The following is a 57,671-nucleotide window of genomic DNA, read 5'->3' as shown; positions in this document are numbered from 1 at the left end:
GTCACTTGCCGGAGATTTGCCAGGACACCAGCGGTCAACAGATCGGTGCGGATAAAGTGCGCCGTACAGTTGCGGGTGCGCTTCTTGTAGCTGCCGCAGATGTAGCAGTCCTGTTTGCGGTCTTTGTTCTGATACCGCTGCTGATACAGCACATGGCCGCAGTCGGCGCAGAACAAAATCCCGGAGAACAGCCCCACTTCATCGTAGCGGTTCGGGCGTTTGCGCTGTTTGCGTAACTCCTGCACCCGTTCCCATGTTTCCTTGTCGATGATCGGCTCATGGTGGTTCTCGAAAATGGCCTGCTTCTCGACGGGGTTCTCTATGCTGTGCTTGACCTTATAAGAAGGCTTTTCCGTTTTGAAGTTCACCAGACATCCGGTGTACTCTCGGTTTTCGAGGATATGAACGACGGTGTTGGTCGCCCATTTGCACTCATAGCCTGGGTGATAACGGCGGGTGCTGCCTGTCCGCTGATATTCCAGCGTCCCCGGCGTGGGGATTTGCTGCTCCGTCAGCATACGGGCAATCTTGGTCGGGCCGTTCCCGGCAAGGCAAAGCTGGTAAATCTGCTGCACCACCGGGGCGGCTTCCTCGTCTATAATAAAATTCTCGTCCTCGTCCATCACATAGCCGTAAACCGGCTTGCTGGTAACAGGCTTGCCGCTCATGCCTTTTGACTTTTTCACTGCCTTGATTTTCTTGCTCGTATCTCTCACCAGCCATTCATTGAACAGATTTCGCAGCGGGGTAAAATCGTTGTCCATGCCCTCGCTGGCACTGTCCACATTATCGTTGACAGCGATAAAACGCACACCCTTTTGAGGGAACAGCATTTCCGTGTAAAACCCTACCTGCAAGTAGTTTCGCCCTAACCGGCTCATGTCCTTGACGATGACCGTACCCACTTTCCCGGCTTCAATGTCCGCAAGCATGGCTTGAAATCCGGGCCGCTGGAAGTTCGCGCCGGAAAAACCGTCGTCGGTGTACCAGCGCAGATTGGTAAAGCCGTTCTGTTTTGCGTAGGTTTCGAGTATCCTTTTTTGGTTCGATATGGAATTACTCTCGCCTTGCAATTCATCCTCGTGGGACAATCTCGGATAAAGGGCGGTAATGAGGTTTTGGGTGGCTTGTCTTAACATAAAATCCTCCGTTTCCGACAGCCAGCCCCACTATTCCGTGGTTTCATTGTACCACGGAACGGCGGGGGCTGTACAGCGGCAAAAGCGTTAAATTTGCTTCTTTACAGCTTTTCAATTTTCCGATTTTTATGGTATGGGTTGTCGTCCCATATTTGCAGTAGAAAAGTTCATAACTCCGTGGTATACTCTGATTTAACAAAAAAATCAGAAGTTAAAGGAGAAAACATGAAGTATACAATAGATGAATTAACCGCGGCCAAAAGGCAAATTGATTCAACTCTGCACAAGCTAAGAGAAACAGTAAAAACATTTGAATCAAAGGATAATTCCGAGCGTTATAAATCACAAATCACATTGGCAAAGAGAAGAATAAAAGCCTTTGAAATTGCAAATTATTTTATAGAGAATGAGATTAAGAATTGCTAAAGCACTTCCGATTTTCGTTCCAGCGGTCATGCTCCCTGGCATGGCCGCTTTTCCATGCCCCGGTTCACGCCGGATAAGTCGGCTCCTGTGTAGCAGCGGCTTCCGCTTCCAGTACCCGCGCCATTTTGTCGGCGGCTGTGGTTGTGGTGTCTTTCTTGAAATAGCCGGACACGACAAGGACGGAATTGCCCATGCGGATTTCCGTCACACAGTCAGGGCGGCGGGTGGTGCGGGTGTCGTGCTGCTTGTTATCTGCCATAGGCAATACTCCTTTCAGTCGGTAATCAGTTTCTTCATGCTCTCCATTTTCCGCTTGGCGGTTTCCTGCCGGAAGTTGTCGCCGGTAAAGCGTACCGGGACGCACATGGAAAGCAGGCGGTCATAAATCCGGGAATGGGCGGTGTCCTCCGGGTTGTGCAGGTCGTCCAGCGTAAGGTTGGTCGTGACGATCAGCGGCTTGCCGCTGCGGTAACGGCTGTCAATCACATTGAACACCTGTTCCAGCCCGTATTCCGTCCCGCGTTCCATGCCGAAGTCGTCAAGGATCAGCAGCGGATAACGACAAAGGCGGGAAATGTACTCGTTGCGCCCCTCAAAGCTGGCGGCAAGGTCATTGAGGATAAGAGCAAAGTTCGTCATGCGGACGGGGATTTCTTTCTCCATGAGGGCGTTTGCGATACAGCCTGCAAGGTAGCTTTTGCCGGTGCCTACGCCGCCCCAGAACAGGCAGCCGATATTGTCTGTCCGCATATCTTCCCAATGCTCCACATACCGGCGGGCAAGCCCGGTCTGCGGGTTCCTGCCGTTGTCGTTCTCGAAAGTCCAGTCCCGCATGGTGGGGTCGGTAAAGCCCCGGCGTTTCAGTTCTTCCACGGTGTCAAGGTGTCTGCGCCGCTTTTCGGCGGCTTCCCGTTCCTCGCGGGCGGTTCTCTGGCAGTCGCACTCTGCCGGGTGGCGGTCGCGCCCGAAGATAGCGGCCTTATCCGGCGCAAAATAGGCTTCTTTCGGCTTGCGGCACTTGCCGCAGTACAGTAAACCGTCCTCGCCGGTGTAGTCCTCCGGCTCCGGGATGGTGGTCGTCATATTCTCCAAAACCGCGTTGATTTCATTCTTCATAAACTCTCGCCCTCCTTGCATGAGTAGTCTGGTATGCCCTTTTTAGGGGCTTCCTTTTTGTCGTTCCCCGCCCATATCCGCAGGGCGGCGGCATAGTTCTGGTAGCTTTTCCCGTTGGCGGCAAGGTAGCGGCTCATTTCCTCGATGAACCGTTCCAGCCTGTCAGGGTACTCTGCCTGCAACTCGTCGTATTCGGTCTGTGACAGAAAAATATTTCCATATCGGCCATAGGGCGCGGACGGCCCCCCACTCACTCCCTTTGTTTGGCTCTCTGTAAGGTTGTTTATAGTAGTTTGGTTAGGGGACGGTTTTCCGACCATCATAAGGTCGGTTTTCTGACCATCAGTAGGACGGTTTTCCGGCTCTATGAGGGGCGGACTTCCGGCCATCAGTTGGTCTGAAAACTGTACCTGTGGCACTGGCGGTACTTTGACATAAAGCCGGTTCGGTGCGGAGAAGCCGCCCCGTTCCCGTTCCAACAGCCCCGCCGTGTCCAGTTCATTAAGCGCCCCCTTGATGGTGGTGCTGCCTTTATCCAGTATTTCTGCTATCTCCGCGATGGGATAGATAATATAAATCCTGCCCTCGTCGTCCAGCCACTTGTTTTTCTGGGAGAGGGTGGAACGGTCTAACAGCAGCGAATACAGCAGCTTGGCGGTCTGTGAAATCTCCATTTTCAGCAGGAAACGGGGATACGGCAGATAGGCGGGCAGCCGCGTGTCTGCCCTGATATAATCAGCGATAGGATCACCTCCCTGTGTTCGGGTTGATTTTGGCGTATTGTCACGCATTAAAACGCCGTTTCCGGGGGAAAAGGATAAATGTATCGCGTACCCTTTGACACCCACGAAAAAAGCCTTGATTTATGCGGGTTTGAAAGGCTCTAAAGCGTGACATCTCTGCCTTTGTTTCCGCTTTCTCTCGGCGGCTTTGATTTTCTTCATGCGCCCGGCGCAGTCGGGGCAGTATTTTCCCCGGTTGGATTTGGGGACAAAGGCCGCCCCGCAGACGGCACACCGTTTCCGGCTTCCCCGGCACAAGAGGGCTGCGGCCAGCTCCCCGTCAAGGGGCAGGACAGCCACACGGAACCAGTGGCACATGAGGGAAAAGGAAATGCTCTGGACGCACACGCAAGGCTCCCCGTCGTCCAATAGCAGGCAGTTCCCCTCATCGTAGTTACAGCACTCATGTACCAGCCGCCGCGCCCGCCGGTGCTGGCGGTAGTCCATGTGGGGCAGGTTATCGCTCATGGCTCTGCTCCTTTCTGCGGTGCGGCTCGTCCCGGCGCAAAATCTGGTCGATGTTCCGCTTGACGGTCTGCAACTCCTTGAACCGCTGTTTCTGTTCGTGATAGGTGTTATACAGGCCGTCTTTCTCGGAGATAAGCTGCTCGATCTCGGCCTGCAACGCTTTCCGGGCGGGCAGCTTGGTAATGCCATGCGCCTTGAAATACCGGGCTGCTGCGTCGGCTATGATAAAATCGCTCTCATGGGCCTGCCGGTATGCGGCGCGGGCTTTCTCGGATTTCTGTGCCCGCAGCCCGTCGCGGGCGGCCTTGGTCTGGGCGTAGGCCAACACCTGCCGCTGCAACTTCTTTTTCCCTTGCAGCTTCGTTTCCAGTGCTTTCAGTTCGCCGCTGGTCTGGCGCATTTTCTGATAGGCGGTGTCAACGGCGGCTTCTAACTGCTCCGGGGAAGTAAAGCCGTATTGCTGGTAGACGGACAGCGTTTTGGCGGCCTGCTTCAGATTGTGTATCTTCGCCCAGCGTTCATAGCCCCGGCCTTTGCCCTCGGCCATTTTCTGCTCAATGTCCACAAGCCGCTGCACTCCGTCCTGTTTCGGGGCGGCTATCTCGGCTCTGGCAACCTGCAAGCGGTCTTTTATGGTGCGTGGGGGATCGGGGGATCTGGCTGGCGCTTCGGCTGCTCTGGCGGCGTTTTGCTCTAAAACGGCAAAGACAGCGGCGCGGTCAAAATCGTCGCCCAGCTTCCGGGCGGTAATTGGCTTTGTCCTGTCCGGCGTGAGGTAGGAAAGCCGCCCCCGGCTCTCCTTGACGGTCACACCCTCCTGCAGCAACAGAGAGGAAAACTCGTCAAAGCTGGCGGCGGTGGCAAGGGCTTTCCGTAGGGTCTGCCGCAGCTTCTCCTTGTTCGTTTCAAACTTGGTCTGCCGGGGCGTGATACTATCGGCAATCATGGGGGCGTTCTGCTTGTCCAGCGCGGCCTGTCCCTTTTTCTGCGCCCAATACTCCCGGTCGGTGACGCGGTTCTTGCTGCCGTTCAAGAGGTCGATTTGATAAAGCCCCTCCCGGTGGCACATCTCCATGACTTCGGATTTGAAGTAGCGCAGGGCAGCGTCGGTACATCGGTGCTTGCAGCCGACTTTCGTATCGGCCGGCCTGTCCATGTAGGGCAGGAACGGCACTTCCTCAATCCGCAGGCTGTTTATGACGATATGCACATGAATGTTGCCGCTGTGGTTATGCCCGTCCGGGTGGGTGCAGACAAGGGCCTGGTGGCCGGGAAAATGCTCTTTACAGAATTGTTCCCCCAACGCCTGCGCCCGGTCTACGGTCAGGCCGTTGTCCGGCCCGTCCCGCGGGTCAAAGCTGATGATGTAGTGGTGGCTTTTCACATCTTCCCGCCGCTGGTTTTTCTGATAGCGGAGATTGGCCCGCATACACGCAACGGCAAAATCCTCCCCGTCGCAGTTCAGCGTGGACAGCCGGTAGTCCTCGCGGGGGATAAGCCTGCCGGTTTCATCAAGGACGGGCTTCATGGTAAACTCGTCATGCTCAAAGAGAAGATATTGCTCGGCGGCTCCGTAGTCGGCGTTTTTAGAGTTGATATGCTTGAGTGTTGCCAACCGCGTCACCTACTTTCTTGAGGACTTCATACTTGAGGACGGCAAGGTCGGATATGGCGGCGCGTACCTCGCCGGAAAGGGTGTTGTAGGGTACGCCGTATTCGTTCAGATACCGGGCAATCTGATTGAGGTTGCCGCCGATCCTGCCGTACTCGGCTGTCAGCTTCCCGACAGCGGAAAGCAACTCGTCATTGACCGACGACACATGGACAACCGGGCGTATGGTCGCCCGCCGTATCGCCTGCCGGAGAAATTCGGACTGGCTGATACCATAGGGCGCAAGCCGCGCTGTGAAGTCGGCATACTCATCTTCGGACAGCCGGGTTTTCACAACGCGGCTGCGGTGGGGCGTGTTGTATTTCTTTCGCATGGTGTGACCTCCTTTCTCGCCCGTAAGGGCGCATGAGCAGGGTTTGGGGAAGGCACTCCCCAACAAGTTTCCCGCGAGGGGCAAAACTGCAGAATTGCGGATTTTGGCACCGTGGTAGAAACTTGCTCTCCGTGACTGCAAACTTTCTCTCACTTCCGTCCGCCACTTTTTTGGAAAACTGCAACCACAAAAGTTTGTTTCTCTTTTTCTGCTACTACTAATCCTGTAAAGGGCATTCCTGCCCGCTTTCGCTAAAATGACACCGGACGCAGTGGTTTCTACCCGGTGTTGGAGAAATCCTTTCTCTTTGCCCTCTACTACGGGTAAATGCTCCAAATGCCAAACACCAGGGCAGAAAAATTCCCTCCTCGCTTACTACTACAACCGGCAGGGGGCAAAATGGCCGGGAGCGGAGCCGGACAACAAAAAAAGCAGTAAATCTTTTTCAAGACTTACTGCTTTCGCTGGCCGCGTCGGTGGCGGCTGGTATTCAGTTTTTATGACTTGTCCGGTGGTTCGTCAAGCCGGAACTTGAATTGACAGTCAATTAACCGCTGCTTTACATAGTCCTCCACCTCGGCGTTGACCTGCCCGTTCACTTTTGAGAAATAGCGGATATATCCGGCGTAGTGGAGCAGGACAGCGTTCACGGCTTCTGGGTCGCCCTCACGGGCTTTGAGGATTGTTTCATAGGGGAGAAGTCTACTCATACCGGCTCACCCCCATTTCTTCGCGTAGCCGCTGCAAGGCAAGCTGGATATGCCGCCCCGCTGTGCTGCGTGACCGGCCAATACACGCGCCGATCACGCGCTGCGGCTGGCGCAGAAAGTAATAGCGCAGGATTTCTTCCCGCGTCTGCTCCGGCAAAACAGAGATCGCGTCGGCAAGGGCGGCGTTGCAGAGCAGGACGGTCTGACCGCAGACGGTAAATGGGTATTCCTCGTCCGGCTCCGACGCGGCAAACTGGACAAACTTCTCGTTCATCAGATAGTCAAGGGAAACTTGCCGTTCCCATTGCCGTTTAAGCTTCAAAATCTTGTCCAAGGCGGCACAGCGGATAACAGTCTTGCAAAAGGCGTTGTACCTGCGCTGGATATATTCTTGATAGGCTATCTGGTCGGTCATGGAAATTCCCCTTTCTGAATAATAGTGCGGGGCGGTGGCACTTCTTGCTGTCGCCCCTTGATTGCCTACCAGCAAAGGCGGGCGGGGCTGTCAACGGCTGCGCATATGCGCCGTTCATCTTGACCGTTGACTGGCTCGGCTGGGTTTGCTATTTACCCGACAAACTTGAATTTATTTTAAGCTATCACGTTTTACCTTCTTAAGCCTTACTATCATTACCATAGGAATTTCTTTGTTGGTTTTAAAACATTCTTCATAAAATCCATCAATGACAAATCCAGCTCTAAAACAAAGGTTAAAAATATCTTGTATGGAACGATGATAATAAATCTGCTCTTTCGGTTGCCCTTCAATCGCTATATCATAGTAACTGTGCGGTGTCATATATTTTTCAGTCAACGTGACAAAACAAGGGTGTTGCGTTGCAAAGACAAAAATTCCGCTTTCCTGCAACAGTTCATAACCAGCCATAAGAAGTGGTTCAATATCCGTAATATCCATAATTGCCATATTAGAAACTGCTTTCGTAAAGGCTCGATTTCTTTTTAATTCTAATATACTTTTTCTATCGGTCGCATCCGCCACACAAAATTCAATTTGTTTTGCATATTGTGATTGCCGTCTTTTAGCCAATTCTATCATTTTTTTGCTGTAATCAAAAGCGACAACCGAAGCGCCTCTTTGTGCAAGATACGAAGAATAATTTCCATTGCCACACGCAATATCCAAAATGTAATCCGCAGGATTAGGAGATAGAAGTTCCGTTACTTTGGGACGCACTACCTCTCTGTGAAATTCATTAGATTCGTCACCCATTGCATTATCCCAAAATTGTGCGTTCTCCTCCCAGATTTTTTTACTTTCCTCTGTTCCCATGTTCTCTCCCACTCCCCAAATTTGCTTTTTTGCTTCCATTAAATCTTCCTTACTATATTCCATTGTTACCCTCCATAACTTCTGATTGTTGCCGTCTTGACGATTATGTATCTTTACATTACCTTCTGAAACATATGGCGCACCTTGTCCAGGCGGCTGTTTGGACGGCGGGGCTGGATGACCGGCTGACCGACAGCGGCCTGATATCCTTTCAGCTCTGTAAGGCATACGCTCCGCCCGTTGGTGTAAAAGGCCAGATCAGTACGGTATGCCTGTATACAGCGGGCGGGAATCTCGCCAGTAAAGACAACTTCATCCTTTTTTACCTGGGCCGTTTCGATGGTGGCACAGTATTTCGGTGCATCATGATAAGCCCTGGAAAGGTATTCCTGGGGCGCATAGAGGATGAAGGAGAGATAAGGTTCCAGCAGCTGCGTCCCCGATTCCTTCAATGCCTGTTCCAATACAATCGGGGCCAATGAGCGGAAGTCCGCCGGCGTGCTGACCGGACTGTAATAAAGCCCGTATTCAAAGCAAATCTTACAGTCCGTTACGTTCCAGCCGAACAAGCCCTGCTCCAGCCCGTAACGGATACCATCCCTGACAGCGTTTTGAAAACTCTGGTTCAAGTATCCCAGCGAAACCCGGCTCTCGTATTGTACACCGGAGCCAAGCGAGAGTGGTGTAACAGACAGTCCTATGGATGCCCAAAACGGGTTGGGCGGCACCTCGATATGGATGGTGTGGCTGGCTGCTTTGAGCGGCCGCTCCATATAAATGACGGAGGGTTCCTTTACCACTGTTTCAAGCTTGTATTTTTCCGACAGCAAAGCGGAAACAACCTCCAACTGCACCCGGCCCAAAAAAGAAAGAATGATCTCATGGGTGATGGAATCCACTTCGCAACGCAAAAGCGGGTCAGTATCCGCAAGTTGCGTAAGAGCGTCCAGCAGCCGTTCTCTTTGCGCTGCCGTTTTCGGCGCAATCGTCGTCCGCAGCATGGGGAGGGGGTCCTCGCGCCACCTTTTACGAGGGAGCCGGGTTTGGTCCCCTAATACATCGTTTAACCTCACGCTGTCGCTGGGAAGGATAACAATTTCACCCTGATAAGCGGTGTCTGTCCGAACAATTTCCCCTTTGGATGGAATACGCATCTCTGTGATTTTCAGCTTTTCTCTCCCGGCCAGGGCCACCGTATCCCGCAGGCGCAGCGTTCCGCTGTATAACCGTAGATAGACACGCCGCTGGCCGCAATCGGTGTACTCAACCTTGAAAACGCTGCCGCATAGGGCGGCGCCCCCCTGTTCCCCAATCGGTTGGAACAGCCCTGTCACCGCATCCATCAACGGTTGAATGCCAAGGCCATTTTTGGCGCTGCCATGATAGACTGGGAACAGGGAGGCGTCTTGAACCCGCTGCTGTTCCTCCCGCGCAAGTTTTTCCCGGCTGATTGGTTCTCCTGCGATATACTTTTCCAATAATTCATCGTTATTTTCGATGACCGCATCCCATGCTTCTATGTCGGTATTTTCCTCCAGGACTATTTCCGGGGACAGCGACACCGTCTGCTTGATGATAATATCGGCGGAGAGCTTATCCCGAACAGACTGAACCACGCTCTGCAAATCAACGCCAGCCTGGTCGATCTTGTTGATAAAGATAACGGTGGGAATGTTCATTTTCCGCAGGGCATGGAACAGAATACGGGTCTGGGCCTGCACGCCATCTTTAGCGGAGATCACCAAGATGGCCCCATCTAAAACAGCCAAAGAGCGGTACACCTCCGCCAAAAAATCCATGTGGCCGGGCGTATCCACAATGTTAACTTTACATCTGTGCCACTGGAAGGAAGTGACTGCCGCTTGAATGGTAATCCCACGCTGCCGCTCCAAAAACATGGTGTCCGTCCTCGTTGTCCCTTTTTCGACGCTCCCCGGTTCTGAAATGGCTCCGCTGGCATATAGCAGGCTCTCCGTCAAGGTCGTCTTTCCAGCGTCTACATGGGCAAGAATTCCAATATTGATTATTTTCATGTGATTGTCCTCCCTTTACAGCCCCAAAGGGCATAAAAATCCCCAGCAGTAAAATACTTTTACCACTGGGGATTATAAGTTGCGGACATACACATATACAGCATACACCTGTTTGTGATTGCTGTTTTTGGGGATATGTCAAAATTGATAAGGCAAAAGTATTCTTAAATTGGGTACAAAAAACTAAGCCCCTACAAAAGGAGCTATCATAATCCTTTGTTCCCACTATTTGATTATAGTTTTATTTAAGAATACCTTGCCGCATATTTTTTACTCCTTTTCTGGATTAAATCATTGTATCACATCAGTTTTAGGAAAGCAAGTACCTAAAAGAAATTTTTCTTCCCCTTATATGTAACAATCATACCGGCTTCCTAGCGTTCAGAATGTTTTCTGCTGTCTGCTGTGGTGTTTGGTTGGAATTGTCCAACCAAAAGCCGATCCGTGGTGTTGTCTGCATTTTACTAAATACAAATTCAATGTATACAGAAAGATATAAGGAGTGGGAGGGATTCCGCCGTAGTTGGCATTGTAGGAAAATCCAAAAGTTTAGATTTTCCCACAATGCTTATCTTTTGGTCTTTGGTTCGGAATAGTGTAGTGCTGGCGGTCTATCTCTTGTTTTCGGTTGCTTGCTTCCTTACCGTACATGAGCATTGGCGCCGGGGTTATCGTTGCCGTAACCTTCCAGAAGGTTGATTGCCCCCCAGATACCGAGACCTGCGCCGAGTGCCACCACGAGAGTCTGTAATACACCGACTGCGCTGTTGAAAAATGCCATCTTGTTTTCCTCCTTTGTTTTGCTTTCATTTGTCTTTGTTTGGCTCATCATTGACCTGAAACCGTGGCTATCGTCCGATTGAACCCCATTCTTGATTGTTGTCTGCTGAACCGCAGTAGGCTTGATCCCGGACATGCCTTAATCTCAGGAAGATTACCTGTCAGCCGTCATCTCTTTGGAATCCTTCCCGGTAGGCTTTACTGACGGCGCATCAGCCTTCCGTTCAGATAAGTCCGAGAGCACAGAGCCCCTGGATTTTTCCTTGTAGGCTTCCAGGAGTAACTTAAGCTGTGCATTCGTGGCATCATGCGTCTCACGACCCCAGATTGCCTTACCGGCTTTATCGATTCCGATCTTTACAGAGCGGGAAAGTCTGGTGATGCCATACTCGGGAAGCTTCATCCATACCCCCTTGCCGAACTGATTGTCATGAATCTTTCTCGGCGAGATCACAAAGGTCTCCCAGGGGCGTGAGTCTCCCTTGTCGGGGATTGGAATACTGACTTCCACGAGTTCCTTTCCGTTCTTTGAAGTAAAGGGCTCTCCGACAAGTCCTCTACCAAACTTGATGGTTACCTGATCCGTCTGCTCGGGAAGGGGCTCATCAGTGACCTTTGCCTCTTCGGCCTCCCGGACAAAATCCGGCATATCTCCGGGCATATCACCAGACATATCACCGGGCATTGCAAATCTTTCCTCTGCCATTTTGCTGTTCCTCCTTATTCCGTGGCCTCAACAACAAAAAACTCATCCTTCGGGTGGAGTTTTACCCTGGTATCCAGGAACTTCTCCATGTCAAAGGTGAGTTTCTTATCGTAGTCGGCTGTTAATTTGTAATTCGGATGCTGCGTCAAATCATACTTCTCCGACAGGAACGGACGGACACCGCGCAGCTGTAACACGCATTTGCCGCCGTCCAGAACCGCAAGCTCATCCCGGCTCATGAGCTCCTTGCCAAGCTTCTGATAATTGGTTCCATAGCTTGGGCTGTTGCCCCGCGTATCCGAGGTGTTGAAGGTATCGATGGTTTCCTTTCCGAGCGCTTCGGAGAGCTCTTTCAGCGTCGTGGGTTCTGAGCCGCCAAGGAAGACCTGGCTGTCCATGTTGCCGATAATCGTGTCGGCATTGTCTTTGTAGATCGCTTTTAGCTGAGACCTTGCCTGAAGCACCAGGCAGGCGCTGATTTCGCGGGAGCGAATCGTGGCGACTAGCTTTTCCAGATTCGGAATCTGGCCGATGTTCGCCGCCTCGTCAATCAGGCATCTCACATGGACCGGAAGTCTGCCGCCGTACACATCATCCGCCTTCTCACAAAGCAGGTTAAAGAGCTGGGTATAGATCATGCTGATCAGGAAATTAAAGCTGCCGTCCGTATCGGACATCATCAGGAACAAAGCGGTTTTCTCATCTCCGAGGGTATCCAGTCCAAGCTCGTCATACATCGTGATCTCACGGACTTCCTGAATATCGAAGGGCGCAAGTCTTGCACCGGCTGAAACGAGTATCGACTTAAGGGTTTTCCCCGCCGCAAGCTTAAACTTGGCATACTGCCTGACAGCGAAGTGATTCGGCTTCCTTTTCTTCAGATCCTCAAACATCAGATCCACCGGATTCTGGAACTCCTCGTCATCCTCCCGAACCTCCATGGCATTGATGAACTCGATGAGAGTCGCAAAGTTCTGTTCCTCCTGCGGTGCCTCATAATGAATGTAGCCAATGAGAGCACAGTAGAGCAGCGCCTCTGCCTATAGTGATAGGTAACCCTTTGATACTATCTCCGGGTTTTCCCCCACTTCACACCGGACATGCGACTTTCACCGCATCCGGCGTTCCATCGATTGTTTTCGCAAGCATTTAATCAGTCACCAAAATAGCGTTTTAATCTATTGCCGCCAGACCAGCCTGCTCTCGCAGTCTGTTTACTTTGGACACCTGTTTCTTTGTCATGTTGAGCGTTTTGGTTAAGGCTGTCAGTTTTGCCATATCTGATATTTCCAGTAATGGCAGATACCTGTAATGCAGTAAAATCATGTTTTGATAGCGCTCCTGACCGCCGTCTTTTCTTGGCTTTTTCAGCCAACATGCGATTTCGGATGCACTTCTGAATTCCTCACCGCTGACCGCACATTTTCCGCCTTGGGCTGAGAATAATGAAATCCTGCTGTCGGCGTATTCTGTACTGTGTCCACCCGATGCCATCGACCGTAATCCCTCAAGAACAAATGGGTTCAATCTGAGATTCGTGTGTATTGGCTTTCTGCCTTCTGCCGTGTAGCTACATACGGCAGACCGCTTAGAGTGCGGTATCCTGTTTTTCACGAATGCAAGCGGATATATCGGTTGGTCAATCCCGGCTACATACCGTACCATCTTCGACCTCCCATACCGTTCCTTCTCGGCTTGGGGCATGGTTCCGCCTTCGCGTTGAAGTTTGCATCCTTTTTCTGAATTCAGCCTGTTGGTTAGAACGGTCATTACCTGTCTGTGGATAATCCTGCAATCAAGGCTGATACAGGTGGCGATCTCGAAGTAGTTCTGGATTCCCATCACCATCGAGTTGTAAGTCCGGATTTCCCCTAATGGCGTCTTGCCTTCAGATGGTCTGGCTATTCTTTTCGCCTGTTCCACGAGCTTTTCCCGCTCTATTCCAAACTTCTTGTCACATATGTGGGACTGCACAGTGTATTTCTTTGCTTTCTGTCTGACCCGTATCTTGAAACCGAGGAATTCCGAATAGCGTTTTCTCACGTTCACCGTTCGTGTTTTCTCCGGAGACACCTCAAGCCGCAGTCTTTCTTCCAGCCACCGTGTCACAGCTTCCCTTGTCTTTTCGGCGTCTTCCTTCGAGCGGCAGAAGATTCTGAAGTCATCGGCATACCTTACGATATACATTTCCTTCAGGTTCGTACTCTTCATGGTTCTGTACCCGTGGCTCTTGTCGAATACCTCGTTTTTACCGATTATCCTGTATCTTCCACGGGCTACGGCTACCGGGTTGTTCTGCCATTGGCTTTCTACCCAGTGATCCAGTTCATTCAGCACAATGTTTGCCAGTAACGGCGAAATGATGCCGCCCTGCGGAGTGCCTTTGTCCGGTAGGATAGTAGTTCCATCGGGCATTCTGATCGGCGCCGTCAGAATCCGCCTTATTACGAATATCAGCTGTTTGTCCCTGATTCCCATTGCCCATATCTGTTTGATCAGCTTGCTGTGATTCACGTTGTCGAAAAAGCCCTTAATGTCGAACTCTATGACGTAGTGAAGATGCGTCACCTGCATCAGCGAATAGGTTCTTGCGATGGCGTGTTCCGCCGAGCGATTCGGACGGAAACCGTAGCTGTTATCGCTGAACTGAGCCTCACAGATTGGTTCCATGACCTGCTTGATGCATTGCTGTATCAGCCTGTCCCAGATGCATGGGATGCCGAGCGGTCTTGTTTTTCCGTTTGGTTTCGGGATGTCTTTGCGTCTGACCGGTTTAGGCCGGTAGCCGTGTCGACTCCCTGTGACAATAAACCTCACTTTCTCCACGACTTCTTCGGGAGTCATCCTCCCGATGTCTGTGATGTTTCTGTTGTCTGTGCCTGCCGTGTAACTTCCCCCGTTGGTCTTGATATTCCGATAGGCAAGGAGGATATTTTCACGCTTCATGATGATATCCATCAGATTTGTGAGTGTCTCTCCATCTTTGCTTCTTCGGTAAAGCTCATCATAGACCGGTTGCATGCCGTAATACTCTGCATGCCGAAGGTCGTCAACACATAGACTCTTTGCTTCTCCTGGCATAAGGCATCACCCCCTTTCGAAAGTGACCCTTTTGGTCTTATTCGAATCCTTATCTATGGACTGAATAATGCCTGTTTAGACCAACCGACTGGTGACCATTCCTCGTTCCCCCATTACAGGGGCTGTCATAGGTTCGATCACGGCTTTTCAGCACCGGTTCACCTGCTTATTGTTCTTCGTCAGGTTCTTCCTTGCGGAATCCGGTACCTTTCCACGTTCCGATAGTTCTATCTGTACATACGCGCCTTTAGGTTCCCACTATAGTCCTGTCGGCTTGCCTGTGCCTGTAACCCAGCATGGTCGTTCATAGGAAAAATTTTTACTAGACCACACCGACTGCGCTTTAACGCACCCCGGCATTTCTACCGGGTCTTCTTTTAGACCTGTACATTCGCGGGTTCGTCAGTCCGCCCGCCAAGGCGAACATTCTAACCATGGGCGTCTTATAGACCCTTGGCTTATAGGCAGCACACCCCACCTCTGGGGCGCTTTCGCCGGCATTGGCTGCCGGTACGGCTGCTCTCAGCCGTTGTCGTGGGGCTTCATACAAAAGCCTTTACAGCTTATGCATGCCCACCGAGGGCAGGCGTTTCAGGGCGTTACCCCGTCATTCCACCTGTCAAACTATCAGTTATCCGCACGACCGTAGTCGTGCGTCCGCCAACTTTCTACCGCTGGCGAACGTGTCGCACTCGTCCAGAATTCATCACCGGCCTTGCCGTCTCCTTTGGTGTTGGCAATGAGGGTTGTGGTCAGCTTCAGGATGTCCTTTTCCGAGCGGATATAGGCAAACGGGTTATAGTGCATTGACTTTTTGAAGTTGATGGTATTGAAGAACCGGATGCGGTATTTCGCCTTAACAAAGGCATTCCCCACCTCAAGAAGAGTCGTTCCTTTCGGATCGGTTAAAACATAGGAGCTGTGAAGCTGAAGGAGATTCGGCTTAATCCAGAACCTTGTCTTACCGGAACCGGAACCGCCGACAATCAGCACATTTTTATTTCTTGCATTGGCGGGATTCTTTGGCCGGTTGCTCATCATGAGCCGCTCTGTCCTGGTGAGAAGCACATTGTTTTCAAAAACCGGATCCATGAATGGCGCAATGTCATTCGGGCCGCCCCAACGGGCAGAACCGTATTCCGCATTGCGCCTGTATTTCTTTGTATTTTTGCCTTTCAGATGAACGGCAAGCTTAAAACAAACACCACAGATTAGACCCATCATCAGATCCGGCATGTGAAAACTCGGAAGCGGAGAGGCAAACGCTATGCCAAGCGTCGAAAAAAATGACAATAGCTTTTCCGATGCATTGACGCCTTCCGCCATGCGCCATGCCTCCCCCAAATTGGTACAGATAAGACCAAACACGAGATAGGGGATATTCAGAATCAGGCGTTTCCTCAACTTTCCGCTATCAACCCTCATCGCGACTGCTCCCTCTGCCGGTCCCTGCTAATCACCTTTGCCGGAATGTCCCTGATCGCGTCCATCAGCTTGTGCAATGTCTTCAGCACGCTCGGACGCTTGTTTTTCGCAAAGACCTCTGCAGAGTACGCATTGAAGGCGGCTGTCATGGCATCCGCATCCCGCGCCTTAAAGAACACGAGATACTTCGGCGGATTCACCGACTTATCCCTGGTAATGGCATAATCCACACCGAATTCTCTGGCATGCTTTTCAAAGCCCTTCAGGTCTGTTCCTGCGATGTCGATGTTGGTGACCCCCTGATTCTGACCTACCAGTTCCCGTATGGTCTGCTTGCCTCTCGGCGGAAGATTCCGTTTGGCTTCGGCCTTTGCCTCACTTTCCTTAATCTTCCGAATACCCCACAAAGCCAGGCGAAGCGTAATGCGTGCAGTCAGCTTTGTCGTACTGATTGCCAGATTGACTGTCCTGTTCTCGACCTCTTCCTGCAAGCGTCATCACCTCCTTTCTTTAACGTTCGTCGTGCCCGGTTTTCCTCGGTTTCGATTTAGAGCCAACCGTATCGGTATCTCTTGTCTTGGCAGCCTTCCTTGTTTCCTGTTCCTTCTTAGGGATGGGAAGCGCCATAATATGATTGCCCATACGGAGAAATGCCTCCGGCTGATGGAAGAGCTTCTCGAACTTGTTAATCTGTGCCTGTGTCAGAGAGGCGAAGCTTTCCTCGGTGAGACCGGTTACCAGGAAAGACCCGGCAACTACGTCATAGACCTCACCATTCTCATCGCGAAGCGCCCGGTTGAGCGGCAGGCCGTTCATCTTGCCTTCCTCATTTACGATTAAGCCGACCTTCTCCTCAAAGGGATAGACCACCTCGATATAGCCGCCAACGGCCTTCTGCAAATCCGAAAGATCAGACCCGATCTCAACGACTTTCGGATATCGGTTCGGCTCTACCAGAAGTACGGTGAGGCTCTTAGGCTGTTCCGGTTCATCGTCGGCAAAGAGCGCCTCTGCCAGCATGGCCTCACGGAGTTCAAAGCTACGGGCGTTCTCAAAGAGGTGTGCCTCGCTGTCATAGTGAAACACGCTGTCGGAAAGCCGATCCGCCGGGGCAACCTCTGCCTCGTTGATGTCTCGCACCATCTGCTCAAGTTGCGTCAGCGCAACGCTGCCGTCATCGGCAACCAGCAAAACTTCATGGATAGAGGAGGGCAGCACGTAAAAATCCCCGCCGATTGTCTCAACCGCCCGGTCAAGAAATCCCGGGTATCGGATTACCGAGGCTCCGTTCATGCCGCCCTCGACCGTTGCCACCCAGAGAGGAGAAGGCTCATCGGAACGGAAATCTGCCCTGTCGCCCGCCATTTCCTGCAGCACCTCATTCATGTTCCGAAGACTTGCCGGATGATTTTTAACGGCTGCGTCGATTGCATCCGCCGCCAGCCGCTCCCTGGTGATGCCGTAGCTCTTTAGCATCGTATCGGTCACCAGAACGCTGGACGTTCCGCGTTCATTGCTGCCTAAGTCAAAGCGATAGACCACCGCCATTTCCTCTACCATCTCGTGGGGAATCTCGGCAAGCCTCTCCTCGTTTCCCTTAACCGGAATCATCTGAAGCATCAAAGTCTCCTTCATCTGCTCATAGTTGCCGAGGACCTTCCAGTCAAGCTGCGGCATGTTCTGAGAAGCCTCCCGAACCGCACGCTCAATCAAGTCCATTACCTGATGCTCGGAAGCACCGGTATTGGTGCGCTCATAGTAGGCATCCAGGTTCAGGCTTGCGCTCACCTTGCTGCCGGGAAGCGTTACCATAAGTCCCTCATAGGACTCTCCCTGCAGCTTCTTCATCTCCCGGAATCCGAATTCAAGATTCGGAAAGCGCTCGCGCATTTCATCCATTACTGCCTTTTTGAAAACATCAAAATCCATGTGTCAGTCCTCCTTTTCCAGCAGGAAGCCAATCGCTTCCGCATTGTTTTTCGCATAAATGGTGTGAGAAGTGAGGTATGCCAGCGCTTCACAGAATTCCACTGCGCTTAAATCCATGCAGGCATCCATCTCATCCTCATTGATAACGGGGTGTACGATATAGAGAGGTCCGGTCACCAGGACACTTCCGTCCTTACGCGAACGGGCATATTCCTTCGGGTACATCGCCATCAGCTCGTCCGTGATAAAGTGACTGATAAAACCGGACATGCTGTGATTCAGCATGATTTCCTCAATCGCCTCGACCTCCTCAATCAGATGAAATCTATTGTTGAGTTCCGCGTAGAGTACGATGGCCTCTTCTTTGTAGACATCCTCATCTTCTTCGCCTTCAGTCACATCGTCCGGTTTCTCCGGAATTTCCCCGGCCCCGCTGAAAAATTCATTCCACTTTTCGGTGAGAACCTTTGCGTTCTTGATCTGTCGGTAATGACGCATGGTCTCTGCCATGCGCGCCATTGCTTCTTTCGTCATCCGCTATTGTTCCTTTCCTGCCGGTTTTCGGCACCAAAAAACGTCCTCGATTCCTCAAGGACGCTATTCACTGGGTATTGTATTATCGCTCCTGATCCCGGCCTTTCTTTTTCTGCCACTGATCAAGAAGTTTCAGAATGGTGTTCTGCATCTGCTGCGTGGTGTAGGATCTGGGAAAGTACTTCCGAAGCTGCTCGTTCCGGAAGGTAACCCGCTCGAGATCCCCTTTCTTTACTTCATTCATGATTTCTCTTGCGGCATTCAGTGTGAAACCGCCTTCCTGACTCAGCTTTTTCAGACGCTGTGCCTGGGAGAGAGACGGGGCCGCCTGCACCTCATCCATAGCCTGGATAAACATTTCCTGTTCCTCTGCCTTCAGGTAAGAAAGCTCAACTGCGGGGTTGAAGGAGATCTGCTTCTGATCAACCATGTCCAATACTTCTGGGGTGAGGTAAGTCAGACGGATAAAACGCTGAACTTGCTTAACACTATCACCAGATTCGCCTGCTATAACTTCAACCGTTTTTCTGCCAAATAAATTGTGGTCAAGTTGGCCACCATTTTCTTTGGGCGGTCGTCCAGCCTGGCGTTTCATCGCTTCGTTTTTCATCTTGTACGCATAGGCTCTCTCACTGGGCAGAATGTTCTCTCTCTGCAAGTTGGAATCCACCATGAGCACTGTCGCTGCATCGTCATCCATACGGCGAACCAGCACCGGAACTTCTGTGAGTCCCGCAAGCTCTGCTGCGTGCGCCCTCCGGTGTCCAGAGATAATCTCGTAGCTACCATCCTCCAGAGGCCGCGCAATCAGAGGCGTCAAGACACCGTACTGTGCAATGCTCTCCGTAGTCCGGAGCATTGCTTCGTCATCCACCACCTTGAAGGGATGCTCCTTAAAAGGAACCAACACGCTGAGACGGATGCTCTGCACACGCTCAAGCTGGCTTTCCGCGCGGCTCTCATCTGTCTCAAAGATATCATCGTAGCTGGTCAAGCTGATGTTTCCGCCTCTTTTCGGCATTTGCCATCACCTCCTTTGTCAGACTTCGGTAGGCCTCGGCGACCTTGCCTCCGGGATCATGCTTGAAAATGCTCACACCCTCGGCGCTGATTTCTGCCGCCCGAACGGAACGAGGAATATCCGCATCATAAACCTTCAGCCTTCTGCCGTAGGTGTCACGGATTAGGGTGCTGATCTCTTTTGCGAAATTCGTGCGGTAATCCACCATGGTCAGCAGTATCCCTTCAATCCTGAGTTTCGGATTAATCTGGCGCTTAACCTTGTTAACCGTCTGAAGCAACTGTTCCAGACCTTTGGCAGAAAGGTAGTTCGCCTGAACAGGAATCAGCACCTGATCCGATGCGGCAAGTGCATTGACGGTGAGCATTCCAAGAGAAGGCATACAGTCCAGCAAAATGAAGTCATAGCTATCCTTCACGGTTTCCAGATATTGCTTCAGAACCGTTTCCCGACTCATGGCATTGACCAATGACACCTCAAGGCCTGACAGCGTGATATTTGCGGGGACAAGCTCGACACCTTCTTCATGCGGTAGTATTCCCTCCTTCGGTGCAAGCGGCTGATCCTGCATGACCTTTGCCATCAAATCCGTCAGAGTGACCGGAAGATCATCCGGTCTGGAATGCCCTAACGCAATGGTCAGAGAGCCCTGCGGATCTGTATCGACTAACAGCACCCGTTTTCCCTCTCTGGCAAGACCGATTCCAAGATTTTCACAGGTGGTGGTTTTGCCGGTTCCACCCTTCTGATTGACGACTGCCATCACTGTGGCTTTCGACATTAATTGATCACCTCCCTAAAACTGGCCTGTGGCCATGTCGTTGTTTACCCACGCCTGATAAAAGGGGCGGATTGTCGCAGGCGCATTGTAGAGCGCGGTCAAGAGATACTGTCTGATATTCCGCACTCTGGTCGTGTTCTCCGAAAGGCACTTCAGAACATAGCGGATATGCTCCGCGTTTAGCTTCATAAAGCGGCTCTTCACCACTGCGAGCGGCTTATCATCACCGGCGATGCGGATAACGCTTCGCTTGGAACAACAGATATCCACCATGAGATCCAGAATGCCGAGAATGGTTTCCTCTTCTCCAAGATTCTCCCGAAGCAGCACGTCAATGGACAGCGATTCTCTGAAATAGCGCTCATAGTCGTTGCGTTCGTCCATCTCATCCCCATCACATCCCGAACGGATGGGATTGATATCGTTATTCTCAGTATTGTTATGATTAGTATTGATTCCTCGTGATTTCGGGTAATCTGCAGTTGTGATATTCACGGCTCCGGAATCGTGTTTTTCACGATTCTGAATTTGTGTTGCCACAGAGCCTTCCACACCGGTAATGAAATTCTTTACAAAAATCAGATTCGGTTTTCCGAGCCCCTGACGCCTCCGTTCAATCAGACCGCATTTCTTTTCAAGCTCATCCAAGAGCTTTGTGGCTTTCTGGTCGGCACAGTTCATGTCTGCCATAATCTGCTCGATGGTGTAGATAATATAGACCCGACCGTTATCATCGCCCCACTTGTTCTTAACGGACAGATCCAGCTTATCGAGCATGATGCCGTACAGGATTTTGGCTTCCGCAGACAGTTGCCTGAACTGCTCTTTTGTAAAAAGCACTTTGGGAACTCGGTAGAAGGAAAACTGTTCCGCCTGGGCCCCGTAGAAATAATCAAACAAGCATCATCACCACCTCACTTCAGGAAAACGCATCTCGCCTTAGCGGCTTCTTCCGGAAGACATCCCCATACTTCGCAAAAAGGCAGCGACTGAACTGACATTTGCGATACTTAAACTCCGGACGGCAGTAGCTGCAACAAGCACAGCTTGCCGGTTTCTCCTTCGTTTTGGAATTCGGTTTCTTTGCTTCTCTTGTCAGCTTTTCATATCGGCGGAAGAGCTCTTCATTTCTGCTCATTTTGCGCCCCGTCCTTCTCCCTGCGCATTTCTCTGCTTGCCTTAAGCCACCTGTCCAGCTCCTTGTAACAGCAGGCGCTGACACATGGCTGCGTTTTCGCATAGCAGCAGCCCTCGCATTTCTTTTCCTGCTCGCTCTTTACGGTCTCGGCCAGATAGTAACAGTTCCGCTCTTCCAGGATGCAACCGGTCTTGCGGTTTTTCCAGAAGAAACAGCATCTACAGCTTTCCGGCTTGTCATCGTAGTAGCGAATGCCATCCACCAGAATGACTCTCCTTCGTTTCTGTTTGTTTCCTCTCAAGCTGATATCCTCCTCTCTTTGCTACGCCCCGGAAAATCCGGAGACGACAAAGCCCCGCAGTGAGTTTTCATCACTACAGGGCTATGTAAGTATCGTATGAGAGGACTGTAAGAGGAATCGGGCTAATCAAGGCGCATGCCTTTGGAAATCTAAAATTCTCGGTCCTTAATTTCTAATGCATTTAGACATTCTCCGTATATAATTGCCATATTTCTAATTTGTTTTTCCGGTTTGAGCACCGGTAAACACAGTTGCGCAGCGAAAAATATACGACCTCCCGCCATTTTTAGCTTGCGTCCCCTCTGAGGACTTGCTCCTGAATTAGAAAAAAAAGCCGTTTTTTAGAAATTATCTAATCGGATCTCTGTTTTTTTAGATGAAAACAGGGGAAGATTGTGCAATCTTCCCCTGTTCCTAACTGTCCCCGGGCGGATTTGAACCGCCGACGTTTCGCTTAGGAGGCGAACCCTCTATCCAGCTGAGGTACGAAGACATATTGGATTTTCCTTTATTTTCAAGGCTTTGCCATGATGGTCAAGAAAACCATGAATCAAATGACTCTGCTCGCCGAACTTCGGCGCTCTGAATCCTCCTTTCCCGTTTCGAACGCCGAACAAAAATCTCGAAATTCGATTTGGCGCATGATAACATGTTTCTTAGGAGGCGAACGCTCTATCCAGCTGAGCTACAAAAACCTATGTTATAATATTATAAAAGCTTTGCGCGGGAAGCACAAGCGGAACAAGGAGGATCCGAGCACATGCACATAGAAACTCTTGGCAATGATACAACTTCTTGCCTCACGGCACTCCGCATTTACAACTCGAATCCGGATTTTCTTTTGCATCACCTCGGGCAGGAGCAAATTTCTCTCGACTTTATCGACGAAGAACGCCGGGAAGCAGCTCACCACGGCTTTGGACTCTGCCTCATCTCGGTGCAAGAGTGCCCCCTCGGCATTCTCGACTATATGCAACGCCCCGACGGTTATGTCTATTTGTCCCTTCTTATGTTGGATGCCTCCGCGCAGCGGCAGGGGCTCGGAAGGCGAGCATACCTTGCGTTTGAGACCCTAGTTCGACGCCGTGGCGCTACACGCATTCGCATCGACGTGGTCAATGACTACGAGCCCAATTTGCTTCCCTTCTGGCAAAAACTCGGCTTCATAGGCACGCGAACGGACAGCCTCTGCTGGGGAGCTAAGCGCTCTCAAATTCTCGTAATGGAAAAACAACTTCGCTAAAAAGGCGGCCCTCCCAAACTGCGGAAGGCCGTCTTTCTTTTCGTATACCTTAGTGCTTACGATAGCGCCTGTCTCTGCCTCTTTGCCGCTTCTTTACTTGGTTCCCGTGAGCGCTACGCCGTTCACATAGAGCGTGTGCCCGTTTGCAGTCACATTCGCCGCATTTCCGTTAAAGGAACTCACATAGCTGTCCGCGCTGAGCGTCCAGGTACTTGTGCTGTCCAGGGTCACCGAGACGGTTCCGACTTCGGTCGAAACGCTCTCGCCCTTTGCATTGCTGATTTTGCCGTCCACGGAACCTTCAAAGCTCGAGCCGTCGCTAAGCTCAAGATTTAAGGTGGAATCGTTGCCAACCTTGACCGCACCCGCAAGCGTCTGCTTGCTCGCCTTCAAGGTCGCAATGTTCTTTCCGCCGCTCCAGCCGTCCGTGCAGACCGAGAGCAGTATCTTCTCGGCATCCTCGTTGACAATCTTGACATCATTCAGCGCAATGACTGCGTCCGTGTTGGTCACATGGAAGACATGGCCGCTCTTACTGCTTAGCTTGCTTACTTACTCACAACCGCATTTTTAAAGTACAGATTGCCGTTGCTGATCATATAGACACCGGACACGTAGCTGTGCAACAAATAGGTACTGGACTTATAGTAGAGCGGCAAAACCGGATACTCCGCCGATACGGTCTCATCGGCCTTTCTGACAAGCTCCGCAAATTTAGCGGGATCTCGCTCCGAGCGGATCTGATCAACAATCGCGTCATAGGTCGGGTTGCTGTAGAACGAAATGTTGGCCACATCGTTCGTGTACAGCAGCGGCAGAAAGCTCATCGGATTCAGATAATCCGCGGAACAGCCCATCGCTGCGACCTCAGAATTACCGTTCTGAACCGCATCGTAAAAGACTGCCCAGTCTGCCGAGCTCACCTCGACCTTAACACCGAGATTCGTTGTCAGCATCTCTGCTATGGCCTCGGCGACCTTCTTTGCGTTGTCGTCGGAGTAATAGGAGAGCTGAATGGTCGGGAAGCTCGCGGGATCGGCATACCCCGCCTCGGCGAGCGCCGCCTTTGCAGCCTCGGGATCTGCAGTCGGCTTCAGATCAAAGTCGGAGCGCCCCTCTGTGATATCCTTGCCGTCGACAACATATCCGGGGGGCAGCACGCTGTAGGCCGGCGTCGCATCCAGTTGGACGACATTGTTGATCAGCGCATTTCTGTCAACCGCAAGTGCCAGCGCTTTCCGCACCAGCGGATTGTTATAGGGCTCCTTGCCGCAGTCGATGTTATAGTAAACTGTTCCGTAACTCGGCGCCACAACCAGTCCCGCATTCTCCGCCTTCAGTCTCGCGATGTCACCGGCGGGGATGCTCCGAATACCGTCGACTTCGCCGTTCTCATAGGCGGTCAAGGCTGTGGAGGTGTCCAAAATGTAGCGGAAATTCAGCTTTTCGAGAGATACATTGGCAGCATCCCAGTAGTTCTCGTTTTTCGTTAGGACAATGGATGCGCCGGGGTTGATCTCCGAAATTTTGAACGGGCCGTTGCAGACATAGGCATTTGCGGACTGTGTCCACTTGTCGCCGTTTGCCTCAATCGTCGCCTTCTGCAGCGGTGAGTAGACCCATGTAGAGACGATGTCTACAAAGAAGGGACAGGGAGCCTTGAGTCGATACTCGAGTGTTTTGTCGTCGATCGCCTTGACACCGAAACTGTCATCGGAGCCTTTCCCCTCGTAATATTCCTTGGCGCCCTCGATGTAGTCGGTCATCATACTAAGGTTCTGCGCTGTTGTCGCCGGCGTGCAGACATGCTTTGCGGCATAGACATAGTCTTCCGCTGTGAGAGGGGAGCCGTCCGACCACTTAAGCCCGTCTCTCAGGTGGAAGGTGTAGACCGTCATATCCTCGTTTTTCTCCCAGTTCTCCGCATTGCCGGGTACAAGCTCGCCCTTGGTGTCGTAAGTGACCAGACCCTCAAAGCAGTTGATGATGAAGGGGGTCGCAAAGGAATTGTTGGTATAGGACGGATCGAGCGAGTCCGGCTGGTTGCTGAGAACAAAAATCAGCTCCTGCTTTCCGGAGGGCTTCGCTGCTTCCGCCGTGCTCTCCGCCTTGGCATCGCCCCCAAGGCTTACTGTCTCCGCCTTGTCACCGGACTTTTTCTCACCGCAGCCCGCGAGCAACACGGACAGGGTGAGCAGCGCCGCCAGGGCTGCACCGTATTTCTTTTTCATACAAATCTCCTCCTTTTCTGTTTTGCTTCTGTCTGCATCTTTTATCTGAATGAAGTGCTTCGACATCCAAGCGATGCCCCGCACCGCAATTCCTCAGTCATACAGGTGGCATGCACAGAGATGTCCGCCGCCCATATCCTTTAAGACAGGCTCTTCTTCCTTGCACTTTTCGGTCGCAAAGGGACATCTCGTGTGGAACCTGCAGGCGCTCGGCGGATGAATGGGACTCGGTATATCGCCCTCGATGCTGCTCTTCACCTTTTGACGCGCAAGCTTCGGATTCGCGACTGGTATCGCGCCGAGCAGCCCCCGTGTGTAAGGATGCAGGGGGTGTGCGTAAATTTCCTCCGCTTCGCAGAGCTCCACGAGCTGTCCCAGATACATGACGCCTACCTCATCCGAGACATAGCGGACCATTGAGAGATCGTGTGCAATGAAGAGATAGGCGGTTCCGCTCTCCTCCTGATAGTCTCGAAGCAGGTTGATGATCTGCGCCTGAATCGAGACATCCAGCGCTGAAATCGGTTCGTCGCAGATCACAAGCTCCGGCTTTAAAATCAACGCCCTCGCAATGCCTACGCGCTGTCTCTGTCCGCCCGAAAATTCATGTGCGTAGCGATTCGCATGCTCTCTGGTGAGCCCCACCTTCTCCAGCATGGGATATACAAATCCCCCTGCCTCCTCCTTGCTCTTCACCAGCTTGTGGGCGAAGAGCGGCTCCGCAAGGATATCGCGCACCGTCATTCTCGCATTCAGAGAGGCATAGGGGTCCTGAAAGATCATCTGCATATGCTTCCGTACCGGGTGGAGCTCCCGCTCGCTGAGATGCGAGATATCCTGCCCGTCAAAGATAATACGCCCCTCCGTCGGCTCATAGATGCGGATGATGGTCCGCGCCGTCGTGGACTTCCCGCAGCCCGACTCGCCGACCAGTCCCAGGGTCTTTCCGCGCTCCAGCCGAAAGCTCACATGGTCGACTGCATGGACCCGTTCTCCTCGTCCCACGGGGAAGTAGCGCGTCAGGTTTTTGACTTCCAACAATACCTGTTTATCGTCTGCCATGGCTTTTCCCCTTATCTTTTCTTGAACGGATTCTGTTCCGCAGGCGCCTCCGGGTCGAGCAGCCAGCATCTCGCGCTGTGTCCCTCTCCCACCGGTTGCAGCTCCGGCAATTCTGCCGCGCAAATCTTTCTCGCATAGCGGCAGCGCGGGGCAAATGGGCAGCCCGCCGGCGGATTTGTCATATCCGGCGGCGAACCCGGAATCGGAATCAGGCGCTCCGCTTTGTCCTGCTGAATGCTCGGCATGGACTCTAGCAATCCCAGGGTATAGGGATGGCTCGGATGCTCGAAGAGCTCATCAATCGGCGCCTCCTCCATGATGAGACCGCCGTACATGACCTCAACTTTTTCGCAGAGCTCCGCAATGACGCCGAGATCATGTGTGATGAAGATAATGCTGGTGCCGTGTTGTTCCTTGAGCTCCCGCATCTGCCGTATGATCTGGTCCTGAATTGTGACATCGAGCGCTGTCGTCGGTTCATCGGCAATCAGGAGTTCCGGGTTGTTTGCAAGCGCCATCGCAATCATGACGCGCTGCCGCATACCGCCGGAAAACTCATGCGGGTAGGCGTGATAGCGCTTTTCAGGCTCCGGGATGCGCACCTCCGCGAAGCGTTTCAGGACCTCCTGCTTCACAGCCTCACGGGATCTATCGCTGTGATGAATCCGTATGATCTCGGCGACCTGTTCGCCGACGGGAATCAGCGGATTCAGCGAAGACATCGGATCCTGAAAGATCATTGCAATCTTCTCTCCGCGAATTTTCCGCAGCTCCTTCATCGAGAGCTTCGTCAAATCCTGACCCTGAAACATGGCCCTGCCGTCCTTGATGACTGCCGTGTCCGGAAGGAGCTTGAGGAGAGTCATATTGGTGATGCTCTTGCCGGAACCGGATTCGCCGACAATGCCGACAATCTCCCCTCTGCGAACCTCAAAGGACACACCGCGGACTGCCTGGACCTCACCGTTTGAGGTCATAAAGGATGTCTTTAGATTTTCCACTCGTAACAAGGTCTCTTCCATTTTCGTTTACTTTCTGAGCTTGGGGTCAAGCGCATCGCGCAGACCGTCTCCGACAAAGTTAAAGGCAAACATGATCAAAACGATAACAAGAGCCGGTATGAATAACTGATAGGGACAGGTTCTCAGATTTTCGGTCGCATCGTTGCACATTGTGCCGAGCGAGGCGAGGGGCGGCTGCAGGCCGATCCCAAGGAAGCCGAGAAAGGCCTCCATGAATATGGCGGAGGGAATCAGCATGGTGACCGTGACCAGAATGGAACCCATCGCATTCGGAATCAGATGTGCGAGGAGTACGGTTTTCGCCGAGGAGCCTATGGTCTTTGCCGCCAGCACAAATTCCTGCTGCTTGAGCGAGAGCACCTGCCCTCTGACCACACGCGCCATATCCACCCAATATGTCGTCCCGAGCGCCACCATAATACTCTGCAGTCCCGCACCCATCAGAACCATAATCAGGATGACGTAGAGGGTCAGCGGGATCGTACTGATAATATCGACCACACGCATCATTGCCATATCAACCCGCCCGCCGAAATAACCGGAAATTCCGCCATAGACAATGCCGAGAATCAGGTTGACTCCGGCCGCGACAAAGGCGACCAACAGGGATACCCGCGTGCCGTACATCAGCCTTGTCAGAATATCCCTTCCAAGGGCATCCGTCCCGAAAAGATAGGAGCGGTTCCACAGCGTCCTTGCTTTTGCAATGACTAGTGTGTCGGGGTCGATTACCAAATAGGGCGTTTTTCCGTAATACAGGGCTATCTCTGCGCCTCCGCAATCGTAAATGCTCATCTGCCGCGCACTGTCCTCGCGCAGCTTGCCAAGCTGTTCTCCCAGGCTGCCGTCTTTGTTGACGGAAAGCAGCTTCAGATTCTGTGTGATGTAGAGATAGCCGGACTGATCCGGTGTCTCAAAGACCCTCATCATCGGAGATACATTGACCAGGCCCAGGTTCTGCTCGGAATAGCTGCGTCCTGTAAAAAGCGGTCCCAGAAACGCGAACAGCATGAGCAGCATGATGATCACAAAACCCGTAATCGCAGTCGGCTTTCTGTGAAAGCGAAACCACACATCTCCCGCGAAGCTCCGGTTTCTGCCCCAGATTTTCTCTCGCGCCTCATTTGATTGTTCCAACACTTCCCATTTGGAGTCCATAGCGCTCTCCTTTGCTCAATTCTGCCGCACTGCCGCTCAATCGTATTTGATTCGGGGATCAATCAGGCAGTAAAAGACATCGACGACCATCGTCATAACCATGAGGAAGGTCGCGTAAAAAATAGTGACGCCCATGATGGTTGTATAGTCTCTCTGCGAGACACTGTTGACAAAGTGAACTCCGAGGCCCGGAATCGCAAAGATCTTCTCAACGACGAAGGAACCTGTCATCAGATTCGCGATCATCGGCCCCAGTACCGTAATGACGGGAATCAGCGCGTTTCGGAGGGCGTGATTCGTGATCACGGAAAACTCGGACAGTCCCTTGGCCCTTGCCGTCCGAATGTAATCCTGCCCCATCACCTCGAGCAGCGAACTTCTCATCAGTCGCGCAATATAGCTGATGTCATAGCCTCCGAGCGCAATGACGGGTAGAATATATCCCTTCCAGCTTTCAATGCCGTAGGTCGGAAGCAAGCCCAATTTGAATGCAAAGAAATAGATCAGAAGTGAGGCGATCACAAAGGACGGAATTGTGACACCTACCGTTGCGAACGCCATGACCAGCATATCCTGCCACTTCCCGTTTTTGACTGCCGCACAAATTCCCATGGGCAGCGCAGCTAACAGGACAAAGACAATGGTAATGCCACCGAGCTTCGCCGAGACCGGGAAGCCGTCGGCGATAAACTCATTGACCGTTTTCCCCGGATATTTATACGATGGTCCGAAATCCCCGCGGACTACCCCCTTCAGGTAATCTACAAACTGAAGCGGAAGCGGATCGTTCAAGTGATACTTTTCATTCATAGCCGCTTCGATTTCAGCCGAGAGCTTTTTTTCACCCGTGAACGGACCGCCGGGAACCGCATGCATGATGGCAAAGGTCAGCAGGATGATGAGAAACATCGCAACTGCCATCATTGCGACTCGTTTCATGAAATACCGCGCCATATTCTCCCTCCCCGCGAAATTCAGACTGCTTTTGCCCCTTCGGCAAAAGTTCACGCAACTCACTTTCGTGAATCACCGCGTTATATCGCTCTTTATTTGTTCCCAAATCTATCACAATTGTTTCACGAAATCAACACAATTGTATATTTATGCTTATTTCTTTTTTTGCCCGGGCGAAAAGCCCAAGAAAGGCAGTCGAAAAAGCGAGACAGCCTGAGCTGTCTCGCTTTCAATGATCCTTTGTCAATCCTTTATCGGATTCGGAACCCGTGCTCATCCGACTTTAGCGGAATCGTCCGAGCCTCCATGTTTTCGATTTTCACATATCGCCCCCGCTCGATTTCCAGAATCACCCGGTCAATCTGCTCTTCCGTCCCTTGTATCTCCATGCTGACAGAACCGTCGTCCTCATTTCGCACCCAGCCCACGGCGCCCGCAAACTCGGCGGCATACTTTGCCCGGTAGCGAAAGCCGACGCCCTGCACAAAGCCGTAAAATCGAAGGTATTTCCGTATCATAAGCGACTCCTATATCTCGTGCCGTCTGTTCATCCCGAAGCGACATTCCTCCTTTTGCCCGAGCGCTTAACGCTGTCATGTCGCTTGTATCTTGACATGGCAGAGCTCTCTGCGTTTCCTTTAACGAAACGCTATATCGAGCTTATCGTCCAGACTGTCCTCCTCCACCGTAAAATACTGCCTGCTTCCGGGTCTGCGGTAAAAGAGCGCTAGTTGCCCTGTCTGCTGCACCAGAACGGCCTCCAACTTGCCTGCCACCCCTTCCTCGGACTCTGCGGAGATGAGAGCGCCGCTGTCAAGCTTCTCCTTCAGCGCAGCGAGATAGCTGTGCCCGAGTTTCGAGAGTCCGGCCTCATTCATGCGGAAGCAGAGCTTCACCGCCCGGTCTCCCACAGGATAGTAGAGCTCACAGAAGGGCGCATCCTTCGTGTACTCGTGCTCCTCCGGACGGAAAAGTTCGTAAAAGTCTCTGAGCCCTGCCTCGTCCTTTCGGATGCAGGCAATGGCGCGCTTCTTTTCCGGTCCGTCCTCATCCCTTCCCTCCTGCAGTGCCCGGTCCGCTTCGGGATCGATCCAGTGGTAGAGCATCGCTTCCAGACTTGCCCCTTCTTCCACTTCCCGCCTTAGGGTGAGGAACTCATAATCGCCCGGTTCGAGCTTTAATCCCTGCTCTGCCGCGGCGCGTGCGCCCTCCTTGTCTCCGAAGGCCGCGCGAAGCTTTCCGAGCAAGAGGTAAGTCCAGGGGTAGCCCGCTTCTTCAAGCACACCTTGTTCCGCATAGCGCAGCGCCTCTTCCGGATAGCCGCTGTACAAAAGTCCCACGGCATAGCGGTAATACCAGACACCGGAACCCTTGGCGTTTTCCTCGGCGTCCTTCATCCACGCTTGCCCGCGGTAGTAATAACTGTATTCTCCGAAGTTATTGCAGGCGAGTCCGTAGTAGAGCGAGAGTTTCAAATCCCGGCGCGCCTGCTTCTTTGAAAAGCGGCCGGCCGCGGCGCCCGCATCCACGAACTGCTCGATCCAACGCACCATTTTCCCGTAATAGCCGCCGTCATCCTCGAGGAAGGCCTCCAGGGTCTCAATGTCTTTTGGCGAAAGCAGGGAGCCGGTCTCCTCGTACCGTTTCGGTTCCGCGCGGAAGAGGGTAATTCCGCCCACATTTCGCCGAAAGCTGTGAAACTCCGCTCCGGTCATGCCTCTCTCCTTGAAAAAGGCAAGGGCGGCATCCAGCGCGGACTCCAAATCCCAGGCAATAAAATCCAAATAGCCGTAGTACAGGCCGCTCGCAAAGCCCGTATGGCAGAGGGCATCCTCTCCGCCGTGTTCGCTCAAATAGGCGCGCAATTCATCGCGAAATGCCGCGAGCGCCTCTTCTCTTCCCTCTTCCGGAAAGGTACTGAGGGGATACAGAAGGAAGCCCGGCACAATGCCGTTCCGGTGATATTCATCAACCAGATCGCTCTCTCCGTGCAGATATTCATTGATGGCCGCAGAAAAGCGCGTGCTGCCCTCATAGACATCCAGGCGCCAGTCGGCATCCGGATTTTCATCCGCGTCGAGTTGATACGCAATTTCGGAAGCGTCCAGATAGGCTCCGGCATCCTCCCACGCGGGATAGCCGAGCTCCGTTACATACGCGTATAAGTCCGAGAGTTTCTTCGCCTCGCTGTCCTCGGGCGCTTCCAGTAACTCGATACCCGTGAGGAACGCAATCGCCGCTATGTCTCCGAGTATCTGGTTCGTTAGCTTATAGAGCATCCACTCCGCCCGCCGCGGGTTCTCCCGCTGCAGGGGCAGGAGCTTTTCACAGTAGAGTTTCAGAGAAAAGAGTTGCTCTCCGGTCGGGATCAGCCAAATGTCTACATCTGCGGCATCAATTTGAACGCTGTCTTGTTGCAACGCAAACTTATCGCTCGGCGCGGAACCCGCCCGTATCTTCCAATGTTCCAGAACTTCCTTCGGTGCGCGGCGGCAAAAGTACACGAGGGGATAGAGCGCGGAGCGTCTTCCCTCCGCGCAGAGTATGAGCTCATACTTCTCTCCGTCAAAGCCGAGTTCAAACGAGACATCCCGAATGGCCTGCTCCAGTACGGCGCCGCAGCGCTGCAACATCGCCGCTCCATCGTCCTCGTTTCGGTCGATTGCCGCCCGGAGCTCTGCCTCGATTGCAAGGAAGTCAGCCCAGGCCTCCTTTGTTCTCTCCCGGAAATTTTTCTCAAAGCGCGGAAAGGTAAGACGCTCCCTGCAGTCTTCGACATAGTCTCTTACTTCCTCGTCTTCCGGGCGCAGGGAAAAAGCGCGCTCAAAGTAGCTAAGCGCAAGCCCGTCCTCGTCGAGGTAATAATAAGCGAGCGCCATCAGCCGGTTATGCCGAAAATCTTCCGATTGCGCCTCTTCGTGCGCTGCCAAGACTGCAATCGCCTTATGATAGAGCTCTGTTCCCTCGGTCTCCGCAAGTGCGAGATAGGCCTCCGCGAGCTCTGCATCCCCCTCGGGGCCGCGCTCCTCGGCGGGAATGGCCTCCAACATCTCCCTGCTCTTCTCAAACGCGCCGCTCTCGTTCCATTGCCGGCATTGTTCCAAAATATCCACGCGCTTTCCTCCTCATTCGCTTTCCGACTTTTGCCGAAACGCAGCATAGCCCTTGCTCACTGCAAAGGACTTCGAAAACCAATCCTACCCTACTCCGAAAATTCTCCGTCCACCATGCCGTTCAAATAATGTCCGGGGTCGGCGATAAACGCTTCCCAGCTTGCGAGCGGGCAGAATTCCTCCTGCTCCGTATCGAGGTACCAGATTCGCTTGTCTCTCGGACTCCAGAGCAAAAGATAATCGCTGTAGTTGTCCATCTCCGCCATGAGAGACAAGAGCTTTTTCCGCTTCCAACGAAACTCCCGAAGTTCAAGATAGGGGTAAAACACCATCCACCGCACCGACTCCCGCTCGGAAAATTCGAGGCGCAGCGCTCCGTTTTTAAAATACGCTGTCATGGCCGCCGGCAGATGATAGCTCTTTAGCTGTCTAAGCTTTTCCTGCTCGTTGTGCCAGCCCTCCGGCTCGAGAGAGCGCAAATACTCTGCCATCTCTCCGTTCTTATTCTGTACCGCCAGCGTATAAGGACGGTCGCCGTATTTGTCCGCAAGGGTGATATCCGCCCCCTTTGAAACGAGATAGCGAAGAAGTTCAAAGTGATTCTCGCGTGCCGCCTCCGTGACCGGGGTAGAGGCATAGGGAAAGACCATGTCCGGCTTATGAAAGTTGATGTCCGCCCCCTGCTCTAAGAGGTACTCCGTGAGCATGCGGTTCCCGCTGTGCGCCGCAGCGCGGAGCGGCTTGCCGCCATAGCGCCGTAAATCCAAGGATAGTATATCGATTACGGGCAGTATCTTCGGATCTCTGACATCTTCCAGGCAAAAGAAGAGACGGCTTATGTTCTCTTCCCTCGAAGTAACGCGGATGCCCGCCTCCACCAGCGATACGAAAGCACTCAGCTCTCCCTTGTTGAGCGCCTCATAGAGACTCTCCTCATTCGGCTCACTCATGCCTCGTTTTCCTCGGTATAGGTCCGCTCGATGTCTATGAACTGAATGTAGATGCCGGAGACCTCACCCTCGCTGTCATAGCCGAAATACGTCGGATAATAGCCGTCTCCCCAGCCGCTCGCAAAGAGAGCCACTTCCGCATTCGCACCCGGAACCTCCCACTTGAGCCAGTCGCCCCATTCTCCCTGATATTTCGGATGTTCCGCTGCGTTCTTTTTTAAGAGTTCTTCCAGTAAATCGCCGTAGAGGTCAAAGTCGCTGTCCTGCTTTGTCTTCTCTTCCAGGAAGGCAAGATAAGCTTCTTTTGTAGCGAAGTCCGCGATGCAAGCCATGCCGGCATCCACGCCGAAGCCGAAGTAATCTCCCTCCTTAAATTCTCCCTCGAGTCTCTCCTCGCCCGTCACCGCGAGCTCGTAGCGCACCGTTTCTCGGCCGCTCACTTCCAGCTTTGCACAGGCATAGCGGTCTCCGTACGCCTTGCTCGGCACCACGCAGAGCTTAAGCGTATAGCTTCCGGCCGGTATGGTCTGCAGATAGGGCACGGCATCATCCAGGGTGACCATGGGGTCACAGACCACGATTTTCCCCGTCGGAAAATGCACAGGCCCGAGATCCAGGATATCTACTTCCTTTCTTCCGATGACCTTCTCCGTAAAATAGCGCTCCAATTTGACATCCGCGTCCAGAATTTCACGCACTGCCTCATACTGTTTCATCCACTCTGCTGTCGGCATCTTTTTTCCTCTCGATAAACCGGTTTTTCCGGTGTTTTTATTGACTCCGTTTTTCAGCGCGTCCCCGACGCGCACTCGCCCATATTGATATCCAGTACCTCTCTCGGAGGCTGAATCAACGCAGCCTCATAACGGCAGGACCAGTGCAGCGCAGAGCTCATCTCTCCGTCTACGACGCCGTCCACCGTCTCCCCGTCCGCAATTACATTTCCGCTGCCAAGCAGATAGGCGGCCACATTGTAGGCGTGATTCACAACCCAATTCGGGTTCATGCCGTGGAAATGGTACTGTAAATCGGGCAGAAAGAGAGTGCTCATGCCGAGGGTATCCACGACCATGTCCTCGCTGTCCTGCACATTGAAAAAACGCACATTGACACCGAAGTAGATGAAGCGGTTGGTGCCCTCCGTCTCATCCCGCCGCACGCTCTCCGCAGTAAACAGTTTTCCGGAACTCGGGAAATAGAAGGCCTCACAGTCCGGGTAAAGTTCCGAAAGGGCCTCCAGAAAGTCCATGTCGAGGGTGGCGCGCTTTGCGGCCGGAAGCGCCCTCGCAAGCATATCGGTCGCAATCACACGGTAGCGGCAGTTGCCGAGTATACGGTCCCTCTCCTCGAGGCAGTCCCACATCTGGCTCCGAAGGAAGTCATCGATCTCCTCGCCGTCAAATGCCGTGCACGCCGTCACCATGAGCTGCACCGGCACGCTTTGATCTTGAAACTCTGCCCTATAGTCGAGTGCCGCAAAACCCGCTGTCTTGCCGTCGTGGCAAAAGCACTCTGTCTTTCCGACATGCTTCTCGATGACCGCACACATCCGCTCCTTAGACGGCATCGCTGCCGGCTCTCGGAACAGGAGCTCTATCACAAAAGGACCACCGGGGCGTTCTGCCTTGTTCTCATCCAAATCCTGTCGAAATACTTCTTCGCTCATCCTTTTCTCCCGTTTAAAGTCGCTCCGAACGAGCGCTCCCTTTCAGCTCTCAAACAATTCCAAACGCAGGGCTTTCAGTTCTTCGCGGAATTCCGCAAGCGAAGTCTCGTCCATCACCTCTGTGATATCGTATTCCTTCGCATGTTCCGCAAAGTCAAGGAGCGCTGCCCGAAGAACTTCCTTTTCTTCGCTGCTCGCTGTCAGGCGAATGTTCCGCGCTTCGAGCCCTTCATCCAAGTCTTGTAAATTTACGCTCCCGCTCCGCAGGCACTCTAAGTGGAGGGCCGCAAGGTCGCCGATCAGATCAATGGCATAGTAAAAGTTTAGTTCCAATCCCTCGCGGTTCGTAAAGCGAAGCGCATCCCCGGTCATGCGGAGCGAAGACGCCCGCTCTTCGAGCGCCTTAAGGCCCGTCCTTGCAAAAATCTCGCCGAGCCCTATCTCATCTTTTTCAAAGTCTTCCAGTAGGCTTAAGAGAGTCAGACTATCGTCCGTCCCGCCGATATAACTGCCCCAGTAGCTCTCTATGTACATGCTTCGCTCCTTCCGTACCCGCAAGCCTTTCCCGCAAACATGCAGGATCCGTTTACCGTTTCAGCTAACATTGCTCTCGCAGAGCGCCGAACGAATTTGTTCTCCCAGTTCCCGAAAACGCGCTTCCTTTCCGTCGTGGTGACCGTAGTCGTCCATGGAAGACCGCAGCTTTACGCCCTTTTTTCTCAAAATGTCCGCGACCCGCACTGCGGCATCCGCAGCCCTAGATAGCGGCGCCGGATGCCCTTCTCCCTCGCGTCTGCCGTTTTGCAGATAGAGGCGGCAATTCGTATTCCGGATTTCCGTCCTCGCGCAGTAGTCCGCAAAACCCGGGTACCAAAAAGAACCGCAGAGTGAGAAGACGGCACACGCTGCGGTCTCGCGGAATATGCTGTACACTGCCGCAAGCCCGCCGAGGGAATATCCTGCGTAGGCAATGCGCCCCGCGTCAATGGGATATTTCGCTATCAGTTCCGGAAGTTTTTCCTCGAAAAGCTCCCTGTGATACCCATCCGCCCCTCCCCCGAAGGGCGGTGCATCCGCCCGGAATGCGGGCTGCGGCCAGGGACTGAAATCCGCGGTTCTCTCCTCCGAAACCACGGACAGCACAAACATATCCGAAAGAAAAGCCGCAAGCGTCTCGGGAAGCGCATCGTTCCAGAGAAGCAGGGGGTAAAGCTTGCCCTTCTCGAATTCTTGCGGCAGTTGTAAACTGTACTGTCTCACGCGTCTCACTTACTCTTATGCTCTATGATCTTCACGACAAAATCATAGACGCGCTTGGTCGAGGGAATATTCAGTCTCTCCTCGGGCGTATGAATGTCCTTCATATCCGGTCCGATCGAGACCGCATCGAGGTTTTTAATTTTTCCCGAGAGGATGCCGCACTCCAGCCCCGCGTGAATGGCCTGCACCGAAAGCTCTTTTCCGAAGAGCTCGCGGTAGATGGCCGCCGCCTCATCGCGGAACGCAGACTCCCGCACATACTCCCAAGCCGGGTATGTACTGTGCACGAGTGCGGTCGCCCCAAAGCAGCTGCTCACCAGCTCCAGCTTGTCGATGACCGCCTGAAAAGCAGTCGCAATCGAACTGCGGACAGAATAGCTGAGTGTGAGCTTATCTGCCTCCAGCTTTGTGATGCCGAGGTTCACCGAGGTCTCAACCAGACCATCGATATCGGCGCTCATCCGTTGCACACCGTAAGGCAGTGCTTCCATGAGTCCCAGAACCTGCTTGGTGCTATCCTCGGTGAGCGCTGCCTCCTCGCTGTCCGCAATCGCCGCCGTGAGCGACAAGCTCGGATCTGTCGCTGCATACTCTCTGCGGAGCACCGCTTCCTCCGCTTTCACCGCTTCGCGGAAAGCGCTCGTGCTGACGCTGTCTGCGAGCACCACTTCCGCGCTCGCCTCTCTGGTAATCGCATTGTACTTTGCGCCACCCTCGAGAGAGACCAAACGGAACGCGTAATCTTCGCGGAGCCCTGTCAGGACCCGCGCTAACAGCAGCGCCGCACTGGCTCTGCCCTTGCCGATTTCCATACCGGAATGTCCGCCGGTAAGACCGGTCGCCGCAAGGCGAATGTGCTCTCCTCTGACCGCAGCACGCCGAACCGGCAGTGTGATATCCGCATCGCCGCCGCCTGCGCAGCCCGCGAGCGCAATTCCCTCTTCATCGGAGTCCAGGTTTAACATTCTGTTTCCCTTCAGCATGGACACATCGACCGCATGGGCCCCGCCCATATCCGTCTCCTCCGAGACTGTGCAGATGAATTCAAGACGCGGGTGCCGTAAAGTCGGCGAGTCGAGCAGCGCAAGCGCATAGGCGAGCGCAACGCCGTCGTCTGCACCGAGCGTGGTACCTTTCGCGCGGAGCCAGTCGCCGTCAATATAGAGATCCAGCCCCTCCTTCGTCATATCCTTTTGGCAGTCCGCCGTCTTCTCCGTGACCATATCCATGTGTCCCTGCAGGATGATCGGCGGTTCGTTCTCATAGCCTGCCGAGGCTTCCTTGATGATAATCACATTGTGCTTCTCATCGGCGTAGTGTTCCAGGCCTCTCTCTTTTGCAAAGCGCTGCAGATATGCGCTGATTTTCTCCTCGTGATGGGAAGGTCTCGGAATTCCGGCAATTTCCTCAAAAAAAGCAAATACTTCCTTCGGTTCCAGTTCACTGCATACAGCCATTGTGCACCTCTTTCTGTCTGGCGTCATTCCCCGATATGCTGTTATTTTGTGCTCTATTCACTATAACTGAAATAAACTGCTTTTAAAAGACTTGCACTCTGACAAAAAAGAGAGAGCTTCACGCGGAAGTTCTCTCTCTTTGCAATTCACCACATAGCCTTTCCCTGCATCCATACGGTTCCCTTAAACCGCCGTCCCACCTTGGGTTCTCCCTGCAAATCCAGCGTGTTGATATAGACATGAAACGGAAGATCATGCGAACGAATCAGAAAATCCCAAATTAATTCTCCGGTATCCCGGTTTTTCCGCTGGCTGATTTGCTGAATCTCCCCGACCACCACATAGAGGTCACACTCGATTCCGTCCGGCATAAAGCAGGAATCCACAATCGAATAAATATCCTCTTGCCGCAATCGCCGATTGACGGACTCGTAGAGACGCAAATCGCTGTTGGTCAGATTCTTCATTGCGTTCTCATCGCCCTCTTTTGCGGCACTGATCATGCGCGCGCGCTCCCGCTCCGTCATGTGCAGCAGTTCACGCTGGCGGTCATTCTTATAGACCGGCAACAGAATTTTGCCGTCCCGGCTGAGGCCGCCGAGCGCCACACCGCGCGGCAGGCTGTACTTTGCCAGTGCGCGCTGTTGCCGGTATTCCGCCACATTGGTCAGGCGGAATATCAGACTGATTCCGATCCGCATGTCGTCGATTAAGCCCGAGTAGACCTCATTGTCCACATGGCGCTCTATCATACACTCTGCGGTCGAAGTCATTTCATCGACATCAATATAGGGCAGGTAGCGCTCCCGGATGAGCTTACCGCCCTCTCCGACATAGCCTCCCATCGCAATGCCAAGCCTGTCGCCGAGCGGCGCACGGAGTTCCCAGAGCCTGTCACCGTTTCGCATGGCGATATGGTGAACGGCATCCCGGCAACGGAGCAGCATATCCTCCAGAATTTCTCTGGCCTCCCTGTCACTCTCCACCCTTGCATAGCCCACTGTCCGAAAAAATCTGTGCATCCTTTGATTCCTACCTAAAACCTTCCGCGCATTTCCTCTTGTTTAGAAAATACGCCAGCCGCAAATAAAGTTTCTCTCCCACCAGCCATTCAGGGAGCGATGCACCACCCTTCCGTTCGAAGAGCTCGCATCGATGACACCGCCGCCGCCTGCGACAATACCGACATGTCCGGATACCACAATGATATCACCCGCCTGCAACTCCGAATAGCTGTTAATTCTCTGGCCTCTGCCCGAGCTCGCCCAGCCGCCGGAAGTCATATAGGACTGGCTCACGCCCGAGTGGTTCAAGCACCAGTAGACAAAGCCCGAGCAGTCAAATGCGTTGTCACCCTTGGCACCCCAGACATAGGGCGTGCCGAGCTTGGAACTTGCGACGCTGAGCAAGGTTCCCACCGAGCCGCTGCCCGAGTACGTGTAACTCGAACCGCCGCCTCCGCCCTGAGAGCCGGAATTTCCGTTCTTTTTTCCGCCGTTCTTCGGCTTGTCATTGTTCTGTTTCGGCGTCTTAGCCTTCGGCTTCGGCGCCGGCTTCACGACATCGTTGCTCGTGAGTTTTGCCATGGTCGAGGCGCCGACCGAGCCGTCCGCTGTGAGGCCGTTCCGCTCCTGGAAGGCCTTGACCGCATTCTTGGTCGCCTCCCCGTAGTAGCCGGTCGCAAGCTGCTTGTCGAGGTACCCCCACTTGCTGAGCAGTTCCTGTACCTTCTCCACCGAGTCGCTCTCGTCGCCGAGCGTCAGGCCGAACGGCTGCGCGTTGGGACTGTTCAGGGCATCGCGGGTACCGGGTCCCAGATACCCGTCGACCACCTGGTTGTTCCGGCTCTGGAACTCCTTGATGGCCATGACGGTGCCGAGTCCGAAGTTGCCGTCGGCCTCGCCGGTCAGATAACCGAGCGCCTTTAATCTCTGCTGTGCTGCCATGACAATGTCGCTCTTCTCGCCGTAGACAACCATGTTCGGCTTCACCTCGTCCGAGTAGATGAGGTTCATCGTCTTGAGGCCCACCTTGCCGTCATCGCTGAGGCCGTTCATCTGCTGAAACTTCTGCACCGCAACCAGGGTCTTGGCATCGTAGGTGCCGCTCACATCGGTCGTCTGTGCGAGATAGCCGAGCTGATAAAGTCTCTGCTGCAATGTCTGGATGTCCGTGCCGCTGTCGCCCTCCTGCGCCGTGTAGTAATGCGCATTTTCATCCATAATGGCCTTCAGCGTCGATTCCCCCACAATGCCGTCCTGCGGCAACTTGTTCTGTCGCTGATACACCTTGACCGCTGCGGCTGTCACCTCGCCGTAGTAATCCGTCGGCTCATCGTTGTCCATAAAGCCGAGTTGCATGAGACGCGCCTGCAGATCTTTGACAATCCAGTTCCGCGTGCCGATGCGGATAATTTCCGGCGCAGGCTCTGTGGTCGGCACCGCGAGATCCATGTCCGGAAACTGTGCGCCGCCCGGTGAAACGGCCAGAATATCGCCGTTTGCCGCCGAAGCTTCCGCCTCTGCGCCGCTGCTCCCGGCGCTTGCCGCTTCGCTCCCCGTACTCTCCGCTGCCGTGCTGTCCGCAGCTTCGGCTACACTGCTGTCAGCACTGCTCTTCGTTCCTGTCGCTGTATCTGCTGTCACACTGCTCTCCGCACTCGCTGCGCTCTCCGCTGCTGCCTCACTGCTCCTGCCGGTTTTACCCTGCGAGCAGGCGGTCAGCATCGCAGCTGCGAATATCAGCGCGAGCGCCTGCTTCTTCGAAATTCTCCGTCTCATGTCCTGTCCTCGACTTTATGTATGAAAACGCGGGATTCCCCGCGGAATGTAAATGGTATTACGGTTAATATTTATGCCTGCAACGCAGCGGATAATGCCGCAAACTGTGCCAGCGAGAGGGTCTCTCCCCGCACCGTCTCCGGAAGTTCCAGTGCCTGCAGTGCCGCTGTAATCTTGTCCTTCGCAAAGCCCGCATTCTTGAGTCCGTTGACCAGCGTCTTTCTTCGCTGGTTAAACGACGCCCGGATAATACGGAACAAAAGCGCTTCATTTTCTGCCTGCACCGGCTTTTCCCGGTACTTTTTGAGGCAGATGACCGCAGACCCGACTTTGGGGCGCGGCAAAAAACAGTGCGGCGGTACGTTCGCCACGATCTCTGCCGCGGCATAGTACTGCACCGCGAGCGAAAGCGCACCGTAGTCCTTGCCGCCCGGGGAAGCCTGCATACGTTCCGCGACTTCCCGCTGCACCATGACGGTAATGCTCACGATCGGCAGCTTGCTCTCCAGCAATGTCATCAGAATCGGCGTTGTGATGTAGTAGGGAAGGTTCGCGACAACCTTCATGGGTCTGCCGCCGAGCTTCTCCGCCAGTTCATCGAGATTCTGTTCCAGAATATCGCCCTGCAGAATTTCGACATTGTCATAGTCTGCGAGACTCTCTTCCAGAATCGGAATCAGCGTGCGGTCTATCTCGACCGCGAGGACTTTTCCGGCCCGCTCTGCGAGGTGCTGGGTCAGGGTGCCGATTCCGGGACCTATCTCCAGTACAGCATCTTCTTCCGTCAGCTCCGCCGCTGCCGCAATCCGGTCCAGCACGTGGCTGTCAATCAGAAAGTTCTGCCCGAATTTCTTTTGAAAGCGAAACTCCGTGTGGCGCTGTAAGAGCGCAATCGTATTTTCCGCTCTGCCGAGATCTGCCATCAGCCCACCTCCTCGTTCGCAAGTTTGGGGAAGCAGCGCCGCGCATTCTCTTCGGTGACGCGTTGCACCTCTTCTGCGGAAATCCCCCGAAGGCGCGCAATCTCTTCCGCAATCCGGGTTAGATTTCGCGAATCGTTCCGCTTGCCGCGATTCGGCTCTGGCGCGAGGTAGGGGCTGTCTGTCTCGAGCAGAATACGCGAGAGCGGCACAGCCGCCGCGACCTCTTTCATCTTCTTCCCGTTCTTAAATGTCACAACACCGCCGATGCCGATATAGAACCCAAGTTCCGTATAGCGGCGCGCGAGCTCCGCACCGGAAGAAAAGCAGTGAATTACCCCGCCGATGCCGCGCGCCGCTGCGCGCTGCATCTCATCAAACGTGTCCTGCGCTGCCTCTCTGGAGTGAATGATGACCGGAAGCCCGGTCTCCGCCGCCAAATCCAACTGGCGTCGAAACCAAATCTTCTGTATGTCCCGCGTCGGTTCCTCGTAGTGGTACTCCAGTCCGATTTCACCGATTGCAACCACCTTCGGATGTTTCGTGAGTTCCGCAAAGTCGCCGAGAACGCGATCGCTCAATTCTTCCACATAATTTGGATGTGCGCCGAGTGCCGCATATACCCAATGGTAACGCTCTGCGAGCTTAAGCCCCGTATAACTCGATTCAACCGAAGCGCCTGCGTTAATGACCTTTCGGATACCGTATTCTTTCAGGTCTTCAAGCAACACATCCCGGTCCGCATCAAAGGCTTCGTCGTCATAGTGTGCGTGTGTATCTAAGAGCATCAGCCGATCTCCGCACCGGAGGCCACACCTTCCGTCATCGTCGTCATCAGGCTCAGATTTCCGTTCTCATCTGCGGCCGAGAGCAGCATGCCCTGCGACTCCATACCGGCGAGACGCGCGGGCTTCAGGTTCACGATTGCCATGACCTGCTTGCCGGCGAGTTTTTCCGGCTCCGGATACCATTTCTTGATACCGGAGAGAATCTGAATCTGCTTGCCGCCGCAATCCAGCCGGAAGCAGAGCAGCTTCTTCGACTTCGGCACTTCCTCGCATTTTAAGACCTTGCAGACGCGGAATTCGCACTGCGAAAAGGCATCGTACTCCACTTCCGGCTTTGCGGGAATCCGCACATCCGCCGCTGCCTGTGCCTCCTCGGTCTTCTCTGCCTCCGCGGAAGTTTCTTCCTCTGCGGCGGTCTCCGCATTCAGCTTTGCCTCAACCTCCTTCGGGTCCAGGCGGCGGAACAGAATCTCTGCCTCAGCCGCTACCCGGTTGCCCGACGGATAGAGACCAAAGCTCGTCATTGCCTCAACATCCCGCTTCTCCGTGTTGAGCTCCTTCAAAATCTTCTCAGAAGTCTCCGGCATGAAACTGAAGAGCAGCGAAGCACCGATGGTCAGCGCCTCGGTCAGGTTGTAAAGCACAGTCTTCAGTCTGTCCTGCTTTGCCTCGTCTTTTGCGAGCGCCCAGGGTAGAGTCTCGTCGATATACTTGTTGCAGCGCTTGAAGATATTCCAGAGTTCCGTCATCGCGTCCGCAACGCGGAGCACATCCATCTTCTCCCGCACCTTCTTGACCTCGGTGAGAACAGTCTCCGTAAACTCTGCGTCGAGCGCCCGCTCCTCCTCGGAGAACACGGCTGTCGTCTTCTCGACCACGCCGCCGAAATACTTATTGGTCATCGCAATCGTGCGGCTTACAAGGTTTCCGAGCACGTTTGCGAGATCGGCATTGTAGCGCTCTACCATGAGATCCCAGCTGATGCTGCCGTCGTTCTCAAACGGCATCTCGTGCAGACAGAAATAGCGCACCGGATCCACGCCGAAAAAGGCAACCAGGTCATCCGCATAGAGCACATTGCCCTTGGACTTCGACATCTTGCCGCCGGCCTGTAAAAGCCACGGATGACCGAAGACCTGCTTCGGCAACGGCTCGCCGAGTGCCATCAGGAAGATGGGCCAGTAAATCGTGTGGAAGCGGACAATATCCTTTCCGATCAGATGCAAATCCGCCGGCCAGTACTTTTTATAGAGCTCTCCGCTGTTGCCGTCCGCATCATAGCCTATGCCTGTCGTATAGTTGGTCAGGGCGTCGAGCCAGACATAGACCACATGACCCGGCGCAAAGTCGACCGGAATTCCCCAGTCAAAGCTGGTGCGCGACACGCAGAGATCCTGTAGACCCGGCTTCAGGAAATTATTCATCATCTCGTTCTTTCTGGAAACGGGCTGAATAAACTCCGGATGCTCTTCAATGTACTGAATCAGGCGATCCGCATACTTGCTCATGCGAAAAAAGTAGGCTTCCTCCGAAGCCGGCTTCACCTCTCTGCCGCAAGTCGGGCACTTGCCGTCGACAAGCTGCGACTCGGTCCAGAAACTCTCACAGGGCGTACAGTAGAGGCCCTCGTAGGAACCCTTGTAAATATCTCCCTGCTCATAGAGCTTTTTGAAAATCTTCTGTACCTGCTTCTCGTGGTAGGGCTCGGTGGTCCGCATAAAGCGATCATAGGATGTGTTCATGAGGTCCCAGATGCGCTTAATCTCCGCGGATACCTTGTCGACATAGGCCTGTGGCGTCATGCCGGCATCTTTTGCTTTGCCCTCAATCTTCTGACCGTGCTCATCCGTTCCGGTCTGAAAATATACGTCATAGCCCTCTTCGCGCTTAAAGCGGGCAATCGCGTCCGCCAGAATAATCTCATAGGTATTTCCGATGTGCGGCTTGCCGGAAGCATAGGCAATCGCCGTCGTGATATAGTAGGGTTTTCTGATTTTTTCTCCCATAGTCAGCCTCCGCATATTCTTCGATTCTTATTAGTGTAACATATCAGAGCAACATGTGATAGAGTTCTCTGCGGCTGATTCCGCGGTCTTTTGCGGCTTTTTTCATGGCTTCTTTTCGATCAAAGCCCTGAGACTCATACCAGGCGACATGCTCGGCCGGTGTGAGATCCGCAAATGCCTCCGCCTCCTCTGCCCGCAGCTCCGCTTCGCTCTTACCGGCGATCACCAGAACATATTCGCCGCGGATTTCCGCGCGTCCCGCTTCGTCCGCATAGCGCTGCAGGAAATGCGAAAAACTGCCCCGCTGCACCTCCTCATGCTTTTTCGTGAGTTCGCGCACCAGACTGAGCTGCCGCTGCCTGCCGAGCACCTCCGCAAGTTCCGCGAGTGTCCTTGCAAGACGGTGGGGCGCCTCATAGAGAATCATGGTTCTCGTCTCATCCCGCAGTGCTTCCAGTCTCACCCTGCGCTCCTTTTTGTCCTGCGGCAAAAAGGCCTCGAAGACAAAGCGCCCGGTCGGCTGTCCGCTGACGGCAAGTGCACTCACAGCCGCGCAGGGTCCCGGCACAATGGTGACCTCAATGCCGGCATCCAGTGCGAAACGCACCAGCACCTCACCCGGATCCGAAATCGCCGGCATACCCGCATCGGTCACAACCGCGATGGTCTCTCCCTGCTCCGCACGGCGCACGAGTTCATAAGCTTTTTCGGTCCGATTATACTCGTGATAGCTGGTCATATGTGTTCGGATTTCAAAGTGGTTCAAGAGTTTGATTGTATTCCGGGTATCCTCCGCCGCAATGAGATCCGCCTCCCGCAGCGTCGCAACGGCGCGCGGACTCATATCCGAAAGATTTCCGATCGGTGTCGCAACCAGGTATATTTTTCCGCGTTCTTCCACTGCTCTCTCCTTATTAATATCCGTAAATCTCCCGAATTTCGTCTGTGTAAACACCCGGCGCGCGAAATACAATGATCGGCGCCTCCACCCGTAAAAAATGACCGCCGCCTTTGACCGCTTCCAGCAGTACCAGGTTTGCCTCCCGGTCCGGAAACGGGTGGGCAAATTTCATGCGTTTGGGCATGAGTCCCCTACGTGCACAGGCCGCAAAGAGTTCATCCAGTCGGTTCGGTCTGTATACAAAATAAGCGCGCCCACCGTTTTTCAGGAGACGCGCTGTCTCTTTCACCACCTCTTCCAGGGTACAGCAAAGTTCCTGGCGCGCAATCGCACGGCTCGATGCCTGACTGTGTTCCCCGCGCCCAAGCGCCATATAAGGCGGATTACAACTCACCACATCGAAGCTTCCGCTTACCCCAGCAATTCCCTCCCGGAGATCTCCGCACAGTATGCGGACTCTCTCCGAAAGACCGTTCATCGCTACGCTGCGCTCTGCCATATCCGCAATCTCTGTCTGAATCTCGACCGCCACGATCTCCTTGGCGCGCGTCTTCACCGAGAGCAGAAGCGGAACTATCCCGTTGCCTGTGCAGAGATCCGCAACCCTTTCCTTCGCGGCAGCCCGCACAAAACCGCTGAGCAACACCGCATCTGTCCCAAAGCAAAAATGCGCCGGATTCTGAATGATTCCGAGCGCACTCCGCTGCAGGTCGTCAATGCGCTCCCCTGTCTTTAACGGAATCACTTTTTCTTCTCCCGGGTTCGTTCCTGCTGCGGGGCACCGTTCCGCTTTCCGGGTCTTTCCTTTCCCTCACGCTGCTTGGCCGCAGCTTCTCCGGTCTTCTTCTCGCGCTGGGCATCCGCGGCGCGCTTCTGGGCCGGCGGCATACCCTTTTTCTTGCGCTCGATGATGGTCGTTTCCGCGACTGCGACATCCCGAAGTTCTTTTTCCCCGTCCACATAACAGGCGACACGCAACATCTGCTTCAGAACGCTGACCTCTACCACATCGCCGCGCACACCGTCCGAGAGCTGCACGCTGTCTCCCTTTCGCGGAAGCGTCTTATTGAGCTCCGCATAAGTATCGGTCTCGTGCTTCAGGCAGCACATGAGACGCCCGCAGGCACCGCTGATTTTCTGCGGATTGAGGGCAAGTCCCTGCTCCTTTGCCATCTTGATGGAAACCGGCATGAATTCCGAGAGATAGGCGTGGCAGCAGAGCGGCCGCCCGCAATTTCCCATGCCACCGAGCAGCCTGGTCTCGTCTCTCGCGCCGACTTGGCGAAGTTCAATGCGTCTCTGATACTGTGCGCCGAGCTCTTTGACCAAGGTGCGGAAATCCACGCGCGTATCCGCACTGAAAAAGAACAGCACCTTGTCATCCCGAAGCGAAAAGACCACCGAGATGATTTTCATATCGAGCCCGAGCGCCTCCGCCTTTTTCCGACAGAACAGCAGCGCTTCCCGCTCCTTGCTCTTATAGGCAGCCGCCCGCACGGCATCTTCCTCCGTTGCCCGGCCGAGGATGGCCTGCGGCGGGTTCTCTTCCTTGCAGCTGCAGAGCGTATAATTGCCAAGAATCACGGTTCCGTATTCCACACCGCACTGTGTCTCACAGAGCACATGGTCGCCGCGCCGGAACTGTTCTTCCCCCGCACTATAGGTCTCAATGGTTCCGACTTCGCGAAAACGAACGCCTATCACCTCCATCATCTCTGATTACTCCCTCCGTATTGCGAGAAGCAAAAGCTCTATTGTGAGTTCCTTACTCACATTGAGCCGCAAACGCTCCTCCGCCGTCTCGATTTCTTTTAAAATAACGCCCAGTTGCTCGTAGGACAGCGCCTTTGCCGCGCGAATCAGTGTCTGTTCTTCCCCGGGGAAGATGAGTGCCGCGCTGTTTCCGCTGCTCTTGCAACAGAGCACATCCCGATAGTACAGACGTAAAAATTCCAGAAAACCTGCCGGCTCCGCATAGAGCGATGCCACTTCCGCCTCTGTGCGCTGAAAGACCGTCTCGTCGCAACCCGGCAGTTCCCGAAGCAGCTCCAGCGTCTTCCGATACCGAGAATAGACCTCTTCTACCTGTACCAGTTCTTCCGCCCGGCGGTAGATGCCGCGCGAAAAGCGTGCTGCCTCTTCGGCCCGCTCCGGCGGTGCACCTGCCGCTCGCAGTCTCTTAAGGATTTCTGCCTCCGGAACCGGACGGAACACGAGCCGCAGAACACGGCTCCGTATGGTCGGCAACAGTGCCTCTTCCTGCTCCGCGAGCAAAAGAATCATCGCATAGTCCGGCGGTTCTTCAATCGTTTTTAAAATCGCATTTTGCGCCTGCTGCGTCATCTTTTCCGCTTCCGGGACAATAAAGATGCGCCGCTCGCCGGAAAAAGGGCGAATCCGTATCTCCTGTGCCAGTTGTTCCCGCACCGCATCGACGCCGAGCGCTGTCTTGTCCCGCTGTATGGTGACCACATCCGGATGCGTATCCGCCGCAATCTGAATGCAACTGTGACAGCGACCGCAGGGGCGCGGGCCCTCACCGGTGCAGAGCAGACGTTTTGCGAACGCCCGGGCCATGGTCAGCTTGCCGACGCCCTTTGCTCCGAGTAACAAATAACTGTGCGAGAGATGATTTCTTCTCACACTCATCTCCAGCTGGCGCTTCATCTCTTCCTGCCCCGGTACATCTTTAAAATCACACATATTGTAACACAACCTCATACAACTCGCCAAGGCAGCGCTCCAGATCCAGGTTTTCATAACGCTTCCGAATACCGGCAGCCGATAACTTTTCTTCCGTATAGTCGGCTTCATCCGCCTGAAAACGACGCACCAGTTCCGGATAACAAGGCTCCGCCTCTTTTTTCTCCCGCCTGAAACCGCGGAGCAACCGTTCTCCGGCTGCCACTTCCAGATAGAGCGGTATCATACGTTCTCTGCCAAAGTAGGCACAGAACTTCTGATAGCTCTCGAGCGTACCGATGCCGATCCGGGAAACGGTTTCCGCCTCTTCCTCCGCGACACTTCCGTAACGCCAGAGCCCCTTTTCCGTCCGATAGGCTCTCTCCTCAATCATTCGTCCGCTCTCTCGAAGGCACAGAAACTGTTCTTCCCCGACAAAGTGATATTCTCTTCCCTCTTCTTCTCCCTGCCGCTGCGGTCTCGTCGTATAGGGAACCAGCGGACGCAACATAGGGAACTTGACCAGTAATTTCTGATAAACGGTATCCTTCCCGACCGCGCTCTTTCCCATCAGATAAAAAATATGCATGTTTTAATCCTCGGCAGGTGCTTCCAGAATGCCGTAATCCCGACTGCCGTTCAGCGGCTCCATCCAGTCGGTCGTCCGCTCCCCGACAAAATTCTCTCCGGTCGGAACCGATTCCACCTGTCGGGCTTTTGCCTCTGTCGACTCGACAATTGCGGGACTTTCCTCTGCTGTTGTCTCCGGCAGACTGCCCTTTTCCGGTGCAATCAACGGTTTTTCGCTCTTTTGATAACTTCCGAGACGCCGCTTCTTCGTGAGCGGCACCGCAACCGCCTGATAATCCAGCACCTTGACCTCGGCGTTGACCGTTGCGCCCGGCTCACAGTTTTCCCAGTAGGCCAGAATACTGTCTTCCATCGCCCAGACCGGAACCAACCGGTCATTGCCTTTGCCGAAATCTCCGACCCGGATTGTGCTGTCATTCAGGAGATAGCTCTCGTCGCCGCGTATCATCGCGAGCTGGCCGTAGACCGAACCCAGGGAACCCGGTCGGTACTCCATGTAGATAACGCCGGTCTCGGGATAGGGCAACATCCGCACCACGCGCCCCGGAAAAACGCCGCTCACAGCTTCGGCCTCTTTGGTTTTTACATTGATTTTCCAGATCTGACTGGACGGTGTCGCCCCTTCTTTCGAGAGCATCACGCTGTAGTAGAGGTCTGCATCCAACGCTGTCATCGCATCGATTGCGGCGCCGTGGCGCAGAAACTCCTTTCCCTCATCCGTCAGAACAGAAGGGCTCTCACCGGCCGCCGCTGCATAAAAATGCTGTGTGCCGACCGCGGCGGTCTCCGGTATCACATCCTGAATCACCGCATCCGAAAGAATATAGCGCCGCCCGTTGATACTCTGCATATCCTCGCTGACCCGTTTTCCGAAGCGATCCATAAGTACATACCGATTGCCCTCATTTTCCACATAGAAACCGGCTCCGATTGCGGCGCCGCTTCCCTCCTTGGCAAAACGCTCAATTTTATTTTCGCGCGCGTACCAGACCGCCTTCTGCTGCACGGTATACCCGCTCACTTTGTCCGCAATAATCTGTGTGTCACTGCCTTCTCGGCGCACACGGAGCAGACTCGGCAGCGCGGCATTGTCCGCTTCCATGTAGAGATAGTAAATCCAATCACCGTCAATCGTAATGGAATTCGCAATGATACCGGATGCAGCCTCTGCCTTGCCGGCCTCCTTCATCTTTTCGGAAATTACTGTGCGCCCTTGTTCCCGCTCTAATCCGCGGGTAATGTTTTCAAGCGCTCCGTTCTTCCCGAAGTGAAATGTTTCATGCTCCATGTTCTGATTGCCGGTCAGCACATACCCGTCTTCGTTGAAACAATATAGTGTATCGCCGTCCTCAAACCAGCAACTCTCGAGCCATTGCCCGCCTGCCGTGAGATAACTCCGCCCCCGGGCGCTCTCATTCCAACCCGTATAGGCAAGAGCTCCGCTGCTCGCGGAAACCGTCTGCGCACTGGTCTCGACCGCACTGCTGACAACTGCCTTGGCACGGTGAATCGCGCCCGATTCTCGGTTTAAAAAGCCAAAGAGCAGTGAAACAGCGGCAGCGGTTGCGGCAATCGTTCCGAGTGTTAAAAGCCACTGCATGTTCGTCTGAAAACGACTTCCGGGACGCCGCTTTTTGGTTTCGCCGAGCAGACCGAGTCTCTCCTCGAGCGCAATCAATACCGTTGTGGCCTTTTCCGTAAGTCCCTTTTCTACCGTATAGTCCGCGGGAAATTCGAGTGTCGCCGGAATCTCTCTGCCCCGCTGTTTGAGACAGTCTCGCAGCAGGACGCGAAGCCAGGATCTGAAAATACCCGCTTCCGGGAGATTGGCACGCTTCTGCCAGACCTCGGCATAGAGAGCTGCCAACAGTTCCCAGGCCGCCTCACCCGAAATACCGAGTGCCAGAATATCCCGATATGTTTTCTGATAACTGAGAAGGTATAAATCTTCGAAACCTGCGTTTTCGCCTGCCCGCGCACGCCGGATTGCATCTGAGAGCAGCAGCCCCGCCTGTGTGTTCAATACAGTCCCTCCTTCTTCACCGGTTTTTTATTTTACCATGAGTCAGAGGGGAACTCTATCCATACCGCCAAAAAAGAAGCCTTGCCGACTATTTTTGCGGCTGAGCCAAAAAAGTAGCACTCATGTTAACTCTTTACGATTGCATATTTACACCGGACTGAATCCGGAATATTCAAACTGTAAAAGACGGTTTTCGTCTTACATCAAAAAAAAGTTACGCGGAAAAAAGTCGGTACCGGCTTCCTGTGATTGCATCATTCCGTTTTTACCGCTCCATTTTGACTGAGCGGACAAAAAGAGTTGGTGTCAGTACCTTGTGATTGCATTCTCTCATGTCGAGGTTGAACTTTCCTCATTGAGCAGGTATTGCAGCGTCACCGCTAAGTTCCGGGTTTCTTCTTGTATTTCATTCAAGGCTCGCCACAAGAAGGACAGATAACACGCTTCCTGACATTGTTCTCCAAACATACTTTGTCCACCCTTCATCTTATTTCAAAGAGGATAACCCCCTCAACGCCTGATTCTGGTGTGCATCCCGTCAAGTAGACAATTGAAAAAGCAAAAACCTTTTCCTGCCCGTTATTTCTGCCGGGCAGTTCTCATGCTGCCGCTTCATTTCATGATATTCTATTGGCATCATAACGTTCAGTTTTCTCTGTACACATTTGGTTGTGTAGTAGGTCATATATTCTTCGATTGCCGGAAGAAGGTCTTCTGATATGCTCCCCATATGGTAGACCTCCGAAAGATCCAAAATCTATCCTATGAGGAGCTTATTCATGTCTAACAAAAAACAATCTTTGTCCTATCACTCTCATTTTTATGAAAAAAGAGGTCTCCGGACTTTTGTCCGGAGACCTCTCACACTCAATTCATTATTTCTTTGTGCCCGGCGCATAGTAGTGTGCCGAACGAGTCTGCACAACACCGTTGACGGTCCACTGTCCCTTCTCGTTGACATAGTAGCCGTCCGGCGTTCTCTGGTTTGCCTTCATCCAGCCGTCATCGCCGAAGCAGTAGCACTCCTCAAGACCGTCATGGTTGCTGTCAATCCAAGCCCACTTGACCTTGCCGGTCTCGCCGCGGTACCAATCACCGAAATTGTCCTGCGTCGAGTACCACCATCTCTCCGGTGTAAATCTCGTATCTCTGACCCAGCCGATGTATGCAAATGCATTCGATGCCATCATCACGGAAACCATCGCCGCCGCTGCAAACACAGTCAATGCCTTTTTCATCTTATTTTCCTCCTCCTGTATTTTCCGGGAACTTCCGTTTCCTTTCTTCTGAAGACTTTTATATTTTAGCCTGTATACTCGTCGGATTCAAGATAAGAACTACCCTTAATCTTAACAGTTTGCTTACATAAAACTTAATATTCTGTCCCCGTCTCCCAGTGTAAGCGATGCAATGCACCCTGTTTCTCAAGCTTCGCAAAATCCTGCTGGCGGAGCGCCTCGTATAGAATCACGGCAACCGCATTCGAGAGATTCAGCGAGCGAATATCCCCCCACATCGGGATGCGGATACAAGCTTCTCTGTGCTTTGCCAGAATTTCTTCCGGAATCCCCGCAGACTCCTTGCCGAACATAATATAGTCGTCCGGCCCAAAACTCACATCCGCATAGGTCTGCTCCGCCTTGGTCGTCGCAAACCACAATTTTCTGCCTGTCTTTTTCTGTCCGAAATCAAGTTCGGGGTGCTGTGCCAGAAATGCCGCATAATCATCATATTCACAGAGCGAGAGTTTCTGCCAGTAATCCATCCCCGCGCGCTTCAAATATTTGTCTCCCAGGAAAAAACCGTAGGGCCTAATCAGATGCAGCGCCGTGTTCGTCGCAACACAGGTTCTCCCGATGGCCCCCGTATTAAACGGTATTTCCGGCTCGTGCAACACAATATTCATCTATTCCTCTCCCTTCTCATCTCACACCCATCTTTCTTCACGGAAATTCTAAACCCGCCATCGTTAACATCCAAAAAACATAGTCAACCGTTCCTCGCAACCTACCAACGTGCACGGTAACCGTTCAAGATCCGGTCTGCCGTGTTTCCTCTCCGCTACTCCTTTTGGACTGCGGACACACGCTACTCTTGTCTGTAATCCGGCCCAATGGGTTCGCTCTCCGCTGTTTCTTGCACCCCCCAGCTACACGCTGCAACAACCTTCAATTTAGTCTGTCGTATTTTTTCTCAATGTCTCTCGCAGATTACAATTCTTTCCTGCCGGTCCCTGTAAGCCGACTTTCTGCGCTACCTTCTGCTCTCTCTCGGCCTTCCAGTATCCGCTGTGACTGCCTATAAATCTCGACTGCGATGCTCCCGTCTCTGCAATTCGGCAAGATCGATTCGCTTCTGCTGTCTCTTGCAAACTACAGGCAAACAGTATATTTTCTCTCCGATTTAGACCGCTCTGTTAATCCTCTGCCATCCCACGCCGCAGTCACACATGGCGGCATATCCGCAGCTTATGTACACCGGTCTCCTTGTCTTTTTAGACACAATACAGTTGTCATTCTACACCGACTCTGGGACAGAGGTCCGACAAATAGCAGTCCGCACAGTTCGGTGCTTTTGCCGTGCAATACGTTCTTCCGAGCGCCATCAGCCGCGTATTCCAAAGAATCCAAAACGACTCCGGAAGAACAGTCTTTAATTCCGCTTCCACTTTGGTCGGATCTGTTGCCGTCACGAGTCCCAGACGTCTCGAGACGCGTTTGACATGCGTATCGACGACAATGGATGGTTTCCCGTAAATTTCTCCTAGGATCAGATTTGCTGTCTTCCTGCCGACGCCGGGTAAGGTCAACAGTGCCTCCATCTCATCCGGCACAGTGCCGTCAAAGCGAAGCAGTAACACCTGTGCGCAGGCGCGCAAATTCCTCGCCTTATTGTGATAAAACCCTGTCGTATAAATCTCTCGTTCTATTTCTTCCTGACTTGCTGCGGCAATGTCTTCCAAACGCGGATAATGTTGATACAAGACCTTTGTTACCTGATTGACGCGTGCATCCGTACACTGTGCACTCAGTATCGTCGCAAGTAACAACTTCCACGGCTCCCGGTCTGTCAAAAATTCCATAGGCCTGTCTTCAAAATGTGCATTCAGACGATCCATAATTTGCCGAATGCGTCTCTCTTCTTCCCCCAATGTTTCCTCCAATCACAAAAAAGCCACCGCAAGACTGCGATGACCTGACAAACGACTGAGATACGCGGGACTCGAACCCGCGACAACTTGATTAAAAGTCAAGTGCTCTACCACCTGAGCTAGTATCCCATCTTTCTTCACCTAAAACTATTGATATGGAATACCTTTAGATAAAAGAAAAATGCCTTGGACGGGAATCGAACCAGTGACATAAGGATTTTCAGTCCTCCGCTCTACCAACTGAGCTACCAAGGCATAAATTGCGGGGACAGGATTTGAACCTGCGACCTCCGGGTTATGAGCCCGACGAGCTTCCGGACTGCTCTACCCCGCGATAGTATGTGATGTGTTGCCACACCAATTTGTTTGTTCACGGCGTTTGCCGCGGAGTGGGGGAAAGTGGATTCGAACCACTGAAGGCAGTGCCAGCAGATTTACAGTCTGTCCCCTTTGGCCACTCGGGAATTCCCCCATATTGTTTGGTTTGATACCAAAGCCGATGATCGGACTCGAACCGATAACCTGCTGATTACAAATCAGCTGCTCTGCCATTGAGCCACATCGGCACGACATAGATTGGTTTTGGTAGTGGGACCTACAGGGCTCGAACCTGTGACCCTCTGCTTGTAAGGCAGATGCTCTCCCAGCTGAGCTAAGATCCCTTGTATTGTATCAAACCGAGCGACCCGAAACGGACTTGAACCGTCGACCTCCGCCGTGACAGGGCGGCGCTCTAACCAACTGAGCCATCGGGCCATCTTTACACCCTGAAAATCGCACACAGAACTTTTATCTATTCATCTCTTTTCCCAAACCCTTTGGTTAAACCCTCGACCGATTAGTAAGAGTCAGCTGAACGTGTCGCCACGCTTACACCTCTCTCCTATCTACCTTGTCGTCTTCAAGGGGTCTTACCGCTTTCGCATGAGATATCCCATCTTGAGGGGGGCTTCACGCTTAGATGCCTTCAGCGTTTATCCCGTCCCGACTTGGCTACCCGGCCATGGGGTTGCTCCCCAACCGGTGCACCAGTGGTCAGTCCATCCCGGTCCTCTCGTACTAAGGACAGCTCCTCTCAGATATCTTACGCCCGCGCCGGATAGGGACCGAACTGTCTCACGACGTTCTGAACCCAGCTCGCGTACCGCTTTAATGGGCGAACAGCCCAACCCTTGGGACCGACTTCAGCCCCAGGATGCGATGAGCCGACATCGAGGTGCCAAACCACTCCGTCGATGTGAACTCTTGGGAGTGATAAGCCTGTTATCCCCAGGGTAGCTTTTATCCGTTGAGCGATGGCAATCCCACTTTATACCACCGGATCACTAAGTCCTACTTTCGTACCTGCTCCACCCGTCGGTGTCGCAGTCAAGCTCCCTTCTGCCTTTGCGCTCTTCGAATGGTTTCCAACCATTCTGAGGGAACCTTTGAGCGCCTCCGATACGCTTTCGGAGGCGACCGCCCCAGTCAAACTCCCCACCTGACATTGTCCCCCATCCGGTTTACGGATGTAGGTTAGAAATCCAGTGCCACAGGGGTGGTATCCCAACAGCGGCTCCGGAAAGACTGGCGTCCTTCCTTCTTAGCCTCCCACCTATCCTGTACGAGTAACACCGAATCCCGGTATCAAGCTGGAGTAAAGCTCCATGGGGTCTTTCCGTCCTGGCGCAGGTCACCAGCATCTTCACTGGTACTTCAATTTCACCGGGTGCATTGTTGAGACAGCGCTCAAATCATTACGCCTTTCGTGCGGGTCGGAACTTACCCGACAAGGAATTTCGCTACCTTAGGACCGTTATAGTTACGGCCGCCGTTTACTGGGGCTTAAATTCAAAGCTTCGCTTTCGCTAACCTCTCCTCTTAACCTTCCAGCACCGGGCAGGCGTCAGCCCATATACCTCACCTTACGGTTTCGCATAGACCTGTGTTTTTGCTAAACAGTTGCTTGAGCCTTTTCTCTGCGGCTGCATCTCTGCAGCACCCCTTCTCCCGAAGTTACGGGGTCATTTTGCCGAGTTCCTTAACAATGCTTCTCCCGCCGGCCTTAGGATTCTCTCCTCATCCACCTGTGTCGGTTTGCGGTACGGGCTGACATGATACAATAGCGGCTTTTCTCGACAGTCCCTCCACCGGCTTCGCTACTTATATTTCGCTCCCTGTCACGCTTTCGGATTGTGCGGCGGATTTGCCTGCCCCACTCCTAGCTTCGCTTCGCCCGGTCTTTGCTCTCCCGGGTCCGGTTTTGTTCCTGTGTCCCCACAGTTCTGATCATGTCAGGTGCAGGAATATGAACCTGCTGTCCATCGACTACGGATCTCTCCCTCGCCTTAGGTCCCGACTTACCCAGGGCAGATCAGCTTTACCCTGGAATCCTTGGATATTCGGCCATGATGATTCTCACATCATTCTCGCTACTCATTCCGGCATTCTCTCTTCTCAGAACTCCACGCTTCCTTGCGGTAGCGCTTCGGCACTCTGAGATTGCTCCTCTACCAATGTATTACTACATTCCTAAGCTTCGGTATCGTGTTTTAGCCCCGGAAATTTTCGGCGCAGGACCTCTCGACTAGTGAGCTATTACGCACTCTTTGAATGTGTGGCTGCTTCTAAGCCAACATCCTAGCTGTCTTCGAAATCCCACATCCTTTTCCACTTAACACGTATTTTGGGACCTTAGCTGTAGGTCTGGGCTCTTTCCCTTTTGACTGCCCAACTTATCTCGTGCAGTCTGACTCCCGACCATCATCAGGACGGCATTCGCAGTTTGATATCCCTTGGCAGGCTTTGACGCCCCCTCAGGAATTCAGTGCTCTACCTCCGTCTGACTAAGTCGAGGCTAGCCCTAAAGCTATTTCGAGGAGAACCAGCTATCTCCGGGTTCGATTGGAATTTCTCCCCTATCCACACCTCATCACCACCCTTTTCAACGGATGTGTGTTCGGTCCTCCATCCCCTTTTACGGGGACTTCAACCTGGACATGGATAGATCACCCGGTTTCGGGTCTGCCGATGCTGACTGTAAGCCCTATTAAGACTCGGTTTCCCTTCGGCTCCGGACCTGTAGTCCTTAACCTTGCCAGCACCGGCAACTCGCCGGACCGTTCTACAAAAAGTACGCGGTTGTGCGTTCATGTATCGCACTTCCACTGCATGTAAACATAGGGTTTCAGGTTCTTTTTCACTCCCCTCCCGGGGTCCTTTTCACCTTTCCTTCACAGTACTATGCACTATCGGTCACTAAGTAGTATTTAGCCTTAGGGGGTGGTCCCCCCGCCTTCCCACAAGGTTTCACGTGTCTCGTGGTACTCTGGATCCTGCTGGGTCTTAACTCGTTTTCCCGTACGGGGCTTTCACCCTCTCTGGCAGACTGTTCCAAAGTCTTTCCGGTAACGATTCAATTCCCGTGTGCAGTCCGAACCCCGCAGTGCACGCACTGCGGTTTGGGCTCTTCCGCGTTCGCTCGCCGCTACTTACGGAATCACTGTTGTTTTCTCTTCCTCCGCCTACTTAGATGTTTCAGTTCAGCGGGTTCCCGGCCGTACGCTATGGATTCACGCACGGTCACTGCAGCTCTTCTGCAGTAGGTTTCCCCATTCGGAAATCTGCGGATCAATAGATATTTGCTCTTCCCCGCAGCTTATCGCAGCTTATCACGTCCTTCATCGGCTCTTAGTGCCAAGGCATCCGCCCTACGCTCTTTTTTGTTTAACCTCTTACATGTTCTCTAGCGTAAGAACATGCGGGTTGGTCGCTCTGCTTACACAGAGCATACGTTTATATCTTGGATACGACTTGCGTCGTATCACCTCGGATGTCTAGATATTCTAAAATTGAATATTCATTCTGTATGCGATTTTCAAGGTGCAAAATGGGATTAAGTGGACTCGAACCACCGACCTCACGCTTATCAGGCGTGCGCTCTAACCGGCTGAGCTATAATCCCTTTCAAATCCGGCGCCCGCCTATTCTTCCATGCCGTTACCAGCATAGTACCTTCGGCCGTCTTCCTCTTAACCGTCGTGTTCGGGATGGGAACGGGTGTTTCAAGAAGACGCATCGACACCGGA

Annotated in this window: 51 protein-coding genes, 9 tRNA genes, 2 rRNA genes and 2 pseudogenes (1 of these 64 running past the window's edge); 2 read left to right on the top strand and 62 right to left on the bottom strand. The window is 53.3% G+C overall.

Annotated elements, in window-relative coordinates; translation table 11 throughout:
- On the bottom strand, window positions 1-1,139 hold the 5' portion of the coding sequence (locus HMPREF9623_RS10160; protein ID WP_002596236.1) for a recombinase family protein. It extends 478 nt beyond the left edge of the window; only the first 1,139 of its 1,617 coding nucleotides appear in the window; it begins with the start codon at window positions 1,137-1,139; its stop codon lies beyond the left edge, outside the window.
- Between the two features lie 225 nt (window positions 1,140-1,364).
- On the opposite strand from HMPREF9623_RS10160, the gene HMPREF9623_RS10155 reads away from it, so the two are divergent.
- Entirely contained in the window at window positions 1,365-1,565 is a 201-nt protein-coding gene (locus HMPREF9623_RS10155) for a hypothetical protein (protein WP_002596235.1), read from the top strand.
- 64 nt (window positions 1,566-1,629) lie between these two features.
- Here the strand turns inward: HMPREF9623_RS10155 and HMPREF9623_RS10150 are convergent, their stop codons facing one another.
- From HMPREF9623_RS10150 to HMPREF9623_RS10035, 23 genes and pseudogenes are all read right to left on the bottom strand, one after another.
- The gene (locus HMPREF9623_RS10150; protein ID WP_002596234.1) at window positions 1,630-1,824 is read right to left on the bottom strand and encodes a transposon-encoded TnpW family protein; all 195 of its coding nucleotides are present in this window, start codon (window positions 1,822-1,824) and stop codon (window positions 1,630-1,632) included.
- A gap of 14 nt (window positions 1,825-1,838) precedes the next feature.
- Window positions 1,839-2,681 (bottom strand): ATP-binding protein, encoded by an 843-nt coding sequence (locus HMPREF9623_RS10145; RefSeq protein ID WP_002596233.1) that lies wholly within the window; start codon window positions 2,679-2,681, stop codon window positions 1,839-1,841.
- Entirely contained in the window at window positions 2,678-3,412 is a 735-nt protein-coding gene (locus HMPREF9623_RS10140) for a replication initiator protein A (protein WP_087325174.1), read from the bottom strand. The genes HMPREF9623_RS10145 and HMPREF9623_RS10140 overlap by 4 nt, the downstream gene beginning before the upstream one ends.
- Window positions 3,413-3,544: 132 nt before the next feature.
- Complete coding sequence (locus tag HMPREF9623_RS10135) at window positions 3,545-3,931, bottom strand: cysteine-rich VLP domain-containing protein (protein WP_002596231.1); 387 nt, start codon at window positions 3,929-3,931, stop codon at window positions 3,545-3,547.
- Window positions 3,921-5,546, bottom strand: a complete 1,626-nt coding sequence (locus HMPREF9623_RS10130; protein WP_002596230.1) for a relaxase/mobilization nuclease domain-containing protein — start codon at window positions 5,544-5,546, stop codon at window positions 3,921-3,923. The genes HMPREF9623_RS10135 and HMPREF9623_RS10130 overlap by 11 nt, the downstream gene beginning before the upstream one ends.
- Entirely contained in the window at window positions 5,518-5,916 is a 399-nt protein-coding gene (locus tag HMPREF9623_RS10125; RefSeq protein WP_002596229.1) for a plasmid mobilization protein, read from the bottom strand. The genes HMPREF9623_RS10130 and HMPREF9623_RS10125 overlap by 29 nt, the downstream gene beginning before the upstream one ends.
- A 497-nt stretch (window positions 5,917-6,413) precedes the next feature.
- Window positions 6,414-6,626, bottom strand: coding sequence for a helix-turn-helix domain-containing protein (locus tag HMPREF9623_RS10120; protein ID WP_002586615.1), 213 nt, complete (start codon window positions 6,624-6,626; stop codon window positions 6,414-6,416).
- Window positions 6,619-7,041, bottom strand: coding sequence for a sigma-70 RNA polymerase sigma factor region 4 domain-containing protein (locus HMPREF9623_RS10115; protein ID WP_002586616.1), 423 nt, complete (start codon window positions 7,039-7,041; stop codon window positions 6,619-6,621). Before HMPREF9623_RS10115 ends, HMPREF9623_RS10120 begins: the two co-directional genes overlap by 8 nt.
- A 171-nt stretch (window positions 7,042-7,212) precedes the next feature.
- Window positions 7,213-7,980 (bottom strand): class I SAM-dependent methyltransferase, encoded by a 768-nt coding sequence (locus HMPREF9623_RS10110; RefSeq protein ID WP_009533775.1) that lies wholly within the window; start codon window positions 7,978-7,980, stop codon window positions 7,213-7,215.
- A gap of 50 nt (window positions 7,981-8,030) precedes the next feature.
- Complete coding sequence (gene tet(W), locus HMPREF9623_RS10105) at window positions 8,031-9,950, bottom strand: tetracycline resistance ribosomal protection protein Tet(W) (RefSeq protein ID WP_002586627.1); 1,920 nt, start codon at window positions 9,948-9,950, stop codon at window positions 8,031-8,033.
- Between the two features lie 640 nt (window positions 9,951-10,590).
- Entirely contained in the window at window positions 10,591-10,731 is a 141-nt protein-coding gene (locus tag HMPREF9623_RS11320; RefSeq protein ID WP_009533774.1) for a Maff2 family mobile element protein, read from the bottom strand.
- A 153-nt stretch (window positions 10,732-10,884) separates the two neighbouring features.
- On the bottom strand, window positions 10,885-11,436 hold the full coding sequence (locus HMPREF9623_RS10095) for a hypothetical protein (protein ID WP_009533773.1): 552 nt from the start codon (window positions 11,434-11,436) through the stop codon (window positions 10,885-10,887).
- Window positions 11,437-11,450: 14 nt separating this feature from the next.
- Window positions 11,451-12,476: pseudogene (locus tag HMPREF9623_RS10090) on the bottom strand (VirD4-like conjugal transfer protein, CD1115 family); the annotation flags it as partial.
- Between the two features lie 133 nt (window positions 12,477-12,609).
- Entirely contained in the window at window positions 12,610-14,517 is a 1,908-nt protein-coding gene (gene ltrA, locus HMPREF9623_RS10085) for a group II intron reverse transcriptase/maturase (RefSeq protein WP_009533535.1), read from the bottom strand.
- 687 nt (window positions 14,518-15,204) lie between these two features.
- A pseudogene (locus tag HMPREF9623_RS10080) lies at window positions 15,205-15,942 on the bottom strand (type IV secretory system conjugative DNA transfer family protein); the annotation flags it as partial.
- Complete coding sequence (locus HMPREF9623_RS10075; RefSeq protein ID WP_009533770.1) at window positions 15,939-16,433, bottom strand: PcfB family protein; 495 nt, start codon at window positions 16,431-16,433, stop codon at window positions 15,939-15,941. The pseudogene HMPREF9623_RS10080 and the gene HMPREF9623_RS10075, both read right to left, overlap by 4 nt.
- Before the next feature lie 19 nt (window positions 16,434-16,452).
- Window positions 16,453-17,871, bottom strand: coding sequence for a DUF5688 family protein (locus tag HMPREF9623_RS11930; protein ID WP_009533769.1), 1,419 nt, complete (start codon window positions 17,869-17,871; stop codon window positions 16,453-16,455).
- A gap of 3 nt (window positions 17,872-17,874) precedes the next feature.
- A complete protein-coding gene (locus HMPREF9623_RS10065; RefSeq protein ID WP_009533768.1) occupies window positions 17,875-18,405 on the bottom strand; it encodes a hypothetical protein in 531 nt (176 codons plus the stop codon).
- Between the two features lie 82 nt (window positions 18,406-18,487).
- Window positions 18,488-19,426: a ParB/RepB/Spo0J family partition protein gene (locus tag HMPREF9623_RS10060; protein ID WP_009533767.1), complete on the bottom strand. Its 939-nt coding sequence runs from the start codon at window positions 19,424-19,426 to the stop codon at window positions 18,488-18,490.
- Window positions 19,383-20,207, bottom strand: a complete 825-nt coding sequence (locus HMPREF9623_RS10055) for a ParA family protein (protein WP_009533766.1) — start codon at window positions 20,205-20,207, stop codon at window positions 19,383-19,385. Before HMPREF9623_RS10055 ends, HMPREF9623_RS10060 begins: the two co-directional genes overlap by 44 nt.
- A gap of 15 nt (window positions 20,208-20,222) precedes the next feature.
- The gene (locus HMPREF9623_RS10050) at window positions 20,223-21,107 is read right to left on the bottom strand and encodes a DUF6017 domain-containing protein (RefSeq protein ID WP_009533765.1); all 885 of its coding nucleotides are present in this window, start codon (window positions 21,105-21,107) and stop codon (window positions 20,223-20,225) included.
- Between the two features lie 224 nt (window positions 21,108-21,331).
- The gene (locus HMPREF9623_RS10040) at window positions 21,332-21,646 is read right to left on the bottom strand and encodes a hypothetical protein (RefSeq protein WP_050806363.1); all 315 of its coding nucleotides are present in this window, start codon (window positions 21,644-21,646) and stop codon (window positions 21,332-21,334) included.
- A gap of 419 nt (window positions 21,647-22,065) precedes the next feature.
- Window positions 22,066-22,139 (bottom strand) — tRNA-Arg (locus HMPREF9623_RS10035).
- A gap of 267 nt (window positions 22,140-22,406) precedes the next feature.
- Between HMPREF9623_RS10035 and HMPREF9623_RS10025 the strand changes: the two genes are divergently transcribed.
- The gene (locus HMPREF9623_RS10025; protein WP_009533762.1) at window positions 22,407-22,889 is read left to right on the top strand and encodes a GNAT family N-acetyltransferase; all 483 of its coding nucleotides are present in this window, start codon (window positions 22,407-22,409) and stop codon (window positions 22,887-22,889) included.
- A gap of 93 nt (window positions 22,890-22,982) precedes the next feature.
- Here HMPREF9623_RS10025 and HMPREF9623_RS11560 read toward each other — a convergent pair whose 3' ends face one another.
- From HMPREF9623_RS11560 to rrf, 38 genes are all read right to left on the bottom strand, one after another.
- The gene (locus HMPREF9623_RS11560) at window positions 22,983-23,402 is read right to left on the bottom strand and encodes a hypothetical protein (protein ID WP_009533761.1); all 420 of its coding nucleotides are present in this window, start codon (window positions 23,400-23,402) and stop codon (window positions 22,983-22,985) included.
- Between the two features lie 35 nt (window positions 23,403-23,437).
- Window positions 23,438-25,120: a peptide ABC transporter substrate-binding protein gene (locus HMPREF9623_RS10015; RefSeq protein WP_009533760.1), complete on the bottom strand. Its 1,683-nt coding sequence runs from the start codon at window positions 25,118-25,120 to the stop codon at window positions 23,438-23,440.
- Window positions 25,121-25,213: 93 nt separating this feature from the next.
- Window positions 25,214-26,182, bottom strand: a complete 969-nt coding sequence (locus HMPREF9623_RS10010) for an ABC transporter ATP-binding protein (protein ID WP_009533759.1) — start codon at window positions 26,180-26,182, stop codon at window positions 25,214-25,216.
- Between the two features lie 11 nt (window positions 26,183-26,193).
- On the bottom strand, window positions 26,194-27,204 hold the full coding sequence (locus HMPREF9623_RS10005; RefSeq protein ID WP_040800446.1) for an ABC transporter ATP-binding protein: 1,011 nt from the start codon (window positions 27,202-27,204) through the stop codon (window positions 26,194-26,196).
- 6 nt (window positions 27,205-27,210) lie between these two features.
- Window positions 27,211-28,362, bottom strand: a complete 1,152-nt coding sequence (locus HMPREF9623_RS10000; RefSeq protein ID WP_009533757.1) for an ABC transporter permease — start codon at window positions 28,360-28,362, stop codon at window positions 27,211-27,213.
- 36 nt (window positions 28,363-28,398) lie between these two features.
- Window positions 28,399-29,316 carry an ABC transporter permease gene (locus HMPREF9623_RS09995; RefSeq protein WP_009533756.1) on the bottom strand — a complete coding sequence of 306 codons (918 nt, stop codon included), beginning with the start codon at window positions 29,314-29,316 and terminating at the stop codon, window positions 28,399-28,401.
- Window positions 29,317-29,567: 251 nt separating this feature from the next.
- Complete coding sequence (locus tag HMPREF9623_RS09990) at window positions 29,568-29,834, bottom strand: acylphosphatase (RefSeq protein WP_009533755.1); 267 nt, start codon at window positions 29,832-29,834, stop codon at window positions 29,568-29,570.
- Between the two features lie 120 nt (window positions 29,835-29,954).
- The gene (locus HMPREF9623_RS09985) at window positions 29,955-32,429 is read right to left on the bottom strand and encodes a tetratricopeptide repeat protein (protein WP_009533754.1); all 2,475 of its coding nucleotides are present in this window, start codon (window positions 32,427-32,429) and stop codon (window positions 29,955-29,957) included.
- Between the two features lie 89 nt (window positions 32,430-32,518).
- On the bottom strand, window positions 32,519-33,379 hold the full coding sequence (locus tag HMPREF9623_RS09980) for an ankyrin repeat domain-containing protein (RefSeq protein WP_009533753.1): 861 nt from the start codon (window positions 33,377-33,379) through the stop codon (window positions 32,519-32,521).
- On the bottom strand, window positions 33,376-34,113 hold the full coding sequence (locus tag HMPREF9623_RS09975) for a DUF4241 domain-containing protein (protein ID WP_009533752.1): 738 nt from the start codon (window positions 34,111-34,113) through the stop codon (window positions 33,376-33,378). Before HMPREF9623_RS09975 ends, HMPREF9623_RS09980 begins: the two co-directional genes overlap by 4 nt.
- A 53-nt stretch (window positions 34,114-34,166) precedes the next feature.
- Entirely contained in the window at window positions 34,167-35,045 is an 879-nt protein-coding gene (locus HMPREF9623_RS09970; RefSeq protein WP_009533751.1) for a DUF4261 domain-containing protein, read from the bottom strand.
- A 42-nt stretch (window positions 35,046-35,087) separates the two neighbouring features.
- Window positions 35,088-35,579 carry an imm68 putative immunity domain-containing protein gene (locus HMPREF9623_RS09965; RefSeq protein ID WP_009533750.1) on the bottom strand — a complete coding sequence of 164 codons (492 nt, stop codon included), beginning with the start codon at window positions 35,577-35,579 and terminating at the stop codon, window positions 35,088-35,090.
- 60 nt (window positions 35,580-35,639) lie between these two features.
- Window positions 35,640-36,305, bottom strand: coding sequence for an alpha/beta hydrolase-fold protein (locus tag HMPREF9623_RS09960; protein ID WP_050806362.1), 666 nt, complete (start codon window positions 36,303-36,305; stop codon window positions 35,640-35,642).
- A gap of 5 nt (window positions 36,306-36,310) precedes the next feature.
- Window positions 36,311-37,762 carry an aminoacyl-histidine dipeptidase gene (locus tag HMPREF9623_RS09955; protein WP_009533748.1) on the bottom strand — a complete coding sequence of 484 codons (1,452 nt, stop codon included), beginning with the start codon at window positions 37,760-37,762 and terminating at the stop codon, window positions 36,311-36,313.
- Window positions 37,763-37,908: 146 nt separating this feature from the next.
- Window positions 37,909-38,784, bottom strand: a complete 876-nt coding sequence (locus HMPREF9623_RS09950) for a DUF3881 family protein (RefSeq protein WP_009533747.1) — start codon at window positions 38,782-38,784, stop codon at window positions 37,909-37,911.
- A 42-nt stretch (window positions 38,785-38,826) separates the two neighbouring features.
- Window positions 38,827-40,542, bottom strand: a complete 1,716-nt coding sequence (locus tag HMPREF9623_RS09945; protein ID WP_009533746.1) for a C40 family peptidase — start codon at window positions 40,540-40,542, stop codon at window positions 38,827-38,829.
- A 71-nt stretch (window positions 40,543-40,613) separates the two neighbouring features.
- Window positions 40,614-41,465: a 16S rRNA (adenine(1518)-N(6)/adenine(1519)-N(6))-dimethyltransferase RsmA gene (gene rsmA, locus HMPREF9623_RS09940; RefSeq protein WP_009533745.1), complete on the bottom strand. Its 852-nt coding sequence runs from the start codon at window positions 41,463-41,465 to the stop codon at window positions 40,614-40,616.
- Window positions 41,465-42,250, bottom strand: a complete 786-nt coding sequence (locus tag HMPREF9623_RS09935; RefSeq protein ID WP_009533744.1) for a TatD family hydrolase — start codon at window positions 42,248-42,250, stop codon at window positions 41,465-41,467. Before HMPREF9623_RS09935 ends, rsmA begins: the two co-directional genes overlap by 1 nt.
- A complete protein-coding gene (metG, locus tag HMPREF9623_RS09930; protein WP_009533743.1) occupies window positions 42,250-44,256 on the bottom strand; it encodes a methionine--tRNA ligase in 2,007 nt (668 codons plus the stop codon). The genes HMPREF9623_RS09935 and metG overlap by 1 nt, the downstream gene beginning before the upstream one ends.
- Before the next feature lie 43 nt (window positions 44,257-44,299).
- Window positions 44,300-45,157 carry a 16S rRNA (cytidine(1402)-2'-O)-methyltransferase gene (gene rsmI / locus HMPREF9623_RS09925; protein ID WP_306697538.1) on the bottom strand — a complete coding sequence of 286 codons (858 nt, stop codon included), beginning with the start codon at window positions 45,155-45,157 and terminating at the stop codon, window positions 44,300-44,302.
- A gap of 13 nt (window positions 45,158-45,170) precedes the next feature.
- Window positions 45,171-45,902 (bottom strand): tRNA1(Val) (adenine(37)-N6)-methyltransferase, encoded by a 732-nt coding sequence (locus tag HMPREF9623_RS09920; protein WP_009533741.1) that lies wholly within the window; start codon window positions 45,900-45,902, stop codon window positions 45,171-45,173.
- Window positions 45,899-46,870, bottom strand: coding sequence for a PSP1 domain-containing protein (locus HMPREF9623_RS09915; RefSeq protein WP_009533740.1), 972 nt, complete (start codon window positions 46,868-46,870; stop codon window positions 45,899-45,901). Before HMPREF9623_RS09915 ends, HMPREF9623_RS09920 begins: the two co-directional genes overlap by 4 nt.
- 6 nt (window positions 46,871-46,876) lie before the next feature.
- The gene (gene holB, locus HMPREF9623_RS09910) at window positions 46,877-47,860 is read right to left on the bottom strand and encodes a DNA polymerase III subunit delta' (RefSeq protein WP_040800442.1); all 984 of its coding nucleotides are present in this window, start codon (window positions 47,858-47,860) and stop codon (window positions 46,877-46,879) included.
- A complete protein-coding gene (locus HMPREF9623_RS09905) occupies window positions 47,853-48,428 on the bottom strand; it encodes a guanylate kinase (protein WP_009533738.1) in 576 nt (191 codons plus the stop codon). Before HMPREF9623_RS09905 ends, holB begins: the two co-directional genes overlap by 8 nt.
- Before the next feature lie 3 nt (window positions 48,429-48,431).
- Window positions 48,432-50,453 carry a hypothetical protein gene (locus HMPREF9623_RS09900; RefSeq protein ID WP_009533737.1) on the bottom strand — a complete coding sequence of 674 codons (2,022 nt, stop codon included), beginning with the start codon at window positions 50,451-50,453 and terminating at the stop codon, window positions 48,432-48,434.
- Window positions 50,454-51,328: 875 nt separating this feature from the next.
- Window positions 51,329-51,691, bottom strand: coding sequence for a hypothetical protein (locus HMPREF9623_RS09890; protein WP_009533735.1), 363 nt, complete (start codon window positions 51,689-51,691; stop codon window positions 51,329-51,331).
- Window positions 51,692-51,825: 134 nt separating this feature from the next.
- The gene (locus tag HMPREF9623_RS09885; RefSeq protein WP_009533734.1) at window positions 51,826-52,359 is read right to left on the bottom strand and encodes a tRNA (cytidine(34)-2'-O)-methyltransferase; all 534 of its coding nucleotides are present in this window, start codon (window positions 52,357-52,359) and stop codon (window positions 51,826-51,828) included.
- Between the two features lie 606 nt (window positions 52,360-52,965).
- On the bottom strand, window positions 52,966-53,604 hold the full coding sequence (gene nth, locus HMPREF9623_RS09880) for an endonuclease III (protein ID WP_009533733.1): 639 nt from the start codon (window positions 53,602-53,604) through the stop codon (window positions 52,966-52,968).
- Window positions 53,605-53,660: 56 nt separating this feature from the next.
- Window positions 53,661-53,733: transfer RNA gene (locus tag HMPREF9623_RS09875), tRNA-Lys, on the bottom strand.
- Window positions 53,734-53,786: 53 nt separating this feature from the next.
- Window positions 53,787-53,859 (bottom strand) — tRNA-Phe (locus HMPREF9623_RS09870).
- A gap of 5 nt (window positions 53,860-53,864) precedes the next feature.
- Window positions 53,865-53,938, bottom strand: a tRNA-Met gene (locus tag HMPREF9623_RS09865).
- A gap of 56 nt (window positions 53,939-53,994) precedes the next feature.
- Window positions 53,995-54,076: transfer RNA gene (locus tag HMPREF9623_RS09860), tRNA-Tyr, on the bottom strand.
- 22 nt (window positions 54,077-54,098) lie between these two features.
- A tRNA-Thr gene (locus tag HMPREF9623_RS09855) sits at window positions 54,099-54,170 on the bottom strand.
- Window positions 54,171-54,193: 23 nt separating this feature from the next.
- A tRNA-Val gene (locus HMPREF9623_RS09850) sits at window positions 54,194-54,266 on the bottom strand.
- Between the two features lie 20 nt (window positions 54,267-54,286).
- A tRNA-Asp gene (locus HMPREF9623_RS09845) sits at window positions 54,287-54,360 on the bottom strand.
- 62 nt (window positions 54,361-54,422) lie between these two features.
- Window positions 54,423-57,315 (bottom strand): 23S ribosomal RNA (locus HMPREF9623_RS09840).
- A 158-nt stretch (window positions 57,316-57,473) separates the two neighbouring features.
- A tRNA-Ile gene (locus tag HMPREF9623_RS09835) sits at window positions 57,474-57,547 on the bottom strand.
- Between the two features lie 6 nt (window positions 57,548-57,553).
- Window positions 57,554-57,671 (bottom strand): 5S ribosomal RNA (gene rrf, locus HMPREF9623_RS09830).

Source organism: Stomatobaculum longum (assembly GCA_000242235.1).
Taxonomy (GTDB): domain Bacteria; phylum Bacillota; class Clostridia; order Lachnospirales; family Lachnospiraceae; genus Moryella; species Moryella longum.
The sequence above is the reverse complement of the archived record's forward strand: the minus strand, read 5'-3'. Positions and strand labels throughout refer to the sequence as shown.

Bases quoted from the DNA above. Each gene is read 5' to 3' on its own strand.
- HMPREF9623_RS10115 (WP_002586616.1), bottom strand. From the start codon at position 7,041: ATGACCGACCAGATAGCCTATCAAGAATATATCCAGCGCAGGTACAAC.
- HMPREF9623_RS09980 (WP_009533753.1), bottom strand. From the start codon at position 33,379: ATGAGTGAGCCGAATGAGGAGAGTCTCTATGAGGCGCTCAACAAGGGA.
- HMPREF9623_RS10155 (WP_002596235.1), top strand. From the start codon at position 1,365: ATGAAGTATACAATAGATGAATTAACCGCGGCCAAAAGGCAAATTGAT.
- HMPREF9623_RS09975 (WP_009533752.1), bottom strand. From the start codon at position 34,113: ATGCCGACAGCAGAGTGGATGAAACAGTATGAGGCAGTGCGTGAAATT.
- HMPREF9623_RS10150 (WP_002596234.1), bottom strand. From the start codon at position 1,824: ATGGCAGATAACAAGCAGCACGACACCCGCACCACCCGCCGCCCTGAC.
- HMPREF9623_RS11930 (WP_009533769.1), bottom strand. From the start codon at position 17,871: ATGGATTTTGATGTTTTCAAAAAGGCAGTAATGGATGAAATGCGCGAG.
- HMPREF9623_RS10000 (WP_009533757.1), bottom strand. From the start codon at position 28,362: ATGGACTCCAAATGGGAAGTGTTGGAACAATCAAATGAGGCGCGAGAG.
- metG (WP_009533743.1), bottom strand. From the start codon at position 44,256: ATGGGAGAAAAAATCAGAAAACCCTACTATATCACGACGGCGATTGCC.
- HMPREF9623_RS10005 (WP_040800446.1), bottom strand. From the start codon at position 27,204: ATGGAAGAGACCTTGTTACGAGTGGAAAATCTAAAGACATCCTTTATG.
- HMPREF9623_RS10145 (WP_002596233.1), bottom strand. From the start codon at position 2,681: ATGAAGAATGAAATCAACGCGGTTTTGGAGAATATGACGACCACCATC.
- HMPREF9623_RS09965 (WP_009533750.1), bottom strand. From the start codon at position 35,579: ATGTACATAGAGAGCTACTGGGGCAGTTATATCGGCGGGACGGACGAT.
- rsmA (WP_009533745.1), bottom strand. From the start codon at position 41,465: ATGGCAGATCTCGGCAGAGCGGAAAATACGATTGCGCTCTTACAGCGC.
- HMPREF9623_RS09935 (WP_009533744.1), bottom strand. From the start codon at position 42,250: ATGCTCTTAGATACACACGCACACTATGACGACGAAGCCTTTGATGCG.
- HMPREF9623_RS10135 (WP_002596231.1), bottom strand. From the start codon at position 3,931: ATGAGCGATAACCTGCCCCACATGGACTACCGCCAGCACCGGCGGGCG.
- HMPREF9623_RS09970 (WP_009533751.1), bottom strand. From the start codon at position 35,045: ATGAGCGAAGAAGTATTTCGACAGGATTTGGATGAGAACAAGGCAGAA.
- HMPREF9623_RS10010 (WP_009533759.1), bottom strand. From the start codon at position 26,182: ATGGCAGACGATAAACAGGTATTGTTGGAAGTCAAAAACCTGACGCGC.
- HMPREF9623_RS09955 (WP_009533748.1), bottom strand. From the start codon at position 37,762: ATGGCTGTATGCAGTGAACTGGAACCGAAGGAAGTATTTGCTTTTTTT.
- HMPREF9623_RS10120 (WP_002586615.1), bottom strand. From the start codon at position 6,626: ATGAGTAGACTTCTCCCCTATGAAACAATCCTCAAAGCCCGTGAGGGC.
- HMPREF9623_RS10110 (WP_009533775.1), bottom strand. From the start codon at position 7,980: ATGGAATATAGTAAGGAAGATTTAATGGAAGCAAAAAAGCAAATTTGG.
- HMPREF9623_RS09950 (WP_009533747.1), bottom strand. From the start codon at position 38,784: ATGCACAGATTTTTTCGGACAGTGGGCTATGCAAGGGTGGAGAGTGAC.
- HMPREF9623_RS10065 (WP_009533768.1), bottom strand. From the start codon at position 18,405: ATGACGAAAGAAGCAATGGCGCGCATGGCAGAGACCATGCGTCATTAC.
- HMPREF9623_RS09905 (WP_009533738.1), bottom strand. From the start codon at position 48,428: ATGCATATTTTTTATCTGATGGGAAAGAGCGCGGTCGGGAAGGATACC.
- HMPREF9623_RS10015 (WP_009533760.1), bottom strand. From the start codon at position 25,120: ATGAAAAAGAAATACGGTGCAGCCCTGGCGGCGCTGCTCACCCTGTCC.
- HMPREF9623_RS10060 (WP_009533767.1), bottom strand. From the start codon at position 19,426: ATGCCGAAAAGAGGCGGAAACATCAGCTTGACCAGCTACGATGATATC.
- HMPREF9623_RS10025 (WP_009533762.1), top strand. From the start codon at position 22,407: ATGCACATAGAAACTCTTGGCAATGATACAACTTCTTGCCTCACGGCA.
- HMPREF9623_RS09885 (WP_009533734.1), bottom strand. From the start codon at position 52,359: ATGAATATTGTGTTGCACGAGCCGGAAATACCGTTTAATACGGGGGCC.
- HMPREF9623_RS11320 (WP_009533774.1), bottom strand. From the start codon at position 10,731: ATGGCATTTTTCAACAGCGCAGTCGGTGTATTACAGACTCTCGTGGTG.
- ltrA (WP_009533535.1), bottom strand. From the start codon at position 14,517: ATGCCAGGAGAAGCAAAGAGTCTATGTGTTGACGACCTTCGGCATGCA.
- holB (WP_040800442.1), bottom strand. From the start codon at position 47,860: ATGTGTGATTTTAAAGATGTACCGGGGCAGGAAGAGATGAAGCGCCAG.
- HMPREF9623_RS09995 (WP_009533756.1), bottom strand. From the start codon at position 29,316: ATGGCGCGGTATTTCATGAAACGAGTCGCAATGATGGCAGTTGCGATG.
- HMPREF9623_RS09915 (WP_009533740.1), bottom strand. From the start codon at position 46,870: ATGATGGAGGTGATAGGCGTTCGTTTTCGCGAAGTCGGAACCATTGAG.
- HMPREF9623_RS10055 (WP_009533766.1), bottom strand. From the start codon at position 20,207: ATGTCGAAAGCCACAGTGATGGCAGTCGTCAATCAGAAGGGTGGAACC.
- HMPREF9623_RS09945 (WP_009533746.1), bottom strand. From the start codon at position 40,542: ATGAGACGGAGAATTTCGAAGAAGCAGGCGCTCGCGCTGATATTCGCA.
- HMPREF9623_RS10095 (WP_009533773.1), bottom strand. From the start codon at position 11,436: ATGGCAGAGGAAAGATTTGCAATGCCCGGTGATATGTCTGGTGATATG.
- HMPREF9623_RS09890 (WP_009533735.1), bottom strand. From the start codon at position 51,691: ATGAAAAAGGCATTGACTGTGTTTGCAGCGGCGGCGATGGTTTCCGTG.
- HMPREF9623_RS09990 (WP_009533755.1), bottom strand. From the start codon at position 29,834: ATGATACGGAAATACCTTCGATTTTACGGCTTTGTGCAGGGCGTCGGC.
- HMPREF9623_RS10125 (WP_002596229.1), bottom strand. From the start codon at position 5,916: ATGCGAAAGAAATACAACACGCCCCACCGCAGCCGCGTTGTGAAAACC.